The sequence below is a fragment of the Paenibacillus provencensis genome (assembly GCF_042678545.1).
Classification (GTDB): Bacteria; Bacillota; Bacilli; order Paenibacillales; family Paenibacillaceae; genus Paenibacillus; species Paenibacillus provencensis.
The window spans coordinates 172526-230196 of the sequence record NZ_JBHTKX010000005.1; the positions used below are offsets into that span (position 1 = coordinate 172526).

53 protein-coding genes, 2 tRNA genes and 2 other annotated features (1 of these 57 cut by a window edge) are annotated in these 57671 nt (G+C 46.4%); of the genes, 51 read left to right on the top strand and 4 right to left on the bottom strand.

The window, feature by feature from the left end:
• Positions 1-1389, top strand: the 3' portion of a protein-coding gene (locus tag ACFQ3J_RS22640; RefSeq protein ID WP_091161017.1) for a glycoside hydrolase family 88/105 protein. 834 nt of this gene lie to the left of the window's left edge; only the last 1389 of its 2223 coding nucleotides appear in the window; its start codon lies beyond the left edge, outside the window; the stop codon is at positions 1387-1389.
• Between the two features lie 98 nt (positions 1390-1487).
• Here the strand turns inward: ACFQ3J_RS22640 and ACFQ3J_RS22645 are convergent, their stop codons facing one another.
• Complete coding sequence (locus ACFQ3J_RS22645) at positions 1488-2366, bottom strand: DUF72 domain-containing protein (RefSeq protein WP_091161016.1); 879 nt, start codon at positions 2364-2366, stop codon at positions 1488-1490.
• 136 nt (positions 2367-2502) lie between these two features.
• Here ACFQ3J_RS22645 and ACFQ3J_RS22650 point away from each other — a divergent pair, with 136 nt between their 5' ends.
• Positions 2503-3495 (top strand): MBL fold metallo-hydrolase, encoded by a 993-nt coding sequence (locus tag ACFQ3J_RS22650; protein WP_091161014.1) that lies wholly within the window; start codon positions 2503-2505, stop codon positions 3493-3495.
• A 125-nt stretch (positions 3496-3620) separates the two neighbouring features.
• Here the strand turns inward: ACFQ3J_RS22650 and ACFQ3J_RS22655 are convergent, their stop codons facing one another.
• A complete protein-coding gene (locus tag ACFQ3J_RS22655; RefSeq protein WP_285850299.1) occupies positions 3621-4181 on the bottom strand; it encodes a phosphatidylglycerophosphatase A family protein in 561 nt (186 codons plus the stop codon).
• A gap of 303 nt (positions 4182-4484) precedes the next feature.
• Here ACFQ3J_RS22655 and ACFQ3J_RS22660 point away from each other — a divergent pair, with 303 nt between their 5' ends.
• The 3 genes from ACFQ3J_RS22660 to ACFQ3J_RS22670 all read left to right on the top strand — a co-directional run bounded on the left by ACFQ3J_RS22660 (position 4485) and on the right by ACFQ3J_RS22670 (position 7023).
• Positions 4485-5540, top strand: a complete 1056-nt coding sequence (locus tag ACFQ3J_RS22660; protein WP_251584141.1) for a GerMN domain-containing protein — start codon at positions 4485-4487, stop codon at positions 5538-5540.
• 92 nt (positions 5541-5632) lie between these two features.
• Positions 5633-6388, top strand: coding sequence for a ribonuclease PH (gene rph, locus ACFQ3J_RS22665; protein WP_091161009.1), 756 nt, complete (start codon positions 5633-5635; stop codon positions 6386-6388).
• Positions 6389-6396: 8 nt separating this feature from the next.
• Positions 6397-7023 (top strand): XTP/dITP diphosphatase, encoded by a 627-nt coding sequence (locus ACFQ3J_RS22670; RefSeq protein WP_091161008.1) that lies wholly within the window; start codon positions 6397-6399, stop codon positions 7021-7023.
• A gap of 76 nt (positions 7024-7099) precedes the next feature.
• Here ACFQ3J_RS22670 and asnB read toward each other — a convergent pair whose 3' ends face one another.
• Complete coding sequence (gene asnB / locus ACFQ3J_RS22675; protein ID WP_091161006.1) at positions 7100-8944, bottom strand: asparagine synthase (glutamine-hydrolyzing); 1845 nt, start codon at positions 8942-8944, stop codon at positions 7100-7102.
• Between the two features lie 189 nt (positions 8945-9133).
• Between asnB and ACFQ3J_RS22680 the strand changes: the two genes are divergently transcribed.
• The 4 genes from ACFQ3J_RS22680 to mgtE all read left to right on the top strand — a co-directional run bounded on the left by ACFQ3J_RS22680 (position 9134) and on the right by mgtE (position 11708).
• Entirely contained in the window at positions 9134-9460 is a 327-nt protein-coding gene (locus ACFQ3J_RS22680) for a hypothetical protein (RefSeq protein WP_091161004.1), read from the top strand.
• Between the two features lie 45 nt (positions 9461-9505).
• A complete protein-coding gene (locus tag ACFQ3J_RS22685; RefSeq protein WP_091161003.1) occupies positions 9506-9856 on the top strand; it encodes a hypothetical protein in 351 nt (116 codons plus the stop codon).
• 123 nt (positions 9857-9979) lie between these two features.
• A complete protein-coding gene (locus tag ACFQ3J_RS22690) occupies positions 9980-10111 on the top strand; it encodes a hypothetical protein (protein WP_280142887.1) in 132 nt (43 codons plus the stop codon).
• Positions 10112-10328: 217 nt separating this feature from the next.
• Entirely contained in the window at positions 10329-11708 is a 1380-nt protein-coding gene (mgtE, locus tag ACFQ3J_RS22695; protein ID WP_091161001.1) for a magnesium transporter, read from the top strand.
• A gap of 61 nt (positions 11709-11769) precedes the next feature.
• Here the strand turns inward: mgtE and ACFQ3J_RS22700 are convergent, their stop codons facing one another.
• Entirely contained in the window at positions 11770-12063 is a 294-nt protein-coding gene (locus ACFQ3J_RS22700) for a DUF4870 domain-containing protein (protein WP_091161000.1), read from the bottom strand.
• A 141-nt stretch (positions 12064-12204) separates the two neighbouring features.
• On the opposite strand from ACFQ3J_RS22700, the gene ACFQ3J_RS22705 reads away from it, so the two are divergent.
• The 42 genes from ACFQ3J_RS22705 to obgE all read left to right on the top strand — a co-directional run bounded on the left by ACFQ3J_RS22705 (position 12205) and on the right by obgE (position 57621).
• Positions 12205-12278 (top strand) — tRNA-Arg (locus ACFQ3J_RS22705).
• A 325-nt stretch (positions 12279-12603) separates the two neighbouring features.
• A tRNA-Arg gene (locus ACFQ3J_RS22710) sits at positions 12604-12677 on the top strand.
• 298 nt (positions 12678-12975) lie between these two features.
• The gene (locus ACFQ3J_RS22715) at positions 12976-13908 is read left to right on the top strand and encodes a hypothetical protein (RefSeq protein WP_091160998.1); all 933 of its coding nucleotides are present in this window, start codon (positions 12976-12978) and stop codon (positions 13906-13908) included.
• Between the two features lie 129 nt (positions 13909-14037).
• On the top strand, positions 14038-15369 hold the full coding sequence (gene tig, locus ACFQ3J_RS22720) for a trigger factor (protein ID WP_251584142.1): 1332 nt from the start codon (positions 14038-14040) through the stop codon (positions 15367-15369).
• 375 nt (positions 15370-15744) lie between these two features.
• Entirely contained in the window at positions 15745-16335 is a 591-nt protein-coding gene (clpP, locus tag ACFQ3J_RS22725; RefSeq protein ID WP_091161783.1) for an ATP-dependent Clp endopeptidase proteolytic subunit ClpP, read from the top strand.
• A gap of 12 nt (positions 16336-16347) precedes the next feature.
• Positions 16348-17601: an ATP-dependent protease ATP-binding subunit ClpX gene (clpX, locus tag ACFQ3J_RS22730; protein WP_091161781.1), complete on the top strand. Its 1254-nt coding sequence runs from the start codon at positions 16348-16350 to the stop codon at positions 17599-17601.
• 101 nt (positions 17602-17702) lie between these two features.
• Positions 17703-18800, top strand: coding sequence for a flavodoxin-dependent (E)-4-hydroxy-3-methylbut-2-enyl-diphosphate synthase (gene ispG, locus ACFQ3J_RS22735; protein WP_091161779.1), 1098 nt, complete (start codon positions 17703-17705; stop codon positions 18798-18800).
• 213 nt (positions 18801-19013) lie between these two features.
• On the top strand, positions 19014-20753 hold the full coding sequence (gene lonB / locus ACFQ3J_RS22740; RefSeq protein ID WP_091161778.1) for an ATP-dependent protease LonB: 1740 nt from the start codon (positions 19014-19016) through the stop codon (positions 20751-20753).
• 87 nt (positions 20754-20840) lie between these two features.
• Positions 20841-23180 carry an endopeptidase La gene (gene lon, locus ACFQ3J_RS22745; protein WP_091161776.1) on the top strand — a complete coding sequence of 780 codons (2340 nt, stop codon included), beginning with the start codon at positions 20841-20843 and terminating at the stop codon, positions 23178-23180.
• A 73-nt stretch (positions 23181-23253) separates the two neighbouring features.
• Entirely contained in the window at positions 23254-23868 is a 615-nt protein-coding gene (gene yihA / locus ACFQ3J_RS22750) for a ribosome biogenesis GTP-binding protein YihA/YsxC (RefSeq protein WP_251584143.1), read from the top strand.
• Between the two features lie 275 nt (positions 23869-24143).
• The gene (locus ACFQ3J_RS22755; RefSeq protein WP_251584144.1) at positions 24144-24734 is read left to right on the top strand and encodes a non-ribosomal peptide synthetase module; all 591 of its coding nucleotides are present in this window, start codon (positions 24144-24146) and stop codon (positions 24732-24734) included.
• A gap of 327 nt (positions 24735-25061) precedes the next feature.
• A complete protein-coding gene (gene speD, locus ACFQ3J_RS22760) occupies positions 25062-25460 on the top strand; it encodes an adenosylmethionine decarboxylase (protein ID WP_251584145.1) in 399 nt (132 codons plus the stop codon).
• 478 nt (positions 25461-25938) lie between these two features.
• Complete coding sequence (gene hemA, locus ACFQ3J_RS22765) at positions 25939-27324, top strand: glutamyl-tRNA reductase (protein WP_251584146.1); 1386 nt, start codon at positions 25939-25941, stop codon at positions 27322-27324.
• A gap of 14 nt (positions 27325-27338) precedes the next feature.
• Positions 27339-28166 (top strand): cytochrome c biogenesis protein CcsA, encoded by an 828-nt coding sequence (gene ccsA / locus ACFQ3J_RS22770; RefSeq protein ID WP_251584151.1) that lies wholly within the window; start codon positions 27339-27341, stop codon positions 28164-28166.
• Between the two features lie 5 nt (positions 28167-28171).
• Positions 28172-28822 (top strand): precorrin-2 dehydrogenase/sirohydrochlorin ferrochelatase family protein, encoded by a 651-nt coding sequence (locus ACFQ3J_RS22775; RefSeq protein WP_251584153.1) that lies wholly within the window; start codon positions 28172-28174, stop codon positions 28820-28822.
• Between the two features lie 6 nt (positions 28823-28828).
• The gene (gene hemC, locus ACFQ3J_RS22780) at positions 28829-29779 is read left to right on the top strand and encodes a hydroxymethylbilane synthase (RefSeq protein WP_251584154.1); all 951 of its coding nucleotides are present in this window, start codon (positions 28829-28831) and stop codon (positions 29777-29779) included.
• A 4-nt stretch (positions 29780-29783) separates the two neighbouring features.
• Positions 29784-31331 (top strand): uroporphyrinogen-III C-methyltransferase, encoded by a 1548-nt coding sequence (cobA, locus tag ACFQ3J_RS22785; protein WP_091161763.1) that lies wholly within the window; start codon positions 29784-29786, stop codon positions 31329-31331.
• A gap of 45 nt (positions 31332-31376) precedes the next feature.
• Positions 31377-32378, top strand: coding sequence for a porphobilinogen synthase (hemB, locus tag ACFQ3J_RS22790; protein WP_251584155.1), 1002 nt, complete (start codon positions 31377-31379; stop codon positions 32376-32378).
• A 61-nt stretch (positions 32379-32439) separates the two neighbouring features.
• Positions 32440-33744, top strand: coding sequence for a glutamate-1-semialdehyde 2,1-aminomutase (hemL, locus tag ACFQ3J_RS22795; protein WP_251584158.1), 1305 nt, complete (start codon positions 32440-32442; stop codon positions 33742-33744).
• Positions 33741-34640, top strand: a complete 900-nt coding sequence (locus ACFQ3J_RS22800) for an RluA family pseudouridine synthase (protein ID WP_379294079.1) — start codon at positions 33741-33743, stop codon at positions 34638-34640. The genes hemL and ACFQ3J_RS22800 overlap by 4 nt, the downstream gene beginning before the upstream one ends.
• A gap of 152 nt (positions 34641-34792) precedes the next feature.
• A complete protein-coding gene (locus ACFQ3J_RS22805) occupies positions 34793-36244 on the top strand; it encodes a LysM peptidoglycan-binding domain-containing protein (protein ID WP_251584161.1) in 1452 nt (483 codons plus the stop codon).
• A 149-nt stretch (positions 36245-36393) separates the two neighbouring features.
• Positions 36394-36674, top strand: a binding site (T-box leader).
• Between the two features lie 63 nt (positions 36675-36737).
• Positions 36738-39407, top strand: coding sequence for a valine--tRNA ligase (locus tag ACFQ3J_RS22810; protein ID WP_251584180.1), 2670 nt, complete (start codon positions 36738-36740; stop codon positions 39405-39407).
• An 80-nt stretch (positions 39408-39487) separates the two neighbouring features.
• Positions 39488-40864, top strand: coding sequence for a bifunctional folylpolyglutamate synthase/dihydrofolate synthase (locus ACFQ3J_RS22815; protein ID WP_251584162.1), 1377 nt, complete (start codon positions 39488-39490; stop codon positions 40862-40864).
• Between the two features lie 4 nt (positions 40865-40868).
• Positions 40869-42239, top strand: a complete 1371-nt coding sequence (gene murC, locus ACFQ3J_RS22820) for a UDP-N-acetylmuramate--L-alanine ligase (RefSeq protein WP_091161751.1) — start codon at positions 40869-40871, stop codon at positions 42237-42239.
• 129 nt (positions 42240-42368) lie between these two features.
• Positions 42369-43622 carry an SPOR domain-containing protein gene (locus ACFQ3J_RS22825; RefSeq protein WP_251584163.1) on the top strand — a complete coding sequence of 418 codons (1254 nt, stop codon included), beginning with the start codon at positions 42369-42371 and terminating at the stop codon, positions 43620-43622.
• Between the two features lie 120 nt (positions 43623-43742).
• Positions 43743-43985 carry a DUF4321 domain-containing protein gene (locus ACFQ3J_RS22830; RefSeq protein ID WP_047914296.1) on the top strand — a complete coding sequence of 81 codons (243 nt, stop codon included), beginning with the start codon at positions 43743-43745 and terminating at the stop codon, positions 43983-43985.
• A 117-nt stretch (positions 43986-44102) separates the two neighbouring features.
• Positions 44103-44708 carry a Maf family protein gene (locus ACFQ3J_RS22835; protein ID WP_251584167.1) on the top strand — a complete coding sequence of 202 codons (606 nt, stop codon included), beginning with the start codon at positions 44103-44105 and terminating at the stop codon, positions 44706-44708.
• Positions 44709-44770: 62 nt separating this feature from the next.
• Positions 44771-45460, top strand: coding sequence for a RadC family protein (gene radC, locus ACFQ3J_RS22840; RefSeq protein WP_251584168.1), 690 nt, complete (start codon positions 44771-44773; stop codon positions 45458-45460).
• Positions 45461-45627: 167 nt separating this feature from the next.
• Positions 45628-46662 (top strand): rod shape-determining protein, encoded by a 1035-nt coding sequence (locus tag ACFQ3J_RS22845; protein ID WP_091161744.1) that lies wholly within the window; start codon positions 45628-45630, stop codon positions 46660-46662.
• 281 nt (positions 46663-46943) lie between these two features.
• Entirely contained in the window at positions 46944-47783 is an 840-nt protein-coding gene (gene mreC, locus ACFQ3J_RS22850; RefSeq protein WP_311287685.1) for a rod shape-determining protein MreC, read from the top strand.
• Positions 47783-48316, top strand: a complete 534-nt coding sequence (mreD, locus tag ACFQ3J_RS22855; protein WP_091161741.1) for a rod shape-determining protein MreD — start codon at positions 47783-47785, stop codon at positions 48314-48316. The genes mreC and mreD overlap by 1 nt, the downstream gene beginning before the upstream one ends.
• A 79-nt stretch (positions 48317-48395) precedes the next feature.
• The gene (gene minC / locus ACFQ3J_RS22860; protein ID WP_091161739.1) at positions 48396-49058 is read left to right on the top strand and encodes a septum site-determining protein MinC; all 663 of its coding nucleotides are present in this window, start codon (positions 48396-48398) and stop codon (positions 49056-49058) included.
• A gap of 5 nt (positions 49059-49063) precedes the next feature.
• Positions 49064-49858 (top strand): septum site-determining protein MinD, encoded by a 795-nt coding sequence (gene minD, locus ACFQ3J_RS22865; RefSeq protein WP_091161737.1) that lies wholly within the window; start codon positions 49064-49066, stop codon positions 49856-49858.
• 6 nt (positions 49859-49864) lie between these two features.
• A complete protein-coding gene (locus ACFQ3J_RS22870; protein WP_091161736.1) occupies positions 49865-51043 on the top strand; it encodes an FtsW/RodA/SpoVE family cell cycle protein in 1179 nt (392 codons plus the stop codon).
• Positions 51044-51152: 109 nt separating this feature from the next.
• Positions 51153-52052, top strand: a complete 900-nt coding sequence (locus ACFQ3J_RS22875; protein WP_091161735.1) for a M23 family metallopeptidase — start codon at positions 51153-51155, stop codon at positions 52050-52052.
• A complete protein-coding gene (locus ACFQ3J_RS22880; protein ID WP_091161733.1) occupies positions 52045-52896 on the top strand; it encodes a M50 family metallopeptidase in 852 nt (283 codons plus the stop codon). The genes ACFQ3J_RS22875 and ACFQ3J_RS22880 overlap by 8 nt, the downstream gene beginning before the upstream one ends.
• Before the next feature lie 70 nt (positions 52897-52966).
• Positions 52967-54157 carry an Rne/Rng family ribonuclease gene (locus ACFQ3J_RS22885; RefSeq protein WP_251584170.1) on the top strand — a complete coding sequence of 397 codons (1191 nt, stop codon included), beginning with the start codon at positions 52967-52969 and terminating at the stop codon, positions 54155-54157.
• Between the two features lie 111 nt (positions 54158-54268).
• Positions 54269-54354: a sequence feature (ribosomal protein L21 leader region), on the top strand.
• Between the two features lie 13 nt (positions 54355-54367).
• Positions 54368-54679: a 50S ribosomal protein L21 gene (gene rplU, locus ACFQ3J_RS22890; RefSeq protein WP_091161730.1), complete on the top strand. Its 312-nt coding sequence runs from the start codon at positions 54368-54370 to the stop codon at positions 54677-54679.
• A 13-nt stretch (positions 54680-54692) separates the two neighbouring features.
• Positions 54693-55031: a ribosomal-processing cysteine protease Prp gene (locus ACFQ3J_RS22895; protein ID WP_091161729.1), complete on the top strand. Its 339-nt coding sequence runs from the start codon at positions 54693-54695 to the stop codon at positions 55029-55031.
• A gap of 18 nt (positions 55032-55049) precedes the next feature.
• Entirely contained in the window at positions 55050-55361 is a 312-nt protein-coding gene (gene rpmA, locus ACFQ3J_RS22900) for a 50S ribosomal protein L27 (protein ID WP_091161727.1), read from the top strand.
• A gap of 198 nt (positions 55362-55559) precedes the next feature.
• The gene (locus ACFQ3J_RS22905; protein WP_091161725.1) at positions 55560-56297 is read left to right on the top strand and encodes a Spo0B domain-containing protein; all 738 of its coding nucleotides are present in this window, start codon (positions 55560-55562) and stop codon (positions 56295-56297) included.
• 13 nt (positions 56298-56310) lie between these two features.
• Entirely contained in the window at positions 56311-57621 is a 1311-nt protein-coding gene (obgE, locus tag ACFQ3J_RS22910; RefSeq protein ID WP_251584171.1) for a GTPase ObgE, read from the top strand.
• The last annotated feature ends 50 nt before the right edge of the window (positions 57622-57671 follow it).

Genomic DNA, 57671 nt, shown 5'->3' on the forward strand with positions numbered 1-57671 from the left:
CTTCCACGGATATTCGGAGCCCATCAGCTAATCGCAAAAGGAACCAATACAGAGGAAGCGGCTGCAAGGTGGGGATTCGAGCTCAAGGACTTCGGACGTAACAGCGGGGTAAGCTGGAATTCGCCTTATTCGGTGGCAGGCAGCCAGGATTCATGGCTGTATTTAGGGCCTTTCGATCCTTCTAACGAACCGCAGCTGAGCACCGTTCAAGAAGTCCACCGAATCCATGGAGACGATTCTAGAGGTGTATACTATCGGATTGATCTTCCGAATACAGTCATTAGACCTTATCTGGAGAGCACACATTACGGAAAATGGAATTATCCACTGGGTGTGACACTGCTCGGCTTAATGCAGACCGGGACTGAGCTGGGCGAGGAAGCGTATGTCCGCTATGCTGTGGAGCATATTTCGCTCAGCACATCCTTTGATAAGTATGGATTATGGGACAGAGAGACTTATGGGGCAGCAGGAATTAACAATCAGCTGTCCGCTATAGATAGTCTGGATGACTGCGGATCCTTTGGAGCAACGATGCTGTTTGCAATGGAGCAGGCTTCTATTCCGGGCGGCAGGGACACTGCGGATCGGATTGCCAAGTACATGAGGGAAGATCAGGAGCGTCTTCCAGACGGAGCTTTTTTCCGAAGAAGAGGAGCGGCAGAGATGAGACAGGAGACGATGTGGTGTGATGATCTTTATATGAGCACTCCGTTTCTGACTCGTTATGCGAAACTGACCGGTGACAGCACTTATCTGGAGGATGCAATCCAGCAGTTTCTGCTGTTCAAGCAATATCTCTATATTCCAGAACAAAAGATCATGTCGCATGTGTATGATTTTGTCAGAGGAAGCGCAACAGGCATTCCATGGGGAAGAGGCAATGGCTGGGTGCTGTTTTCACTGACAGAGCTGCTGACGATGCTGCCGGATACGCATGAGAAGCGACCTGAGCTGCTTGGCTTCTACCGTGATTTATGTGAAGGATACCTTGCGCTGCAAGGAGAGAACGGCCTATGGCATCAGGTACTGAATCGCCCGGACAGCTATGAAGAGAGCTCCTGCACTTCGATGTTTATATACGCTTATGCCAAAGGCGTGCGTTTTGGCTGGCTGGAGGATACGGGCAAGTATGTGGATTCCGTGTTAAGGGGCTGGGAAGGTCTCACCCGGATCGCTATTGACTGCAAAGGGAATATATATGGGGTCTGCAGAGGGTCAGGATATTCCTTTACCGCTTCATACTACAAGGATGATCTCGGATGGAACCTGAATGATACTCACGGAATCGGCATTGTGCTGCTCGCAGGGGTGGAAGTATTAAGAATGCAGGTGGCCCTTAGGGAGAGTGCAGATACAGATGCTTTTGCGGTATCAGGCCATCACTAAGTGAACTAAGACACTATTGTGCATACAAAAAAGCCTTCTCTTCGTAACGGAAGAAAGGCTTTATTTGCATTGTATTCGATAAACCAGCCACGCCCCGATCAAAATAACTCCAGCTGCTCCGGCTCTTCGTCCTGCTTCTTCCGCATAACTTCAGAAGCCAGCGGCTGCGGTGCCATACCGAGCATCGTCATCAATTGCTTAGCATTTGCAGCGGCATCTCCGCCGGAGTTGTTATTGAAGACAACGCAGATCTCCTGGCTTTGCTCTGTTAGTTGATCCAGTCGTTTCTTCCATTCAGAGAGCTCCTCCTCATTGTATCGGTAGAGATATCTTACCTCTCGCCAATTAGGGGCCCCGCTCTGATGCCAGCCAGAAGCGTTCCGCCCATGGAACCGAACGATGCTGAGATCTGCATCTGTAGCGCTCAGTATGATCGGGATGGAACCCTGCCCTGCATTGGGCTCGTCGCAGATGCTGTGGATCCAGCCTTCCTTTTTCATAAAGGCAAGCGTTCTATGCATTATCTCACCTTCAAACCAGCTGCGGTGTCTGAATTCAAGTGCGCAAGGAATATGCTGCATGCGCTGCTTGATACTGCGAAGCGTACCCACGTTCTCTCGAGTACAATCGAACCATGGAGGGAACTGGAACAATACCGCTTTCATCTTACCTTTCTCGATCATGGGCGCGAGAGACTCCAGAAAAGCGGCATACATGCTGTCCGTATCGGGAAAATACGGTTTACCGCGCAGGTGGCCGGTCATGCCTTGATATGCTTTGACAATGAAGGAGAAATCGTCGGGTGTTTCCTCTGCCCATCTTGCCATTCTCTCCGCCGGCTGAACCGCATAGAAGGAGCTGTCGACTTCTACAACGGGAAAATGGGTACTGTATTCGATCAGCTTGCCCTTCGGTTTCGTACCGGGCAAATATAAGTCGTCATGGTCTCCCCAGCCGGTCAGACCAATGTTAATCATCGGAATCCCTCCTTAATTAAGGGTGTACTCATTATTAATCTGTATTAAGTCATTATAAATCATGATTTCAACCATGTTCAAACAGGTCGATTATGGAGTATCCTTTAGAATGACGCCATTAGGAAGGAGGCCATTCATGAAACTGCCGGAATGGACACATCACGAACAAGAAGGAATTATACAGGTCAAGATCACGATGTCATTCCCGCTTAGGTGGGTGAACAGCTACATAATTCGAGGCGATGACGGAATTACGGTAGTTGATCCGGGGCCGCGTTCCCCTGTAACAGAAGCGGAGTGGGACAAGGTTTGGTCCGAGCTCTCAATTCGTCCGGAATCCGATATTAAACAAATTGTACTGACTCACCATCATCCTGATCACTATGGTCTTTCGGGCTGGATGCAGGAGCGGAGTGGTGCAAGCGTATGGATGTCTAAGAGGGCACATGCAGAAGCACAGTATATGTGGGGAGAAGCTGCTGATATCAACGACCGGCTGCCTGATTTTTTTAGAACACATGGCATGACAGAGGAGTGGGCGCAGCAGCTGAGACCTCATCTAGAGAGCTTTGATAGCGAGGTGCTGCCTGCGCCAAGTGTTAGTTATATAGAAGATAACCGATTTGAAATGGCTGGAAGGCACTTCTCTGTTATTGAAACAGGTGGACATGCCCCGGGTCATCTGTCTTTTTATGAAGAGAGCACAGGAGTCATCCTGTGTGGAGACGCAGTTCTTCCCCAAATCTCACCGAATGTAAGTCTGCTGCCGGGGAGTGATGAACAGCCTTTGCGTATTTTTATAGAGGGATTGCATCAGCTGTCTGGACTTCAGGTGAACAGAGCCTTTGCGGGACATCGACACCCTTTCACTGGTTTTGAGAGTAGGATTCAGGGACTGCTGAAGCATCATGAGGAACGTCTTGATGAGATTGAAGGGATGCTGCAGGAGGGGAGCAAGACGGCTTTTGAGGTATGTGTGAAGCTGTTCGGGACGAAATTCGGTATTCATCAAATGCGATTTGCTATGGCAGAGACACTGGCGCATTTGGATGAGTTGGTACGGCTGGGCAGGGCTGTAATGGAGCTGTCAGAGTCAGAAGAAAAGATGATGAAATTTACTCGAAGCTAAGCGCGTACTCCGGATTCACTTGAATAGGATTCTTCTAATTCATTCGGAATGTACACGTCAACAAAAAGGTACCGTTCACGAGATGAACGGTACCTTTTTGTTCATATAGCTTCCGTGTGCTCTTTTTACAATTCCTCTTCGGCAGCATCCTTTACAGGCTCATCTCCAAGCTCAGCTTCGCGCTCAGCCTGTTTGCGATGGGCGATCCGGCTGCTGGCCGCTGCAGCGACTGCACCGACAATGTCATCTAGGAAAGTGTGAATATGCTGATCCGATTTATCGTTCAGACGCACGAGAACTCCAGGCTTCGATTTGTCCACATATCCATAATTCGTAAAGCCGATGCTTCCATATACATTGACGATAGAGAAAGCCAGAATCTCATCGACCCCGTATAAGCCTTCATCGTATCGGATCATATCCTGCAGAGGCTGAATAAGCTTGCCCTCCTCGGCTAACAGGTCAAGCTGAATGCCGGTAAGGACCGCATTCTGGACCTCGCGTTTACTGAGCACCTGCTCCACATTATGTACGCATTCCTCCATCGTTAGATCCGGATAATAGTCCTTCTGCAGCAGCATAACCAGCTCTGCAATTTCCGAAGTTTTAACTCCTCTTTTTTCGAGCCACTCCCAGGTGGCCTCGGCTACTTTTCGGCTGTTCAGGCTGTAAGGAATTTTCTCCATTGGTATCAAACCGCTCCTCTTCATGTCAATTTAGTAAGACCTTATAAGCAAAATCTCAAACCCGCAGTTTCAGTTTCTCCGACTGTTCCGAATACAAACCGTGAATGTTAAATTATTTAACCGATTTTTGACTTTTTGATTCCAGAGGACTATGAACAAAATGGGTGACCCATATTCCCTGCGTGCGATAAAAACTATTCACTTAATAAATATGAATTCATTTTACTGCTAGTTATTTTTTTCTGTTAGAGCTCGTATACATAGTAGTACAAACTGTACAAAATTGTTAGGAGGACTTATCACATGAGCCGTTTCCATCGCAAGGTAAAAATGATATCTGCAGCAGGGCTGCTCACCGTTCCTGTGCTGCTCACCGGATGCAGTATCTTCTCTTCTCAGACATCCGAAAGTGTTGATGCTCCCCCGCCTATTCTTGAATCCGCCATGATTCAGGCTGCAGAAGGCAACGGAGAGATGGTTAAGACGGAACAGATGACAGTATATCTGAAAGATCAGAATGGACTTCTCGCTCCTGTTTCAATGTCACTTCCGGCTCTCCCTGATCTTACTTTTGTGGAATCCTCACTTGCAGCACTCGTCTTAGGCGGTGCTTATTCGGGATACATGCCTGAAGGTTTTACGGGAGTGCTGCCACAAGGAACGGAAGTGATGGATGTGACGGTTACTCCGGAGGAGAAGCTGGCCGTTGTTGAATTCAATTCAAAATTCACTGAATACACTCCAGAGGAAGAGCGTCAAATTATGGAGGCCGTGACCTGGACGCTTACCGGAAATCCGGATATTCAGAACGTACAGCTATGGGTAGATGGCAAAAAACTGAATGAAATGCCGGTGAATGGGACGCCGATTGCTCAATCGCTCACCCGGGGAATAGGCATCAATCTGGATCTGGGTAATCATTTGAGCACAAATTCCAGCCCGGTAACAGTATACTTCTCCGATGAATCCCCTGTAGGAGAACAGTATTATGTACCGGTCACGAGACTGGTTGAGCCAAGCACGAATCGTGTGGAGTCCGCATTGTCGGAACTGATCAAAGGACCTGAGAGTGAAGGACTCGAGATGGTACTGACCACGGCAACATTGCTGGAGTCGGTAGTCACCGGCGAGGATGGCACAGTTTCGGTAGCGCTGAAAGACGAGATATTTGCAGAAGGCGATCCGATCCCGACGGAGCTGCTTCAATCTGTTGTTCTAACGGTGGCGGATAATTCAGGCATCGCTGATACGAAGGTGCAAATTACGTTTAATGATCAGCAGACGGTGATAGGTACTGATAAACAGAACTATGGCGAGCCTGTGGCGAAACCGGAATATATTAATGAGATTGGTATCTAAGGCATTGCATCTGTAAAGGGTGCTTTTACAAAAGCATTTTGGTAGAATGATAAGGACTAATACAGGACGCTTAAGACGTAGGAGGCAATATCATGAGATCTAACGGACGTACCAGCGAACAGCTGCGACCGATCACAATGACAGTGGGTACCAACAAATTTGCGGAAGGCTCCGTATTCATAGAAGTAGGAGATACCAAAGTCATATGTACAGCAACAGTAGACGAGAAGGTGCCCCATTTCATGAAAGGACAAGGCAAGGGCTGGGTAACTGCCGAGTACTCCATGCTTCCTAGAGCAACACAGACTCGGAATCAACGCGAGGCAGCTCGCGGTAAACTAAGTGGACGTACGATGGAAATTCAGCGCCTCATTGGACGCGCATTAAGATCCGTCGTTGACCTGCATGCGCTTGGAGAGCGTACGATTACTTTGGACTGCGATGTCATTCAGGCAGATGGAGGAACCCGTACAACCTCAATTACCGGTTCATTTGTCGCAATGGCGATTGCGATTGACAAAATAGCACAGCAGCACCGGCTGCCGGTGTTCCCTATCGCTGATTTTCTGGCTTCTGTCAGTGTCGGTGTTGTTCAGGACAAGGCACTCCTTGACCTTAATTATGAAGAAGACTCCAAAGCCAAAGTGGACATGAATATTGTCATGACAGGAAGCGGAGAATTCGTTGAGCTGCAAGGAACGGGGGAAGACAGACCATTCAGCCGCAAGGAGCTGGACGAACTGCTTAGCCTTGGCGAGCATGGTATTCTTCAGATGATCGAGAAGCAGAAGGAAGTGCTGGGACCGATTGCACTTAAGATAGGCTCGCGTAAGATTGGGGAGGCTTAATCGACAACATGAACAATTTGGACAGCCCAGTCATTATCGTCGCCACAAAAAACAAAGGAAAAGTACGTGAGTTTGCACATGCTTTTGCCCGGATAGGCAAAGAGGTAAAGAGTATGTACGATTACCCTAACGTACCTGATGTGGTGGAGGATGGCACGACTTTTGCTGAGAATGCTTGGAAAAAAGCGAAAACCGTAGGCGATGCCCTTGGCCTGCCGGTTCTCGCCGATGATTCCGGATTATGTGTTGATCTTCTGGATGGCGCTCCCGGTGTATATTCGGCGCGTTATGCTGGCGAAGGTGCTGCGGACGGGGAGAACAATGAGAAGCTGCTAAGTGAGCTTGAATCACGCAAGCTGGGAGAGGATACAGAGCAGCCGCTCCTAAGCCCGGCCCGGTTTGTCTGTTCACTCGTGCTGTATGATCCGGCAACGGAAGAGAAGCTGGAAGCCTATGGTACAGTTGAGGGTTTCATTACTTCAGAGACTGCCGGCTGCGGCGGGTTCGGCTATGATCCGCTCTTCTATCTTCCAAGCTATGAGAAGACGATGGCCGAGCTCAGCATGGATCAGAAGCAAGCGATCAGCCATCGCGGTGCGGCACTACGAGATTTGATGTCCAAGCTTGGCGGATAACAATATTTAAGGAATATTAAAGAAGACCTGCGGTCCATTAGCAGGTCTTCTTTATGCTTGCTCTTACGTTCGAGGGTTAACGAATCGTTACTTTATAAGTCTTTAACCAGTTGTTTACTTGAGTCAGGTAAGCAAATAACTGAGGTCCGGACATCAGCTGGCCAAACCAAGGGTTGTTGGAGGAAGCTTCCTTAGAGGCTGCCATATCCTTGATTTTCTTCACATCCAGCAGAGGAAGTACTGGAGATGCGGGATCATCCAGCACATCGAGCAATTGCTGCCGAACACTTTCCAGATAAGCGGGGTTATGCGTTTTGGGATAAGGACTTTTTTTGCGGTAGAGCACGTCATCAGGCAGGATACCTTCTAGTGCCTTGCGCAGAATACCTTTTTCCCGATTGCCTGTTATTTTAATCTCCCAAGGGATGTTAAATACGTATTCCACAAGCCTGTGATCGCAATACGGAACCCGAACCTCCAGCCCGACACCCATACTCATCCGGTCCTTACGGTCAAGCAGTGTGGGCATGAACCGGGTAATATTAAGATAAGACATGACGCGCATCTGTGCTGCTTTACCCGTCTCTCCAGCAAGAAGAGGAGTCTCCGCCACCGCATCCGAATAGCGGTCATTCAAATATTCAAGCGGGCGCGTCCATTCAGCGATATCCGGGGACAATAGACTGGCTCTCATCTTCGGGGCGACAGCCCATGGAAAAGTACCTGAATTCAGCATTTCATCGCGATGAAACCATGGATATCCGCCGAATACTTCGTCTGCGGCTTCTCCTGAAATGGCAACGGTAGCCTTCTTTTTTATTTCCCGGCAAAACAAATAAAGCGAGGAATCAACATCTGTCATCCCCGGCAAATCTCGAGCGAGCGTAGATGCGTTCAAGGCTTCCACGACTTCCGCCGTATCAAACTCCATAAAATGATGATTCGTCTTAAGCTCAGCAACCATTCGCTGGATATAAGGGGCATCCGAATTTGGCTGGAAGGAATGGGCTTTAAAGTGCTTGTCGTTATCGACATAATCGACAGAGAAGGTGTCAATATTCCCTTGCCCGTTTCTTTTGTAATATGCTACGGCCAAGGCAGACAGGGCGCTGGAATCCAATCCCCCGGACAGTAACGAGCCAAGAGGCACATCCGAAGCAAGCTGCCGTTCAAGTGTATCAATGAGCAGACTTCTTACCTGTGCTGCCGTAGCGTCCACATCGTCTTCATGGGGCTGGCTGACGAGCTTCCAATAGGCATAAGAGCGAAATCCGTTTCTGCTAAAAGTGGCAGCATGCCCGGCACGAAGCTCCTTCATCGAGGAGTATACTCCGTGACCTGGTGTTCTTGCCGGTCCAATAATGAATACTTCAGCCAAACCTTCGGGTCCGACGACGGCTTCGACCGCTGGATGCAGCAGCAGTGCCTTGGGTTCAGAGCCGAACACGAGCAAATCTCCTTGATCACTGTAGAATAGAGGCTTTACTCCCAGCCGGTCTCTGGCCATGAATATATGTTCGCGTCCGCTATCCCATATGACAAAGGCAAATATTCCATTGAAACGTTCAACACATTCTGGTCCCCACTCCGCATAGCTGGCAAGCAGCACCTCGGTGTCACAATTGGTTTTGAAGTGATGTCCGCGGTTCTCCAGCTCTTTTTTGAGTTCAGGTGCATTATACAGCTCTCCATTATAAACAATGGTATATTTCGTATCTCCATAATTCATGAACATGGGCTGTGCCCCATTCTCCGGGTCCATGACGCTCAGTCTGCGATGGCCGAAGGCACAAGGATTCGAGATCCAGGTTCCACCTGCATCGGGTCCGCGATTTGACATGCTTTCCGTCATGCGGACAAGCAGTTCTGATTCTTGGGTAAGATCACGATTCCATTGTATAAATCCTGTTATACCGCACATGACTGTTCATCCTTTCTTTTACATAACTTCTAAAGAGGCTCATTTAACAGCGTGTGGAGAGCGGTCATGCCTCATCCCCTTTTTTCTTCACGAGCAGTACTAGCAAATATATGCCGAAAATAGGCATAAAATGTCTGTCCACATCCGAAACTAGAAGTGGCGAACATATTAGTGTTAGGAGCGATGAATTTGACCAGAAGCCTGTATTTCGTTTCTGTTGGCGGACGTTCTGTTCTTGATGATCAGCAGGCAGCATCGTACGAGTGGGTTATTGAGGCGACGCCTGAACAAGCAGATTATTTAAGAGGGCTGCTTAGTTTGATGCAGGAAAAAGAAGAAGAGGCATTTCCAGGCTATATTTTCCCATGGCCCGATACCGAAGAGGCCTCCGTCAACTCGTTATATGAGGAAGCACTTCAAAATGTGTATAACGAAATTTATCAGCTGGGTACGAGAGAAACTCGCAGTCACTTGGCGCAATATGGGGTTATACGTCACAGTATCAACGGGAACTGATGAAGGTAATGCGATTAACCTAACATAAGAACAGGAGATGGGCTCATGTATGTGATTCAAAATGCCAAAATTACAAATACCATTGAATTAAATGGAGTACCGTGTGTAGAGGTAGCAGTGGAACCGGGACAGGCGGGTGATCCTTCATTGCTTGTATATGTCGCGCAGAATGCGAATGGAACAGGCCTGGATCTGCACAGAGTGGTGCGCAATCATCACGATTTGACTCTGGATTGGTACAACGATAATCAAAATGTGGCGTTTGAGGATGCGACAGCTGTTGCATTTGAGAACAGCCAGCTTGTGACGGCCGAGCAGGAGAAGGGACAATTTCTCCAGTCCTTGCTGAATTACGGGTCGATGAACCATGACATTTTAAGTAAATTGCAAAGATAAGCTTATACTGGGCTGCAAATGAATTTGTTCACTCAAATTCTTTGCAGGCTTTTTTTGCGTATGGGGAAATAGTCGGCACATTTATTACACATAATACTCAAGTATCCCGGGGAGGTGAACACAATGACTTCAAAGTACAAGGTAACGAAGAAATACCGTCACGGTTTGGCAAATGAATTTGCTAGTGAAGTACTTGGGAAGAACAAAAATCACCAGCGGCAACTGAACAGAGCACGTTTAGGAAGCAGCAACTAACTCGGGCTACGCATAGGCCTCCATTCTTTCAGTGATGAAAGGATGGAGGCTGTCTATTATGAACAATAAGAGCTTGATGTACTGCTAATTGAGAGTAATTCAATGAATACATATCATTTAAATGTTCGAACATGATTTTATGACCTATCAGCAGGGTAAACGCTATAGGAAAGGATACTGCACACCAGATTAATTACAGATTGAAGGTGAACTATATATGCACGACATCGAAATGCGGAGCAGAGAACAGGATCTGCATCATTTAACTCTCAGCATAGAGGATGCTGTCAGGCGTGGCAGCATCGAGCAGATGCACGATGAATTTGAAGAGTGGGAAGCATATGACTTGGCCACGATCTATTTAACGCTAAATGAAGCTTACCGCCCTCGATTTATGGATGCGCTGGATACGGAGCTTTTGGCTGACATGCTGAGTGAGCTCGAACCAAGAGTAGAAATTGAAGCCCTGTATATTCTGAGCAAGGATCGCGCAGCTCAGGTGCTGAATCGTATGGATAATGACGATTTGGCCGACTTGATGGGCGAGATGACAGATGAAGTTAGAGAGTACATGCTCTCAATCATGGAAGCTTCAGAGCGGGAGACCGTAAGGGAGCTTATGAACTATGGACCGGAGACAGCCGGCGGTATCATGACTAACCGTTATGTGTGGTTCTATGCCAAGTACACGGTTCGTGAAGCAGTCGAAAAGGTGAAGCATTTTGCAGACCTGACGAATGATGTGCAGGATCTGTATGTATTAAATGAAAATAAAGAAGTCATAGGCCTCACCACCTATAGAGATCTCGTGCTTGCATCGGATACAGAGCTTATCGAGCATTTGATGAGGGAAAACGTGGTCAAGGTATCAGCGGATATGGACCAGGAGGCGGTTGCGCACTTATTTGAACAATACGATCTTGTATCTATCCCGGTCGAAAATACAGCAGGCAAATTAATTGGAGTTGTAACGTTTGACGATGTGCTGGACGTCTTGCGGGAGGAAGCGGATGAGGACATTAACAAACTGGCGGGTACAGACAAAACGATCGATTTTAACACTCATTTCTTGACGGCGGCCAAAAGAAGGCTTCCGTGGCTTATCATGCTGTTATTCCTTGGGTTGTTGTCCGGAAGCATTATAAGTATATTTCAGGGGACGCTCAGCCAAGTGGTGGCATTAACTTTCTTCATGCCGATGATCGCGGGAATGACCGGGAATACGGGGACGCAATCGCTCGCGGTCGTGATCCGAGGTTTGACACCACAGAACAAAATGAACGGAGGGGCCATATTACGTTTATTATGGAGAGAGCTCAGAGTAGGGTTAACGATTGGAGCTGTTTGTGGAATAAGCGTAGCACTTGTTGCAGGAATTTGGCAGAGCAGCTTTGCTTTGGGTGCAGTTATCGGTTTTTCTCTTATCCTAACCATTGTTATTGGTACGATGGCTGGAACCATTATTCCTGTTCTTCTGCATAAACTGAAGATAGATCCGGCTGTTGCCTCCGGCCCCCTTATTACGACACTGAATGATTTGTTCTCGTTGACTGTATATTTTGGTACGGCGACATTATTTATTTCATATCTGGTATAGGTGTATATAAAATAGAAACCAGCCTGAGAGGCTGGTTTTTGATCTGTATTGCTTGTAGTTTTCAAGCTGTTTCTCTTAATGATTTAATGCCTTGATAGATGTTGTAAATAAACGTACCGAAATAGATGACAAAAAACACAATGATGTATCCTATGATCGAAGCAGGATGGTCTGCGGTGAACAGAAAATATATCAGTGGAATAGCTGCAACGAAAGGGAATACATGTGAGAATAATGCGCGTCTCGCATGTTTGGTTATGTAATCGTCTTTGGCCACTATCCATACGATTAATGGAAACAGGAAGGGTGCAAAAAAGATACTGAAATAACTAAGGGAAGATAACAGCTGTCTCATGAAATAACGCTCCTTTTGAAATTTCCTAATATTTAAATCATATTACCCTTCACAGCATGTGATGATACATAAAAAATACTTTGACAATTACAGATTATACGATATAATAAATATCGCACTGTGAAAATAAGTACATAACTTGTCCCAGTAGCTCAGCAGGATAGAGCAACGGCCTTCTAAGCCGTCGGTCGGGGGTTCGAATCCCTCCTGGGACGTATATAAGAGAGACATCCGTGAGGATGTCTCTCTTTTTCGTCCATGGGATGAGAACCCCAACTGGGGTTCGTTGAAGCATAAGCATCGATAGCATGGGCATCGCAGTCAGCCGCACGGCTGTACCCCGAATGGGACGGTTGAAGACATCTGTAAAGGTGTCTTTTTTACGTACGTAGGAATGAGAACCCCAACTGGGGGTTCGGAAGCATTCACATCGATAGCATGGGCATCGCAGTCAGCCACAAAGGCACCTAAATAAAATCTTACAAATACCGCTTGCTATCATTACATATATATGATACGATATATCTTGCGCTTGAATTTGTCCCAGTAGCTCAGCAGGATAGAGCAACGGCCTTCTAAGCCGTCGGTCGGGGGTTCGAATCCCTCCTGGGACGTACATAAGAGAGACATCCGTGAGGATGTCTTTTTTTTTGCGTCCAAGGGGATGGGAACATAAGATGGGGGTTCTTCGAAGCATAAGCTTCTATAGCATCGGCATCGTAGTCAGCCGAAAGACTGTATTTTTTGATGCTATATATGCCTAATCCCAATGAATTAAGCAAAAAGATGTTTTTTTTAGGCTGGATTCGGTTATGTTAATATATTAGAGCTATACACGGATATGTAGTTTCTATATAATCAACAAGTCGATTTATAGTTGTCGTTAAACCGGATAGAGAGGAGGCAGTCATAATGAGCGATACGAACTCCCAAACCAAAGAGAAAAATATTGTTCTCTTCCCGAAGACGCTGGATTACTATCAGATTCAGCTTACCGTAATGCTAGAGAATGAGCGCTATACGGAAGCGATGAGTTTGCTTGAGTTCCTGCTTCAATGCGAAGGGCAGGAGAAACGGAATCATGAAGAATGGGAAGCATTGCTGGACTGGCTGCGCGCAGCTTTCCCTCAATATATAGATCGTGATCAAAGAGAAGACAGACGAAGTGACGAAGATTTGGAAGAGAGCGAAGAGGATTTTGCTCGTCAAAATGCCAGAAATAAAATGGCGGAAGATGGAGCATATGCAGATAAGCTGCTAAGAACGGTAATGGAAGAACCACTGAGCGAGCAGACGATGCTGGCATTGGATCAGCTAGCCTATATCGAAACTCCGGGTATTGATCAGTCTTTGTGCGAATGGCTTCAGCAGCGTAAGCTGCATCCGCTGCTTCAATTTCGAGTGCTGCAGACATTGCGAAAAAGAGGATCGCAGGCAACCGTCTCTCTAACACGAGGGTCGGAAAAAGTGGAGGTTGAAGTGGAATCTATTCCATTGAGGCCGGATGAATTTCCGTTTCCTATCATTCGTGTGCTCGAGCTGGTGGCCGATCAGACGGAAGTACATGAACCTACCTTATTTTATTTTGCTCAGGAACTCTGGTCTCAATATGTCATGGCTGTATATGGCACGAGCGACTATCGTTCTATGCTTGAAGGTGATGATTCGACACTCGATATATGGGCTGCAGCGCTCCATGCAGCAGTCGCTGAGAGTCTGGGTGGATCACTGGACGAGGAAGAGATCAGAAGGGTTTATGAGATCACGAGTGAAGTTAGATTTAGGTTCGAGCAGGCGTACCGATCGATTAAACGATTTGTATCCGGCGGATTGGATGTGAAATAGTCGAAAACTTCCTTTTGACGGCTACAAGGGTTTACCCTTGAAATTGCATTTAATGTTGTTTATACTAAAATGGTTATTTTGTACGCGCTTGACATGGTGAACATGTGAAATTTGGAGGGGAAAGCATAAATGAAAGCAACTTGGGAAAAAATAGAGAAGAACCTTGGGGTTCTTGAAGTTGAAGTAGACGCAGATCGTGTAGCTGCTGCTCTCGACAAGGCTTTTAATAAAGTCGTTAGACAAATAAATGTACCTGGATTCCGTAAAGGTAAAGTGCCTCGCTCGATCTTCGAAGCTCGTTTCGGCGTTGAGAGCCTGTACCAAGACGCAATTGATATCCTTCTTCCTGAAGTTTACACGGAAGCTGTTGACCAAACAGAAATCTTCCCTGTTGAACAACCAGAAGTGGACATCGATCAATTCGCTAAAGGTGAAACTTTCAAATTCAAAGCAAAAGTTGTTGTTAAACCTGAAGCTAAACTTGGCGAGTACAAAGGACTTGAAGTTCCTAAGGCGAACACAGAAGTTTCCGAAGAAGAACTGACAGCTGAGCTTGAGCGTCTGCAACAACGTCATGCTGAGCTGGTAGTCATCGAAGAAGGTACAGCGGAGTCCGGCGATATCGCTGTAATCGATTATGAAGGTTCTGTTGATGGGGAATTGTTCGATGGTGGACAAGCAGAGCGTCACTCCCTGGAACTGGGTTCCAACACATTTATCCCTGGCTTTGAAGAACAAGTCATCGGTCTTTCAACTGGCGACAACAAGGATGTTGAAGTGACATTCCCTGAGGAATATCATGCAGCAGAGCTTGCTGGCAAGAAAGCCATCTTCAAAGTGAAAGTACACGAAATCAAACGCAAAGTGCTTCCTGCAATCGACGATGAGTTTGCTAAAGACGTAAGTGAATTCGATACTCTTGCTGAGTACAAAGAAGATCTTACGAAGCAGCTGTCTGAGCGCAAAGCAGAAGAAGCAAAAGCAAACCAAGAGAATGTTGTTGTTGAGAAAGCGGCTGCTAACGCAGAAGTTGAAATTCCACAAGGAATGGTTAACACCGAAGTACGCAACATGATGCGTGACTTTGACAACCGCCTTCGTCAACAAGGCATGAACCTTGAAATGTTCATGAGCTTCTCCGGTCAAACAGAAGCAGATCTTCAAAACCAAATGAAGGGCGATGCTGAAAAACGCGTACGCAACAACCTGGTTCTTGAAGCAATCGGTAAGCAAGAGAACATTGAAGTATCCGATGAGGATATTAACGAAGAGCTGAACAACATGGCGGCTTCCTTCAGACGTACTCCAGAAGAGATTCGTCAAATTCTCGAAAGCAACGGTTCTTTCGACAGCCTTCGTGAAGAAGCTCTGCTTCGCAAAACGATCGACTTCCTTCTTGCAAACAGCGTAGAAGTTAACGCTCCAGCTGAGGAAGCTGCTGTAGAAGCAACAGAAGAATAATATTACACATTACGTTAGAAATATAACAGATAAGGCACGTAAGGTATTTTACTAAACGTGCCTTATTTCTTCTCTTCTATATCCATTTTATAGTTAAATATACTATTAAATGGTAATGCGTGAGCTGTCGTGATATTTTAACTGTACCTTCCATATACTTGAGTTATAGGTCTTGACTCCATAGGATGGAAGTCCGATTTGCACATACATAAAAAAAATGGTTAAATATGATCAAGCTTTCTCTTCAGCAGCTATTGGCTGAGAAAAGCAGTCATAAATGACATTGAACAGGGAACATGATAAAATTAAGACTGATATTTATTTAACCCTGATTGATGTGGCAGTAAGATTCTATAATGGAGAAGAGGTCGGAACATGAATCTCGTGCCTATGGTTGTTGAACAAACCAATCGCGGTGAACGTTCTTACGATATATATTCAAGACTACTGAAGGATCGTATTATCTTTCTGAGCGGTGCAATAGATGATGATGTGGCCAACAGCGTTATTGCTCAGCTCTTATTCTTGTCTGCAGAGGATCCGGAGAAGGATATCAGTTTATATATCAATTCGCCAGGTGGTTCTGTTACAGCAGGGTTGGGTATATATGATACAATGCAATTTATTAAGCCAGACGTTTCAACCATCTGCGTAGGGATGGCTGCCAGCATGGGCTCACTTCTGCTCACTGCGGGTGCACCTGGCAAGCGCTATGCGCTGGAGAACAGTGAAGTTATGATACATCAGCCGCTTGGCGGGATCCAAGGTCAGGCATCCGATATTCAAATTCACGCCGACTGGATTATTAAAACGCGTCAGAAGCTTAATCAGATCTATGTGGAGCGTACGGGTCAACCCCTTGATAAAATCGAGCGTGATACGGACCGCGACTATTTTATGAGTGCGGAAGAAGCTTTAGAATACCGTATCATTGACCAAGTACTCACCAGACCGATTAATTCTTAAAGGGGTGGTTAGATGTTTAAATTTAACGATGAGAAAGGACAGCTTAAATGTTCTTTCTGTGGTAAATCCCAGGAACAGGTTCGTAAGCTTGTGGCTGGACCAGGGGTATATATTTGTGACGAATGCATCGAGCTATGTGCAGAGATTGTAGAGGAAGAGCTCGGTCATGATGAAGAGATTGATCTGAAGGATATTCCAAAACCGATGCAGATTCGTGATATTTTGGATCAATATGTTATCGGTCAGGAACAAGCGAAGAAATCGCTGTCTGTTGCTGTATATAATCATTACAAGCGCATTAATACACAGAGCAAAATTGACGATGTGGAAATGTCGAAGAGTAACATTTTGCTATTGGGACCAACGGGTTCAGGTAAAACGCTCTTAGCTCAAACCATGGCGAAGATTTTGAACGTTCCATTTGCGATTGCAGACGCGACCTCGCTTACAGAAGCAGGATACGTAGGTGAAGACGTTGAGAACATTCTGCTCAAGCTCATTCAAGCTGCCGATTATGATGTAGAAAAGGCAGAACGCGGCATTATTTATATCGATGAGATTGATAAAGTAGCACGTAAGTCGGAGAACCCATCGATTACTCGCGACGTTTCCGGTGAAGGCGTACAGCAGGCCCTCCTCAAAATTCTAGAGGGTACGGTTGCTTCTGTTCCACCGCAAGGCGGACGTAAGCACCCTCATCAGGAATTCATTCAAATCGATACGACGAATATTTTGTTCATCTGTGGCGGTGCCTTTGACGGACTCGAGCAAATGATCAAACGCCGTATCGGCAAAAAAGTGATCGGATTCAACTCTTCTGCTGAGCAGAAGGATCTGAAGCCGGGTGAGTACCTTGGAATGGTTCTTCCAGAGGACTTGCTGAAATTCGGTCTCATTCCGGAGTTTGTTGGACGTCTTCCGGTCATCTCTACATTGGAGCCGCTTGATGAGGCTACCCTTGTTCGTATTTTGTCTGAGCCGAAGAATGCTTTGGTTAAGCAGTATACGAAGATGCTGGAGCTGGACAACGTAACTCTCGAATTTGAGAAGGAAGCACTCGAAGCGATCGCTCGGGAAGCGATCAAGCGTAATACGGGTGCCCGTGGACTTCGTGCCATCATTGAGGGCCTTCTGCTGGATGTGATGTATGAAATTCCTTCTCGTGAGGATATTACGAAGTGTGTAATTACGAAACAGGTTGTTGAAGAGAAGACAGCACCTGAACTGCATGGTGAGAAAGATAAGAAGCAAGAAGAGAGTGCCTAAATAAACAAGTCTTACTCCACTCGTAATGAGGTTTATTTATACTGGATTTTTCCAGGCCTCTAGCGGGTGGAGATTTGACGTTATGGGGAGAGACAGGAATCATGTTTTTAAGACAAGATACACGTCCCGTAAAAGTCGGCAACATTACCATTGGCGGAAGCAATGAAGTCATTATTCAAAGTATGTGTACAACGAAAACGGCTGATGTGGATGCAACGGTAGCTGAGATTTTGCGGCTTGAAGAAGCGGGATGCCAAATTGTTCGCGTAACGGTCAATAATGATGAAGCAGCAGAAGCGATTAAGGAAATTAAGAAGAGAATTCATATTCCGCTAGTCGCGGATATTCATTTTAATTATAAATTGGCTCTGAAGGCGATCGAGAATGGCATCGATAAGGTGCGGATTAACCCGGGTAACATCGGCAAACGCGAAAAAGTAGAGGCTGTTGTTAAAGCATGTAAGGAAAAAGGCATCCCGATCCGCATCGGCGTTAATGCTGGGTCGCTTGAGAATCACTTGCTTGAGAAATATGGATATCCGACAGCAGATGCAATGGTAGAAAGTGCTCTGTTCCATATCGGTATTCTGGAAGAGCTGGATTTCCATGATATTATCGTATCCTTGAAGGCATCTGACGTTCCGATGGCCATTGAGGCATATACTAAGGCTGCGCAGGTGATCCCATATCCACTGCATCTAGGGATTACAGAAGCGGGTACGTTGTTCTCAGGCACAATTAAGAGCTCGGCCGGGATGGGTGCTCTTCTTTCCATGGGAATTGGATCTACAATGCGGATTTCTTTAAGTGCGGATCCGGTTGAAGAGATCAAGGTTGCCCGTGAGCTTCTCAAAACCTTTGGTTTGATTACAAATGCCGCAACCCTGATTTCTTGTCCGACCTGCGGCCGTCTGGATATTGACCTGTTCTCGATTGCTAATGAAGTAGAGGATTATATTTCACAAATCAAAGTGCCGATCAAGGTTTCGGTGCTGGGTTGTGCGGTCAATGGTCCTGGTGAAGCGAGAGAAGCAGATATCGGGATTGCAGGGGCGCGCGGCGAAGGTCTTCTGTTCCGACATGGAGAGATGATCCGCAAAGTGCCTGAGGCCGAAATGGTTGAAGAGCTAAAGAAAGAAATCGACAAGATCGTAGAAGTATACGAAGCAACCGGCATTATTCCGGGACGCAAGCACTAATATCACTTTTATAAGGTCTGAATTTGATCATAACTGCTTCCTCATATAGGAAGCAGTTTTCTTTTTGTCTGAAGAACTGTCTCTGTTCATGTTTGGTGTTTAAATCTACAAGAGAACTTCTGTTTTCTACGTTTATGCCTGAGTGAAAAGGCTATACTACCATGTATCGAACTTTTTGTGGTAAGAGCGTAAAGAACAGGAGGGACACCTAATATGGGTACTGAATTAACCATTATTGTCATGTTAATCAATTTGTTTTTCGGAGTCGTGATCGGGCTCTATTTCTGGAATATGCTGCGTGGACAAAGAAACAACAAAAGTGCGGTGGAGCGAGAGTCTCGCAAGGAATTGGACAAACTGAGAAAGCTGCGCTCCATATCGCTGACCAAACCGCTTGCGGAGAAGACGCGTCCTGCCAAGATGGAGGATATTGTCGGTCAAAAAGACGGGCTTCGTGCGATGAAGGCGGCACTGTGCAGTGCAAATCCTCAGCACGTTATCGTTTATGGACCGCCAGGGGTAGGTAAAACAGCGGCAGCGAGGGTCATATTGGAGGAAGCCAAAAAAAATCCGGCCTCTCCGTTCAAAGCAGATGCTAAATTTACGGAGATTGATGCGACGACCGCCAGGTTCGATGAGCGCGGAATTGCAGATCCTTTGATCGGCTCTGTTCATGATCCGATATACCAAGGCGCAGGGGCGATGGGAGTTGCCGGTATTCCTCAGCCTAAACCAGGGGCAGTTACGAAAGCGCACGGTGGGATTTTATTTGTCGATGAAATTGGAGAGCTTCATACGATTCAGATGAACAAGCTGCTCAAAGTGTTAGAGGATCGTAAAGTTATTTTGGAAAGTGCATACTATAATTCCGAAGATACGCATACTCCTGCTTATATCCACGATATATTTCAAAACGGTCTGCCGGCTGATTTCCGTTTGGTAGGGGCAACCACCCGTTCACCTCACGAAATTCCTCCGGCTCTTCGTTCCCGGTGCATGGAGATATTCTTTCGAGCGCTGCTGCCTGAGGAGATTGGACAAATTGCAGAAGATGCAATTAGCAAAATTGGCTTTGGAGCTAATCCGGAAGCAGTGGAGGTCGTAAAAAGATATGCCACCAATGGACGTGAAGCGGTTAATATCGTGCAGCTCGCGGCAGGACTTGCACTGACTGAGAATCGGGATGAACTCCGTGCTTCAGATCTCGAATGGGTCGCCAGCAGCAGCCAGATTCAACCGAGACCCGACAGGAAAGTGCCAAGTCTTCCTCAAGTGGGCTTTGTCAATGGTCTTGCGGTATACGGACCTAACATGGGGGCGCTGCTTGAGATTGAAGTGTCAGCGGTACCTGTAATGAAGGGAAAAGGAGTATATAACATCACAGGGGTTGTAGACGAAGAGGAGATTGGCGGAGGATCAAGAACGCTACGGCGGAAGAGCATGGCCAAAGGTTCAGTGGAAAATGTAATCACTGTACTCAGATCAATGGGTCTTGAGCCTTCTAACTATGATCTTCATATTAATTTCCCTGGAGGTACACCAATAGACGGTCCTTCTGCGGGAATTGCCATGGCAACAGCTATTGCTTCTGCAATCAAGGGGATTCCCGTCCATCATGAGCTGGCGATGACAGGTGAAATCAGCATTCATGGAAAAGTAAAACCGATCGGCGGTGTGCTGGCCAAGGTAGAGGCTGCTTTTCAGGCTGGAGCCAAGACCGTTATTATCCCCGCAGACAACTGGCAGACCATTTTTGAGGATTTGAATGGTCTTAAGGTTATTCCTGTGGAATCCGTGGATGAAGTATTCGAGCATGTCTTTGGCAAAGAGCTGATGATGGACAATGAAGAGAAGGCATCACCTGCGCCCGAGCTATTTCCCCAATCTTCTCCTTCGATATTGCATGCGGATATGAATCGGGGCGGAACGATGAATAGTACAGAAAGCATGTGAAGACTTCTCCTTCATTGGTTTTTTATGTGAACATTTGATAGAATAATGAATGATAACAACCTGAGAGCCATTGGAGGTGTGAAAGCGATGGGGCAGAGCAAAGCCAAAGTTCGTCGTTTTCCTTTACTGCCTTTAAGAGGACTTCTCGTCTATCCGAGCATGGTGCTTCATCTCGACGTGGGCAGGGAGAAATCCGTCAAGGCTTTGGAAAAAGCGATGGTAGAAGAACATCTGATTCTCCTGTGTTCTCAATCTGACGTAAATATAGAAGATCCTACACGTGAAGATATTTATCGGATCGGTACAGTGGCGAAGGTCAGACAAATGCTGAAGCTTCCTAATGGAACCATTCGTGTCCTCGTGGAAGGACTTGAACGTGCAGAGATAACAGAGTATACAGATCATGACGAGTTCTATGAAGTGCTGGCGGTGGAACTGCCGGAGGAAGATGCGGACCACCCTGAGACAGATGCATTAATGCGGACGGTTCTCAGCCAGTTTGAAAATTATATAAATTTATCTAAGAAAGTAACACCAGAGACTCTTGCAGCTGTATCTGATATTGAAGAGCCAGGGCGTCTTGCCGATGTAATAACGAGTCACTTGTCGCTGAAGATCAAGGACAAACAAGAAATTCTGGAGACTGTAGATGTTAAACAGCGGCTTGAGAAGCTGCTGGATATTTTGAACAATGAGCGTGAGGTCCTTGAGCTGGAACGTAAGATTAACCAGCGGGTCAAGAAGCAGATGGAGAAGACCCAGAAGGAGTACTATCTTCGCGAGCAAATGAAGGCGATTCAGAAGGAGCTTGGGGAGAAGGAAGGGCGTGCCGGGGAAGTTGAAGAGCTTCGTACTGGAGCAGCAGAGTTGTCACTCCCTGACAAAGTCCGCGAGAAAGTCGAGAAGGAAATTGATCGGCTTGAGAAAATGCCTGCCAGCTCAGCAGAGGGAGGCGTTATCCGCAATTATGTGGATTGGCTGTTAGCTCTGCCGTGGAGTCGCAGGACTGAAGATGATCTGGATATTCATGCGGCTGAAGAAGTGCTGGATGCAGATCATTACGGTCTAGAGAAGCCGAAGGAGCGCGTGCTTGAATATCTGGCTGTCCAAAAGCTGGTGAAGAAGCTGAAAGGGCCGATTCTTTGTCTTGTAGGCCCTCCAGGGGTTGGTAAGACATCACTTGCGCGTTCTATTGCAAAATCGCTTGGTCGTGAATTTGTGCGCATCTCCTTGGGCGGTGTTAGAGACGAAGCGGAGATTCGCGGACATCGAAGAACGTATGTCGGTGCCATGCCTGGCCGAATCATTCAAGGGATGAAGACCGCAGGTTCACTGAATCCTGTGTTTTTACTGGATGAGATCGACAAGATGGCTTCTGATTTCCGTGGAGATCCTTCCTCGGCTCTGCTTGAAGTGCTTGATCCTGAACAGAACAATACGTTCAGTGACCATTTTGTAGAGCTTCCCTTTGACCTGTCAAACGTGATGTTTGTTACCACGGCTAATACGATTCATAGTATTCCGCGTCCACTCCTCGATCGGATGGAAGTGCTTAACATTCCAGGATACACGGAGCTGGAGAAGCTGCAGATCGCAAGCCGCTATTTGCTGCCGAAGCAGATCACAGAGCATGGATTGACAGATGAACAGATGGAAGTACAGCAGGATGCTCTCTTGAAGGTCATTCGAGAATACACGAGAGAATCTGGAGTGAGAAATCTGGAGCAGCAGATGGCTTCCTTATGCCGCAAAGCTGCGAAGAAGATTGTATCCGGTCATACGGACAAGATCGTTATTGCTCCGGACGATGTGAAGGAATATTTAGGTCCGCAGAAATTCCGTTACGGTGTTGCCGAGCTTGAGGATCAGATCGGGACGGTTACAGGTCTTGCTTGGACAGAAGTCGGTGGTGAGACACTGGTGATCGAAGTGACCGTTGTTCCAGGCACCGGCAAGCTTACCTTGACCGGTAAACTGGGGGATGTCATGAAGGAATCCGCGCAAGCAGCCTTCAGCTATACTCGTTCCAAAGCAGAGGATCTTGGAATCGCACCTGACTTCCACGAGAAGAACGATATTCACATCCATATTCCGGAAGGTGCAATCCCGAAAGACGGACCTTCTGCCGGAATTACAATGGCAACCGCGCTGATATCCGCTCTGACCAACCGTTATGTGTCCAAGGATGTGGCGATGACAGGTGAGATTACACTCCGCGGACGGGTTCTCCCGATTGGCGGTCTTAAGGAGAAATCACTTGCGGCACATCGTGCAGGATATAAGAAAATTTTGCTCCCCAAGGATAATGAACGGGATCTAAGAGATATACCGGACAGTGTACGAGAAGATGTTGAATTCGTACCTGTTGCACACATGGATCAAGTGCTTCACCACGCACTGGTCGAACAACAGACAGGTGTGCACTAGATTAGCCACTGATGCATCAATGAGAGCTTCGTTAATTCATTGCTGTGTTATGAAGAGAGGATAAATAACGATTATGAAAGTTACAAAATCCGAATTTATCATTAGTGCGGTCAGCCCTAGCCAATACCCTGAGGACGCCTTGCCGGAGATTGCTCTGGCAGGGCGTTCCAATGTGGGGAAATCTTCGCTGATCAATCGAATGATTAATCGTAAGAATTTAGCAAGAACGAGCTCAACCCCAGGCAAAACCCAGCAGCTTAATTATTACCGCATTAATGATGCACTTTATTTCGTGGATTTTCCAGGCTATGGGTATGCCAAAGTGTCGAAGACGCAGCGTGCACTCTTCGGTCAAATGATGGAGAAGTATTTGCTTGAACGAGAAGAACTAAAATTAGTGATGCAAATGATTGATATGCGTCATCCCCCTACGAAAGACGACATTATGATGTATGAATGGCTGAAGCACCATGGACTTCCCGTATGCGTCGTGACCACGAAGATGGATAAGATTCCTAAGACACGCAGAGCAAAGCATGCAAAGGTAATAAGAGATGCGATTGGTCTTCATCCTGAAGACAGCTTTGTCTCTTTTTCGTCGGAGGAAGGCCTCGGCAAGGATGAGCTGTGGGCTGTGATATCTCGTTATTCAGGGTTTTCAGAAGAGCAGCCGTCTGTAGGGGAGTAGTCTCAAGCATTTTTATCGAAAGCAGCGTGACAAGGCGATATTGCAGAACAATAGAGTTATCACGAACTTTCATGCAGAATAATGAGCTTTTTCCCTCTGAGATGAATAATTTCAAGTTTCTTCCTGATTTTTAATGATTTAAAGCAGAAATTCATTGTATGGCAGAAGGGCGGGCACCGCCTGTGGTAGTGTATAATGAAGCTAAGCAGTGAAAATTACGGTTTTAAATCGGTCTGACTACAGCGTGGTCGGGAAAGAATTGAGGAGATTTTTTTATGGCTCAGCGGTTAGCCACAGAATATGTTAAAGCCACTTTGAAATTAACAGAACCTCAGATGCAGCAGTTTTTAAAGATGGCTGAAGACAGCCAGTTTCAGCACCAACGAGTGAAGGTGCTGGGTAAGGGCGGACAGGATGTTGTACTTCGTGATGGTGCTGGAGAGGAAGTATATTTCCCATTTGATCGAGAAGATGGATTATATGTCTGTGAGTTGTCTTGCCGTCTGGTGAATCCTCAGCTGACGAGTATCGTACGCAAATTGTTTCTTGCTTTTAAGGGTGAAGGAATGGAAAACCGGTTGTATACTGGATTTACCATGATGTATTTTTATTCCCAAGGCTCTGTTCGCAAGATTATTGAAGTCAAACAAGACCAAGCTCGTATCGTATACGAATATAAGAATTCCTTGCAAGAGATTGAACAGCAATACCGATCACTTGAGGTTGAACAGAAGATTGTGCGTGTGAAGAACAACATCAATCATTTGCTTGATGCAAGAAACAGGGTATCTTGCCAGGAGGATATTCGTCATATTGATGAGCAGTTACGCATAGAAGCATTTATCCTATTTACTCTTGAAGCCTAGACATCGTGCTAGATCGAAACCATGGCCTGCTCCTTACGGAGTGGGCTTTTTATATATTCCAGCAAGGTTTCAGGTTAAAATTTATTTTTTGCGTGCTGTTCCACATGAAGGCCACAAAAAATATACTGTATTGCTCTTTGAAAAAACTGTTGCATTTGTAATGAATAGGTGTTATTTTTATTCTCGTTGAAAAGAATATAGGAACCAGGATTCACTCAGGACATTGTGTATGTTGCGAGAGATTTATCCCTCGGGAAGTGAATGACGTAGGTCCTAGCGGATGAAATTTTTTCAAACATTTTATTCCTAGGAAGGGGGAGCCGAAAGATGGAATATACAACTTTCGGAAGACACGTTGCTGTTGACACTTGGGGAGTAGACTTTGATCTGTTGAACAATGAGGATTTCTTGCAAGTACAGATGGTAGAAGCAGCGGAAGCTTGCGGTGCGACCATCCTGTCCGTGCAATCCAGACAGTTTGAACCTCAGGGAGCTACTGTGCTTGTCATGCTGTCTGAGAGCCATCTCTCGATTCATACGTACCCTGAAAGAGGTTTTGCCGCGATCGATTGTTATACTTGTGGAGAAGCGGTGGACCCGCAGCTTGCTGTTGACTACCTGGTATCCGTATTGAAGCCGGAGAAGATTTTTTCAAAGACATTAGTACGCGGAAACGGTGAATTAGAAGTCGTAGCACCTGTAAAACAGCAGATTGAGCTTGTATAATACACGGATTTATAATACGATACAAATATATAAAGAACCATGGAATTTCCATGGTTCTTTATATATTTTATGTAATAAAATAGAAATCCTCCTAGCTCTATTATGCGTTTGATTAGAACAAGTTTCAAATAAGTGTGGAGCGTATAAATAAATGAAGTGGTGGTAAAATTAAGTAGGCAATGTTTATGAAATGGGTTCAATAAGTTAAAAAGATGAGGATTTCATAAACATGTCATAAAAAGCATTAGGGCGAAACTGTACATATGTTATACTAAATACTGCTTATGGCTAACGGTTAATAGCACATTAATGTTATAGATTGAATCAATTCATAATACCCTTTAGCTTTTTTAATCAAGAATATATATAGATCAAAATGATTTTAGTTTGTCTATTTATAGTGTTAAATTTATTTTTTAATGAGTTATGAAATTGATTCGAGTATTTACGAATTTTTGTAGAGGCAGGTGAACTTGCAATGCACATCGTCGCAGTTGGGTTAAACTATCGCACAGCGCCTGTAGAAGTAAGGGAACGCTTTACATTTGACGAAAGAGACCTGCCATCAGCGCTCCGAGAGCTCAAGAAGACAAACAGTGTATTGGAAGGCGTCATCGTTGCTACATGCAACCGTACGGAAATGTATGTGGTGGTTGATCGTCTCCATATGTGCGGTTATTTTATACGCAGCTTCATGGAGCAATGGTTTGGTATTTCTCGCGAGGAGTTTACTCAACATCTATATATATATGAAGATGAACAGGCGATACGTCATCTATTTAGGGTAACCAGCGGACTGGACTCCATGGTGATTGGGGAAACTCAAATTCTAGGCCAGGTTAAGCACGCCTTCTTAACAGCTCAAGCCGAGAAGGCTACCGGAACATGGTTTAATACGCTGTTCAAGCATGCCATCTCCGTAGGCAAGAGAGCGCATAGCGAGACCTCAATTGGTGAAGCGGCGGTTTCTGTCAGCTATGCTGCTGTAGAGCTGGGTAAGCGTATCTTTGGCTCCTTTAATCATAAGAAGGTCATGATTCTGGGTGCAGGGAAGATGAGCGAACTCACGGTACAGCATCTGTATGCTAACGGCGCTGAAGAGGTAATTGTGGCTAATCGGACCTTCTCTCGCGCAGAAGAGCTGGCAGCCAAATTTGACGGAACCGCATGCACCATGGAGCAGGCGTTTACCCGTCTTCATGAAGTCGATATTTTGATCAGCTCAACAGGAGCGAAGGATTTCGTTATCTCGGCTGAAATGGTTAAAGACAGCATGAAGCGAAGAAAGGCACGTCCTCTATTCATGATCGATATTGCTGTGCCGCGGGATATAGATCCCGTGATCTCAGATTTCGCCAACGTCTTTTTATATGATATTGATGATCTTGAAGGTGTGGTTGAGACGAATCTGGAGATGCGCCGGATCGAGGCAGCGAAGATTGATTCCTTTATCGAGGAAGAGATTGTAGAGTTCAATCATTGGCTCAAAACATTGGGGGTTCGTCCTGTAATTAGAGCTTTGCAAGAAAAAGCAAACAGTGTGCATGAGGAAACACTGGAGAGCTTGTTTAACAAGCTGCCTGAGCTGGATGAGCGTCAACGTAAAGTGATTCGGAGACTGACGAAGAGTATGCTTAATCAAATGACGCATGAGCCCATTAATCGTATAAAAGAAATAGCAGTGGATAAGAATGCTGAAGATGTATTATCGATGTTCACTACCCTGTTTGGTCTTGAGAAAGAGCCGGAAGACAAGGAAGAGTCTTCTGTGCCATCAAGAGTGAATATGAAGCCGGCCACGGAGCCTGGTCGTGAGGTAGAGCAAGCACCTTCACGGATTGCATATGTTCCAGTGAGCCTGTAAGGCAGGTGTAAGAAGTGTCTACAGTAGATACGATTCACACTATGCTGATTTATATTTATGCCCTGAGCCTTCTGTTTTATTTCTCGGATTGCATTCGACGCAATACGAGTGCGAAGCGGATGGGCACAGGGCTTCTTGTTGTCGTGTTCCTGATGCAGCTAATGTACTTGATTCTAAGCACCGTTGATCTGGGACATATTCCGATATATTCGATGTATGATTTTGTATTTCTATTCACGTTTAGTATTGTCATCACCTCTCTAATCATGACGAGATTCAGGAAATCGGAATATATCGTTTTCCTACTGAATGTTGTCGGTTTCAGTGCTTTGGTGCTCAGTGATTTTTGGCTTGCCCCCATCGTGAATCCTAAGCTCAATTGGCAGACTGTACATGGGCTTCTTGTCATGCACATCGCTCTTGCTAATCTGGGGTTTGCTGCATTGACGCTCGCTGCTGTATTTGCTGCGATCTATCTATTTCTGCATTTCAGACTTAAATCGAAGCAATGGGGCGACACGATGCGGCGCATGCCGAGTCTTGAAATGCTCTATATGTACATGAACAAGTCAAGCTCAATCGGGACCCCGATGCTAGGTGTTTCGGTCATGCTTGCCGTATTATCGATTATGGCAGAGAAGCGCTGGCCATTATTACTCGATGCCAAAGTCCTCTCTACGTTAATTGCATTATGTATCTATTTAGGGTACTTCATTTCAAAACGATATAATGGTCATGCCCCCCATGTTATGGCACGGTGGACGCTTATAGGATATGTATTTGTTATCATTAGTTTTATCAGTAATGCTTGGTCTGTATTTCACCGCTGGACAGGAGAGTGAAGTAAATGGAGCAAGCTTATGTCCCGATATGGCTTGATTGCTCTGGTCGTACTGTCATTGTTATTGGCGGTGGTCCAGTGGCTGAGCGTAAGGTTAGTGGACTTCTTAATTCAGGAGCAAACATTACGATCATCAGTCCCACGATGACCGAGAGACTTCTTCAGCTGGCTCAGCAGGGAGAAGTCTCCTGGATTCAAAGGCCCTACCGTCAGGGAGACCTGAGAGGGGCTTTTCTTGTATATACAGCTACGAATCAAGCGGATATCAACCAACAGGTGGTTAAGGAAGCGAAAGAGACCGGCGTTTTGGTGAATAGCGCAGATGAGCCGCGCACAGGTGATTTTATTACACCGAGTGTCCTGCGCCGAGGCAGGCTGGCCATCGCTGTGTCAGCTTCGGGGTCAAGTCCAGGAGCTGTAGCACAAATTAAGAAACAGCTGGAGCAAGATTATGGTGATGAGTACAGTATGTACTTTGATTTTTTGCATCATATTCGTCAACTCATCCTGCTCCGTATTCAGGACCCAGTCCGGAGAAGACATCTGCTTCAAAAAGTATTAGAGTTAGACATATTAGCGGAAATTAGAAATGGACATTATGAATTATGGTCCGATGAACGGATAAATAAATGGATTGCAGACAATCAGGAGGGGTAATTAACAATGCGAACGATTGTAGTAGGAAGCAGACAAAGCGCACTGGCTCTAACACAGACAGGGCATGTCATTGATGATTTGAAGAACCTATGCAAGCATCACGGGCTTCCCTTTGATTTTGAGGTCAAGAAGATTGTAACTAAGGGCGATCAAATTCTGGATGTCACTTTATCCAAAGTCGGGGGCAAGGGGCTGTTCGTAAAAGAAATTGAGCAGGCCATGATGAACGGCGAGATTGACATGGCTGTACATAGCATGAAGGATATGCCATCTGTGCTTCCTGAACCATTGACTACCGGTGCAGTGCCGAGCCGGAAGGATCCAAGAGATGCATTAATATCCAGAACCGGATCCTCACTGGATGAGCTGCCCCAAGGCGCAAAAGTTGGGACGAGCAGTTTGCGCAGAGCGTCTCAGCTCAAAGCCTACCGTCCCGACTTTCAAATTGAATGGATTCGAGGCAATATTGACTCCAGACTCCGCAAGCTTGAGACAGAAGGCTTTGATGCCATCATTCTCGCTGCCGCGGGGCTTTCTCGAATGGGATGGGAAGATCGGATAACGGCTTATTTGTCTCCGGACACTTGTCTGCCAGCGGTAGGACAAGGCGCGCTCGGTATTGAATGCAGGAAGGATGACCAGGAACTCCTTCATTTACTCAGTTTATACAATGATCCGGAGACGGCAATCCCGGTTGCAGCTGAACGGAGATTTCTAAATGTGTTGAACGGAGGCTGTCAAGTACCCATTGGGGCGTATGCAACTTGGGCTTCTCAGCAAGGAGAGGCTGGTGATAAGCAGCTTATCCAGCTAACGGGTATGGTTGGCACACCGGATGGATCGACAGTGCTTAAAGAGACGCTCATTGGGAGCGATCCTGAACGTCTTGGGGAGGAAGTTGCTGAACGCTTGATTCAAAAAGGCGCAGAGAAGATACTGGCAGATGTAAGGGGATGAGGAAATGGCAGGAAAGGTATATCTCGTGGGTGCGGGACCGGGTAACGCAAAGCTTATTACAGTAAAAGGCTGGGAGTGTATTCAGAAGGCAGATGCGGTAGTCTATGATCGCCTAGCCAGTCCTAGACTGCTTCGGATTATGAAGCCTGGAGCTGCCAAAATCTATGTCGGCAAAAAAACAAACCGTCACACAATGAAGCAGGAGGATATCAATCAGCTGCTTGTCGATCTCGCTCATGAAGGCAAAACAGTCGTTCGTTTAAAAGGCGGGGACCCGACCATTTTTGGAAGGGTCGGTGAGGAGGCGGAGCTGCTTCGGCAACATGATATCCCGTTTGAGATCGTGCCAGGAGTTACCTCTGCGATCAGTGTACCAGCCTATGCCGGTATTCCTGTCACACATCGGGATTATGCATCATCCATTTCGATTATTACGGGACATGAGAGTCCTGATAAGCTAAATAGAGCGATTTATTGGGACAAGGTAACGAACGCTACAGGAACTCTGGTATTTATGATGGGGGTTGCGAATATCGGCTATATCAGTAAGCAGCTGATAGATCATGGCAGACCCAAGGATACGCCTGTGGCGCTGATTCGCTGGGGAACTTGGGCAGAGCAGGATACACTAGTGGGCACGCTTGAGGATATTGAGCACAAGGTCCAGGAGCACGGATTCCGTCCGCCCGGCGTCATTGTTGTTGGCGATGTGGTCAAGCAGCGTGAACGGCTGCAATGGGCTGAATTAATGCCTCTCTTCGGCAAAAGAATACTTGTGACAAGGGCAAGAAGTCAGGCAAGCGAGCTTGTTTCGCGGATTGAGGAATTGGGTGGAGAGCCTTATGAGCTGCCTGTTATTGAAACGGTTCCTGTACAAACGGATCATCATAGGGAGCAAATAGCAGAAGCGCTAGATCAGTTAGAGCAGTATGACTGGGTCATATTTACGAGTGTGAATGGAGTAGAGCATTTCTTTAGAGCGATGGAGGAGCAGAAGAAAGATATACGCTCACTCTATCGTGCAAGAATTGTGGCCATTGGTCCGTCGACGAAGAAAGTGCTTCGTGACAAAGGCATTTTGGCGGAGCAGGTCCAAGGTTCTTATCAGCAGGAAGGACTGATGGATACCTTTGATGCCGAGCTGCTCCCAGGACAAAAGGTGCTGTTGCCCTCAGGTAACCTAGCTCGTCCTTGGCTCTCCGAGAAACTAAGGGAGAAGGGGCTTGAAGTAAACAGCGTCAGTGTATATGAAACGGTCATTCCTGAGGAGCAGGATGATGAGCTGATTGGACTCTTGCAAAAGGGAAAAGTCTACGCTGTCACGTTCACCAGCTCTTCAACGGTGACTCATCTCCTGACGCTATTAGAACGGATGGGATATGAACAGCCTGCTTCTTTATTTAAAAATGTTCACGTAGCCTGCATCGGCCCTGTTACTGCAGAAACGGCAACAAGTTCTGGACTCCATGTCAGCATCGTTTCAGAAGAGGCAACAGTTGAGAGCTTGGCTGATGCGCTGTGTCATATTAACGAAGATGTTCATGTTGTTTAGATTTAAGATACGAGTTAGACGAACTAGAGAAAGGGGTTATTCACAATGGGATTTCCAATCGTAAGGCATCGCAGATTACGGCAATCGGCCGCTATTCGCAGTATGGTGCGTGAAACACATTTGAATGTTAGTGATTTTATACAACCGATTTATGTTACATACGGTACAGGGGTTAAACAAGAAATTTCGTCTATGCCGGGAGTGTACCGTTTTTCACTCGATACGCTGAAAGAGGAAGTGCAGGAGATTGCTGAACTTGGCATTCCGGCTGTGCTTCTGTTTGGGATTCCAGATACGAAGGATGCAGTAGGCTCTTCCGCGTATGCCGAGAATGGAATTGTGCAGGAAGCGACCAGGCTCATCAAATCCTGGTATCCAGATTTGCTCGTGATCGCTGATACCTGTCTATGCGAATTCACGGATCACGGTCATTGCGGCATGATTCATACCCATGAGCGGGATGGTCATGTATGCGTGGATGTTCTGAATGATGAATCACTTGAGCTTCTGGTTAAGACCGCTGTGTCCCAGGCTGAAGCAGGGGCTGATATTATTGCACCATCCAACATGATGGACGGTTTCGTAGGTGCGATTCGTGCAGGACTTGATGAAGCAGGATTCTCTCACATTCCAATTATGTCTTACTCGGTGAAATACGCTTCTGGCTTCTACGGACCTTTTCGCGAGGCAGCAGATTCGGCACCTCAGTATGGTGATCGCAAAGCTTACCAGATGGATCCGGCTAATGCAAGGGAAGCGCTGCGTGAAGCAGAGACGGATGTTCTTGAAGGAGCAGATATGCTGATGGTGAAGCCTTCTTTATCTTACCTGGACATAATGCGCACAATTAAGGACCAGTTTGATCTGCCGCTGGTAGCATATAACGTTAGCGGTGAATATGCAATGGTCAAGGCCGCGGCAATCAACGGCTGGATTGATGAAGAGAAGGTGGCCATGGAAATCCTGCTCAGCATGAAGCGTGCAGGAGCGGATATGATTATTACGTATTACGGCAAAGACGCAGCCCGCTGGCTGTCAGTACGTTGATTATTTAGAAGAGCTACACTATTGCATATAAAATTGGATAACAGAGGAGAGAGGTTTGAGAATGAGTGAACAGATTCGTCAGCCGCGCCGGGAGGAACGTTCCCGTACCGCTTTTGAAGAAGCAAAACAATATATGCCTGGCGGTGTGAATAGTCCGGTACGTGCATTTAAATCTGTAGGTTTAACTCCTGTTTACGCAGACCATGGTATAGGTTCTAGAATCTATGATATTGATGGTAATTCTTTTATTGATTACGTGGCTTCTTGGGGCCCCCTTATAATGGGACATGCCCACCCGGAAGTGATATCCGCGATCCAGGAGACGGCTGTAAAGGGAACAAGTTTTGGCGCGCCGACACTGATTGAGACGGAAATGGCCAAGCTGGTATGCGAGCGCGTACCATCGATCGATGTTGTTCGTATGGTGAACTCGGGCACGGAAGCCACGATGAGCGCGATCAGACTTGCTCGTGGGGCAACAGGCAGAAGCAAAATTCTGAAATTTGAAGGCTCCTACCATGGACACGCTGACAGCTTGCTGATCAAGGCAGGTTCTGGTGTAGCCACTCTTGGACTTCCGGACAGCCCCGGTGTACCTGAAGGAGTCGCTGCCAACACCATTACGGTTCCTTACAATGATCTGGAATCGGTTCGCTTGGCCTTTGATAAATTTGGGGAACAGATTGCTGCGATCATCGTAGAGCCTGTGGCAGGCAACATGGGCGTTGTGCCGCCAGCTGCGGGATTCCTTGAAGGGCTGCGCCGGATTACCATAGATTACGGCAGCCTGCTTATTTTTGACGAGGTCATGACAGGCTTCCGGGTAGGACTTCATAGCGCACAAGGCCGGTTCGGAGTAATCCCGGATTTGACATGTCTCGGCAAGGTCATTGGCGGCGGCTTGCCTGTTGGCGCATATGGCGGCAGACGAGACCTTATGGAGCAGGTAGCTCCGGTCGGCCCAATCTATCAAGCAGGTACACTCAGCGGTAATCCGCTGGCCATGGCAGCAGGTTATACGACACTTAAGCTTCTTAACGAAGAAGTATACACTCGTCTCGAAGAGCTGGGCGCTAGGCTTGCTGCCGGCTTTGAGAAGAATGCGAAGGAGCTGGGCGTTCCTGTAACGATCAATAGGGTCGGATCGATGGTATGTCCATTCTTTACAGATCAAGAAGTCACGAATTATGACGTTGCCAAATCAAGCAATTTGGATCATTTCCGAGCTTACTTTGGCCATATGCTTCAGGAAGGAATCAGCGTAGCCCCTTCTCAATTCGAGGGGATGTTCATCTCCGGGGTGCATAGTGTCCAGGATATCGATGATACGATTGAAGCGAATTATAATGCGCTGAAGGCTTTATGATGAAATATAAGAAAAGAGGAGACTGGGCTGAGCTGATGCCAGGCAAAAAAGTGCTCTCCCAGGATGATCGGAGTATGGCCGCCGAGAAGTGGCTGCTTGAGGAACTGGGTATGCCCGAGAAGCTCTTGCACGAGCTTAGAGCTAATAGCGGTATTCAACTTGCAGGGGACCGGCTTCGGCTGGCCCTTTTTCCTCCTGCACCGTATGGAATTACACCGCGATATGTAGGGCTGGATGTGCTGTATGAGGATGATTTTTGTCTTGTTGTAAACAAGCCGGTAGGCATGCCAATTCATCCAGATGGAAGTGAGCGTCAGGACGGAATAGTGACACTTGATCATGCGGTGGCTGGATATTACCAGGCAAGCGGGCTTGAGGTCGCGGTGAAACATATCCATCGGCTGGATGTGGATACGTCAGGTCCGGTGCTGTATGCGAAGAACCGCTATGCAGAGCTTAAGCTGAATGCCATGATGCAGCTTAAGCAGATTGAGCGCAAATATGTCGCTATCGTTCACGGAATCGTAGCACAAAATAAAGAGACGATGGACTTGCCGATCGGTAAGGACAGGCATCACAAACAGAGAAGAAGAGTCTCCCCTACAGGTCAGCATGCCGTAACTCATATGGAGACATCAGAAAGACTAAGAGGAGCAACAGTGGTTCGGCTTCGTCTGGAGACAGGTAGAACGCATCAAATTCGGGTGCACCTCAGCCATTTGGAACATCCCTTGTTTGGCGATACGCTGTACGGCGGCATGAGAGAGGGAATTCGCAGACAGGCGCTACATGGAGAAGAGCTCAGCTTTCAGCACCCTTTTACGGGAGAGCTGCTTACAGTGATAGCCTCTTGGCCTCAGGATATGATTGATTTGTATGATTCGCTAAAAGTGTAAATAAAAATATGAATCCACGGATGAATGGTATGAGTCCTCTGACAGATGCATATACATGTACACGAGAAGCATCTTGAAATGACTTGTGTAACATGACGTAAAGCTATGAAAATCTCATGGTGAATATATGCTGTGAAAGGAGGACTAGCGCTATGTTAAACCCGCCGTATGGACTTCGGTTTGATATTTACGAGCGTGTTCATTTACCCGAGGATGTTCCTGCCATAAGTGAGCTGGATGAGATTGAATTGTATCCTCGCATACAGGTTGTCTCGGAGCAGGAGCACGCTGCGCTACGTGGACACTTACTGTTGTCCGGTATTTATCAAGGAGAGAACAATCAGCAGGAGGAGCTGTCTCATCAGATTCCTGTTGAGATTACGATTCCACTCAGCCGTGTCGCATCCATTGATGATATTGCAGTGGAGATTGAGAACTTCGACGTGGATCTCTTGTCGACGCGCAGTCTGAACATTACGGGCGTGCTCTCTTTGCGCGGAATTGAAGGAATTGGACCGGCAGAAGAAACCTCTGACTGGAATCCAGAGGAGTTTACGGTTGTTCATTCCAATTCAGGTGAGGAAGAGGCGCCAGCTAATCCACTGTATTCGGGATACAATCCGTATAATCGAGATCCATCCATTCCGGATTCAGAACAACAAGAAGCAATCCTGTCGGATGCGGAATCGGCAACTGAATTTCAATCTGAAACGGAAGCTGGAGCGTACTCACCTTCAAGGCCTTTTTTGCATACGCCATATGAGGCTTCCGTATCCGAGCCGACTACGACGGAGAATATTGATGCATGGTCACTGCCGTATGAAGCGGAGTCTGTCCATGATTCAGTGAATCGGGAAGAGGCTCAGCTACAGGAACCACACAATGCAATAGAGAGCGTAGATGAACAATATGACGAGGATGAAGAAGAGACGGATCGGGTACAAGATGACCCATCGAATCAATATGGTGAGCTCGCATCCGTTAATCAACAGCCGGAAGCATACTCATCTCCAGAGGTGTGGAGCTTTGAGCCTGCTGTAGTTGTAGGAGCAGACCGTGACGCAGCTCCTGCTGTGAACGCTGAGACAGATGCTGGCACAGCTCCTGATTTGATTGATGAGGCATCCGGCGATGGTGGTGAGGGGAATGAACTTGAGGCAGACTCCATTCCACGAGAGCAGGAAGCGCAGGAGGTCTTGCTCGAAGCAGATGTGCCGCAGCCTGATCCTTCCGAAGAGAAGCCTGAATTGAAGGTTGCCTTTGGAACCAAAAAATCGGGCGAAACATCAGCACAAGGCTCCTATGGAATTACTTCTCTCCTACAAAAGTCCAGGACTGCAGAAGAGGTCTTGCAGCTTGAACAGGAGTTTCCGATCGAACAGCGTGATGAAGAACCTGCAGAGGAAGTTCAATGGAAGAGTCTGTTTCTCGGAAGAGGCGCAGAGCAAACACCATTCAAGAAGGTTAGACTCTGTATCGTGCAGCGAGAAGAAACGCTTGAGACCATTGCAGACCGATATCAGCTCAGTACGCGTGAGTTGCAGCTATATAACCGTCTGTCCGAGCAATCGGTTGAGGAAGGCCAGGTATTGTATATTCCATAGGAGAGCTGGCATACAGGAGAGTTCCCGGTTTGAATCGGGGACTCTCTTTTTTTGTCATGAAAGGTCTAATGCCCGGTTGACGAATTGCACAAAAGAAATGTATGATGACTGTAGGATTGGGAATACAATGAATAACAACTGTAATTAATCTAACGACTTGGATCGGGAATAGTAGGCAGTGAAGCCCTTCAGAGAGTGGAATTGATATGGTGTGAAATTCCGCAGGATAGCGAGCTGTACCGAAGTCGCCCGTGAGTTGCCCTTTTGAACTTTCTTGTAGGATGAGGAAGCTAGAATGCGGCCGGTAGCAGCCGTTATCTGCCTAATGAAGTGTCATATCGAGTTATGTTTTCTCTTTACAAGTGAATTCTGACCTGCTCGGGTATGAAACAAAGGTGGTACCGCGAAAGAATGGCCTTTCGTCCTTTGAGGATGAAGGGTCTTTTTGTATTTTCAAGAATGTGTTAAACGAAGATAATTGGAGGAATGTATGATGTCAGAACCGACAGCAAATCCGAATCAGACGGAAATGTCGACAACTTACGATCCGCGTGCAGCGGAACAGAAATGGTATCCATATTGGATGAATAATGAATTTTTCAAGGCAGGTCAGCGCAAGGATGCCAAGCCTTTTACGATCGTCATCCCTCCGCCCAACGTTACGGGTATTCTTCATATCGGGCATGCACTAGACTTTACGCTGCAAGATATCATTATTCGAGCCAAAAGAATGCAGGGCTACGATGCACTCTGGCTTCCAGGCTCTGACCATGCAGGAATTGCTACACAAACGAAGGTAGAACAGAAGCTTAGAGAAGGCGGCGTGTCCCGCTATGATCTGGGCCGTGAGAAATTCCTTGAGAAGGTATGGGACTGGAAGGAAGAATATGCGAACACGATTCGTTCCCAATGGGCGAAGATGGGGCTATCGCTTGATTATTCCCGTGAGCGGTTTACGTTGGATGAAGGTCTGTCCAAGGCGGTTCGGGAAGTATTTGTTAAACTGTACGAAAAAGGGCTCATTTACCGCGGCAAACGCATTATCAACTGGGATCCTGCTGCACGTACGGCTTTGTCTGACATTGAGGTTGAATACAAAGAGGTACAGGGACATTTGTACCATTTAAAATATGAGCTAAAAGACGGAAGCGGATCGATTACTGTTGCGACAACACGTCCGGAAACAATGCTTGGGGATACCGCAGTAGCTGTACATCCCGAAGATGATCGTTACAAGGACATGATTGGTAAGACCCTCGTGCTTCCGATTATTGGTCGTGAAATACCGGTGATCGCGGATGAGTATGTGGACAAAACGTTTGGCAGTGGTGCTGTAAAAATTACACCCGCCCATGATCCTAACGATTTTGAAGTGGGTCTGCGTCATGATTTGCCGCAAATCACCGTGATGGATGAGTCCGGTAAAATGAATGAAGAAGCCGGCAAGTATCAAGGACTGGATCGCAGTGACTGCCGCAAGCAAATCGCTCTTGATCTCAAAGAATCCGGAGTATTGATTAACATTGAAGACCATACACATCAAGTTGGCCATAGTGAACGTTCTGGTGCGGTTGTAGAGCCTTACTTATCCACTCAGTGGTTTGTAGCCATGCAGCCGCTTGCGGAACGTGCAATTGAAGCACAGAAGAGCGGTAAAGGAGTTAACTTTGTTCCTGATCGCTTCGAAAGAACTTATTTACAATGGATTGAGAATGTTCGCGATTGGTGTATTTCCCGTCAGCTGTGGTGGGGACACCGCATTCCTGCGTGGTATTGTGATGCTTGTGGTGAAATTCATGTCAGCCGCGAGGATATGACAGCTTGTCCGAAGTGCGGATCGCAGGAGCTCCGTCAGGACGAAGACGTACTCGACACTTGGTTTAGTTCAGCACTGTGGCCGTTCTCTACACTCGGCTGGCCGGAAGAGACAGAGGACCTGAAGCGTTACTATCCAACCTCTGTACTTGTAACGGGATATGATATCATTTATTTCTGGGTAGCACGTATGATCTTTACCGCACTTGAATTTACGGATGAGATTCCGTTCAAGGATGTTCTGATGCATGGACTCGTTCGTGATTCTGAAGGACGCAAGATGTCCAAGTCACTGGGCAACGGAGTAGATCCACTTGAAGTTATCGAAAAATATGGAACAGACGCGATGCGCTACATGCTCTCTACAGGGATTACTCCAGGTCAGGATCTGCGCTTCCGCTGGGAACGTGTTGAGCAGGCCCGCAACTTTGCGAACAAGATCTGGAATGCCTCCCGCTTTGCGCTGATGAACCTGGAAGGCTTCAAGGTGGAAGACATTGATATTACGGGTGAGCTGACTACAGCGGACCGCTGGATCTTGCATCGTTTGAACGAAACAGCCAAAGACGTAACCCGTCTGATGGATGCATATGAATTCGGAGAAACGGGCCGTACATTGTATAACTTCATATGGGATGATCTCTGTGACTGGTACATTGAGTTCTCCAAGCTCTCATTATACGGTGAAGATGCGGATGCAAAACGCAAAACACAATCCGTTCTCGCCTATGTACTTGATCAGACCATGCGCCTGATCCATCCGTTTATGCCATTTATCTCCGAGGAGATCTGGCAGCACCTTCCGCATGAGGGCGAGACCATTACTTTGGCATCTTGGCCGGAATTCAATGAGGCCTTTGTTAACGATAAGGCCGTTGCCGAGATGAATATGCTGATGGATCTTATCCGTGCAGTGCGTAATATTCGTGCTGAAGTTAATGTTCCGATGAGCAAAAAGGTTGAATTGCACATTAATGCAAGCGGTCAGGACGGTCTGAATATTATTGACAACAACCTGATTTATGTTCGTCGCTTCTGTAATACTTCAGAACTATCTACAGGAACAGAGCTGTCTACACCAGAGAAAGCGATGACTGCTGTAATCTCCGGCGCCGAGCTGTATTTCCCTCTTGCAGGTTTGATTGACATCGATCAAGAGATTGCGCGTCTTACGAAAGAGAAGGAAACACTGGATAAGGAAGTAATGCGGATCGAGAAGAAGCTGGGCAACGAGGGCTTTGTATCCAAAGCACCTGAGAAAGTAATCGAAGAAGAGCGCGCGAAGCTTGCAGATTATTCTGATAAGCGGACAAAAGTGATTGCACGGATTGACGAACTTCAAAATTAATTAATAAGAGACGGCAGGTGTTCCTATTAACGTAAGGGATGCCTCTCTCTTACTTACTTTATACTTAGAAGGTGAATCATATGGATCGAACCACTGGAAATAGTACGGCTGCTCCGCTGAATACGTATAATGACGCGGTCGCTTGGATCAACAATCTTATTCCGTTTGGAATCAGACCTGGACTTTCCCGCATTGAATTGCTCTTGTCTAAGCTGGGTAATCCCCATAAACATCTGAAGTTTATCCATGTCGCAGGAACAAACGGAAAAGGGTCTACCTGTGCCTTTTTGACGTCGGCCTTAAGACAGTCCGGTTACGATGTAGGTACATTCACTTCACCGTATATTACCAAGTTTACGAATCGGTTTCAGTACAACGGGGATGACATCCCTGAAGAAACTTTACTGGTGCTTGCAAGACGCCTTCATCCGTTGGTAGAGGAAGTGGCTGAGACGGAGCTTGGGTCTCCCACTATGTTTGAGGTTGCGACGGCGCTTGCAATTCTGTATTATGCTGAGGTGTGCTATCCCGATGTGGTGGTATGGGAGACTGGACTCGGGGGAAGGCTTGATGTAACAAATATCGTGACTCCCATTATTTCCGTGATCACCAATATTGGAATGGACCACACAGATATTCTTGGAGATACGATCAGCCAAATCGCAGCTGAAAAGGCAGGAATTATTAAACCCGGCGTTCCTGTCGTCAGTTTAGTAGAGCAGCCGGAAGCGATTCAAGTCATTCGTGAGGTCGCAGAGAAACAGAAATCCACCTTATATCTTGCTGGTGACCAGTTTACCTATGAGCAGGTTCAGGTTAATAAGGATGGACAGAAATTGCATTTTAGAGGACCGTTTCGTGAACTTGATGTCGAGCTTACATTGCAGGGCAAGCATCAATGTGCCAATGCCGCTGGGGCTTTGATGACACTTGAAGTGCTGCGCCAATACATGGCGTTCTATATGGAAGAGGAAGATTTGCAGAAAGGTTTCCGACTTGCCTCTTGGGCAGGCCGTTTCGAGAAGGTGTCCGACGAGCCGCTTCTCATTCTGGACGGAGCACATAACCCTGAGGGGGCTGAGATGCTGGCACAGAGCATCAAGGATCTATATCCTGAGCGGAAACTAATTTTAATGATGGGCATGCTGAAGAATAAGCATCACAAATTGTATTTTGAGCATATACTGCCACTAGTGGATACGCTTATCCTGACTGAGCCAGATTTCCGACGTAAAATGGACGCGGCCCAGTTAAAAAATATGGTAGAAGAGCTTCGTCCATCCTATGCCAAACCAAACCTTGACATCATCGTAGAACCTTCATGGAAACAAGCATTGAGCATACTTAAGTTACGGACGGAAGCGGAAGATCTGGGGGTTGTGTCCGGCACATTATATTTAATTGCCGATGTAAGGGCCGCCCTTCTGCATCAAACCGATTCTGAAAAAGGTTGGTGAAAATTTGTTAAACACTTCGGAACATGTACATTTTATCGGTATCGGCGGCTATGGGATGAGCGCCATTGCAAGAGTTATGCTGGAAATGGGATATACCGTCACGGGATCGGATGTCGTATCCCAGGAGCTCACTGAAAAGCTTGCCGCTAAGGGAGCAACAATATATATAGGGCATACGCCGGAACAAGTCCATGGTGCGGATTTGGTTGTGTATTCAACAGCGGCTTCCAAGGACAATGTGGAACGCGTTGAAGCTGAGCAGCTGAACATCCCTATTCTTCATCGTGCTCAAATGCTTGCAAGACTACTGAATGAACGTAAGGGAGTAGCCGTTGCTGGTGCGCACGGTAAGACTACCACTTCTTCCATGATTGCGCTCGTTATGGAGGAGTGCGGCGTAGACCCGACCTATATTATCGGCGGAGAAATCATGAACCTTGGTACGAATGCCAAGGCGGGCAAGGGCGAGCATGTTGTAGCTGAGGCGGATGAGAGCGACGGCTCCTTCCTGCAGTATCACCCTTGGCTTGGCATCGTAACGAATCTTGAAGCCGATCATATGGAGAATTACAACAATGATTTTAATGAGCTGAAGAATGCTTACGTCAAATTCTTGAATCAAGTCAAGCCGGAAGGCTGTGCGATTGTCTGTGCAGATGATGAGAACATTCAGAGCATCATGCCACAGCTCAAATCCAACATCATCACTTATGCGATAGATGCAGAAGCAGATTATACTGCAACGGATATTGAGCTCGGCGATCGCCATATATCATTTACGATGAATCATCGAGGTGCACCTCTTGGAACCGTTGAGTTGTCTGTACCCGGGAGACATAATGTGAGCAATGCAATGGCGACAGTCATTTCTTGTCTCGAGGCAGGCATTCCGTTTGAGTCAATTGTGAAGGCAATTGTGAAATTCAGCGGGGCGAAGCGGAGATTTCAAGTATTGGGAGAAGCACGTGATATTCTCATTATTGATGATTATGCGCATCACCCAACGGAGATTGAAGCGACGATCAGTGCTGCCAAAGCGACAGGAAAACGGATTATCGCGGTCTTTCAGCCGCAGCGCTACACACGTACCTTCTTCCTGCTGGATGCGTTCAGCCGTGCATTTGGAGAAGCAGATGAGGTTATTATTACCGACATCTTCTCCCCTGCAGGAGAGAAACAGATTGAGGGTGTACATTCCTCCAAGCTGGTAGATTTGATCAAGCTCAACAGCAATCCAAATGCCGCATATATTCCTTCCAAAGAGGATGTTGTTAAGCAGCTCGAGCATCGTTTGCAGCCTGGAGATCTCGTTCTTACAATGGGAGCCGGAGATATTTGGAAGGCAGGCTATGAGCTTGCCAAAGGAATCAAGTAAGATCCGATTTACAGGTTTGTGTTATACCAAGCACCGTTTCTTTAATTACAGAAACGGTGCTTTTTTTGCATAACTCCTCTATTAAGCACATATAGCTGTTAGAAAGGACAAGAGGAGGGTGGTTTAGCCTTGAACAAAGCTAGAATGACATTTCGTTTCAATGAGGACAAGCCTGCAACCAAGCTCGAATCAGGCATAGTGAAGTCTGGCGATGAACAGAAGCTCAGCAAGGAGAGAACAACTGCGAACCGTTATGTAACAGACGATGTTCCTGCTGAAATGCCGCAGATCACCATCCCGCTGCAGACCGGGATGAGCCTTCCTCTTGACGAGCGGCAAGAAGAAGGTCGGACCGAAAGCTTCGCTATAGATGGTGCTTACGTGGATCGGAGAATATACGAAGATTGGGAAGAGCCTTTTGGATCTTATTCCTCTGTACCTATTATTGCAGGTCATGAGCACTACAAAGACCCGCAAGAGAAAGACAAGCAGCATCGTGATTCTTACGAGGAACTGGAGGATCAGGAGCGTTTCTATATGGATCATGCAAGTGAAAATTACACAATGTACCGGGGACCGCGAAATGTGTGGAAACTGGCTGGATCCATTATCGCTGCAGTCGTTACAGGTGTCATGTTCGGATTTGTTGCGATGTCCATGTTGAATTCTGAGAACACCTCAAACACAGTTTCGCCTGTAACAGTTCCTGCATCATCAGGTGTGACCCAAGACTCTACGGATCTTACAGTTACAGCGGCTGCAACCATCCCAGCTGTAACCTACTATATGCTCCAGTATGGAGTGTTCAGCAGTCCTGAAGGTGCTGAACAAGCCAAAGCGGAGCTCGCGTCAGCGGGTATAGCGGCAGGAAGCGATCCTTTGGATGAGCTGCGTGTGTATGCCGGAGTTTCAGCCGATCGTGAGGATGCCAAACTTATCAGCAATCAGTTAAGAACGGAAGGGGTAGAGCTGTACGTACGTGAGATTCAACTTCCTGAATTGACAAGCCTTCAGTTTTCAGGTGATCGGAGCACCGTTGCCGAGTTTTTTAGTTCCAGCCGGGCGGTTGCAGAAATATTGACCTCTTTATCAATCAGGCAGCTGGGTCAGCAGGAACAGAATGCACTGTCTGAAGCGGATATGAATGCTGTCACAGATGCGCATCAGTACTGGACAGGCACTGTAGCTAAGGTCAGAACCGGCTTGCCGGCGGAAAGTGAGTCTGTAGAGCTTCAAATGGAAGCCGCTATGAATACGGCAGTCACAGCTGTTGCAGAATATAATAAAAATCCTTCCAAAGAACATATTTGGAAAGTACAATCACAGATCATGAATTATATACTGCTCGAAAAACAACTGCTTGAAATCATCAAACAAGCATAGTATGTGCGCTTATCCGGCATGGGACTGGAAATAGTTCCCCATGTCGGATTTCTGTTTGTACTTACGTCTAGGTTCCCGTATAATAATGAAGGTGTCAAAATATGGCGAGGGAAGAGTAGAATGAAAAAAAACTTCGGAATATTCATCTTGTTTCTGCTCCTCGGTTGGTTGATTGGAGCATCCATATCAAAAGGCTTAGAGCAGTTTGAGGCTCTTTCTTTTTTAACGAATGCAACGACGATCAGCTGGTCGCCAAAGGCAAATTTCGACATCATTAGCTATCATCTTAACATTCAATTGAAGATCAGCCTGCTCAGTCTGTTAGGGGTTGTTTTTGCGATTTGGCTTTACCGGAAACTATAGCTTTTTATTATCACACAATTGATGTAGTACAGAAGCTTGAGCAGGAGTAACCACAGACTAAAAAAGATATGTAACACATGCGAATAACATTATCATTCTTACGAAGGAGTTCATCTCTTGAAAAAGCAGCGGATTATACTCGCCTCCACGTCTCCAAGACGCAGGGAACTAATAGCGACGCTTGGCCTTTCGTTTGAAGTTCGCCCTAGCCACGCCCCGGAAGATACACCAGAAGACTACACACCTCAGCAAATTGTAGAAGAACTTGCCTACCGCAAAGCAAAAGCTGTCTATGATTCTTATGATTCCGATCTGGCAGGAGCCATCATAGTAGGCAGTGATACGATTGTCGTGCTCGGCGGAGAAGTGCTTGGCAAACCAAAGGACGAGCAGGATGCTTACCGGATGCTGAGTATGCTTCAGAGCCGAACTCATGAAGTATATACGGGTGTTGCTTGTATATCAGGTGAGGATGGACGTGTAATTACGCGGCATCGCCGTACGAAGGTGAAGATGAAGAAGCTTAAACCAGATGCCATTCATGCATATATACGGACAGGCGAGCCTTCTGACAAGGCAGGCGCATACGCCATTCAGGGTTTGGGCGCAACATTTGTTGATTCCATCGAAGGATGCTATTTTAACGTGGTGGGTTTGCCGCTTTCTTTGCTTAGTGAACAACTGGCAGAGCTGGGCTTGAACATGCTATCCATAGACGAATAGTAAGCAAGTAAGAGTATTAAGAAGAGAACGGGTTCGTTTTTTTATGTGAAAAGAGGGAGAAGATGAGTTCGCCACAGTACATGCTGCGCGACATCCCCCAAGAACAGCGCCCGAGAGAACGCATGATGGAATTAGGGGCGGGTGCATTAAGTCATACTGAGCTTCTGGCGATCTTGCTTAGAACAGGAACAAAGCAGGAGTCGGCCATTCATATCGCTCAGCGCATTCTGAATGAAGCAGGGAGCCTTCGCAATCTGGTGGATATGAGCGTTGATGAGCTGTGTCAGCTCAAAGGCATTGGTCCCGCCAAAGCGATTCAGCTAAAGGCAGGAATTGAGCTCGGGCAACGGGTAATGCAGACCAGATTGGCTGAGAGGCCTGTCATTCGCAGTCCGAGAGATGCGGCTGATTTGCTTATGGAACAGCTTAGGTATCTGCAGAAGGAGCATTTTGTCTGTCTCTTCCTTAACACCAAGAATCACGTGATTTCCCAAGAGACGTTATCTATGGGCAACCTCAACGCTTCCATCGTTCATCCGAGGGAAGTGTTCCGGGCTGCCATGAAATGCAGCAGCGCCTCCATCGTATGCGCGCACAATCATCCGAGCGGTGATCCTGCCCCGAGTCCAGAAGATATACAACTGACGCGTCGTCTTGTCAAAGCTGGTGAAATTGTAGGAATTGACGTGCTTGATCATATCGTTATCGGGGACGGGAAATATGCAAGTTTGAAGGAGCAAGGGTTCATATAATATAATGTGGTACGTTAACGGTTTTTTTATTAAGCGTAAATAACAAGGAGCGTTTTCCTTCATCGCTTCGATCGCTTTTTTTGAATCGGATTATAATGACGCAGCTGCTAGGCTTAGTTATGGGACAGCAGCATAAATAATGCAAGTAAAGAAAGGGAGAAAATAGCATGTTAGGTGGCTTTACAAAAGATTTGGGGATTGACTTGGGAACGGCGAATACGCTCGTTTACGTACGGGGAAAAGGCATTGTTGTCAGAGAACCATCCGTTGTTGCATTACGTACAGATACACAGGTTATTGAAGCTGTCGGTGAATCTGCAAAAAAAATGATCGGACGTACTCCTGGCAATATCCGTGCCATTAGACCGATGAAGGATGGAGTTATTGCCGATTTTGATACAACGGCAACGATGATTAAATATTTCATTCGCCAAGCTCAGAAGCAGCGTTCCTTTTTCCAGCGTCATCCGAACGTAATGGTATGTGTTCCTTCTGGTATTACGGCGGTAGAACAACGTGCAGTAGAAGATGCTACGAAACAAGCGGGAGCAAGAGAGGCTTACACAATCGAGGAGCCGTTTGCTGCTGCGATCGGTGCAGATCTGCCTGTATGGGAGCCAACAGGCAGCATGGTCGTAGATATCGGCGGAGGTACAACAGAAGTCGCAGTTATCTCCCTTGGGGGCATCGTGACAAGCCGTTCTGTACGTGTTGCCGGTGATGAGATGGACGAGTCCATCATTCAGTACATCAAACGCCAATATAACCTGATGATCGGTGAAAGAACATCGGAACAGCTCAAGATGGAAATTGGTTCTGCACTTCCGTTGGAATCTGTAGAAACGATGGAAATTCGTGGACGTGACCTTGTTACCGGACTGCCGAAGACAATTACAATCACTTCAGATGAAATTAGTGAAGCACTTGCCGATACAGTGGGTTCCATTGTTGAAGCTGTTAAAGTAACCCTAGAGAAATGCCCGCCTGAGCTGGCTGCGGATATTATGGACCGTGGCATTGTGCTGACAGGAGGAGGAGCTCTGCTTCGTAATCTGGACAAGCTGCTTGCAGGTGAAACAGGAATGCCGGTTATCGTTGCTGAGAATCCGCTGGATTGTGTAGCTATTGGTACAGGCAAAGCACTTGACAACATTCATTTGTTTAAAACAAGAAGCAGTGCTGCAATCAGATCTAAACGTTAATATACGAAACTTTGAAAGTCACAGCTAAGCAGGCTGCATCCACCCGTGCTGGCCTCATAGCGATAAGGCATAGCTGCATAAGGAGATGCAGCTATGCTCCAGATTTTTATGATGTTGCTACCCATGGGATAGTAAGTCAGTAGTTTAAGGTTCGCACAGCTATAGGACCACTACGTACTTGCTTTCCCTTTTTAAGTGAAGCTTATAATCGGCTTAGCATCATAACGAAATAAGGATGTTAGAGGGTGTTGTAACTGTTTAAATGGTTAGGCAACAAGCGATTGTTTATTTTACTCGTTGGTATTATCATTTTTATCGCACTTATGGGTTTTACGGTAGGATCGAGAGCAGGCTTATCACTGCCCGAGAAGTTTACGAAAGATATGGTCGGATTCGTACAGCAGGTCTTCTATAAACCGACTTCCTATGTTGCTGGGTTCTTCGAGGATATAGCTAATCTTATGTCGCTGCAGGAAGAGAACGAGATTCTGAAAACCTCAGTCGCACAATATAAGCAAGAAGCGGTGAGATACGGGAATTTGGCAGAAACGAATCAGCGGCTTCAGGAGAATCTTGATTTCACCGAGGAACAAAAGAACAGACATAATTACAAGCTGCGGACAGCCCAAGTCATCAGTGTGAACTCGGATCCGAACAACAGGGTTTTGAACATTGATATTGGAGAGAATGCGGGGCTCAAGGTAGGGATGGCCGTAACGACGCTTGACGGGCTTGCAGGAACCATCAGCCATGTCAGCAATTTCACTTCTACGGTTACACTGTTAACGGCACTGGATCCAAGCTCAAGTGATGCTAATGCCATTGCAGCTACTGTGGTAGGCAAAGAGAATGATACTTTTGGCATGATTGAGAAGTATAACCCGCAAACGGGTTATCTGGAAATGACCAAAATCAGTGAGAACTCCAAAATTGCAAAAGAAGATGTCGTTATGTCCTCAGGAATTATCGAAGGATTTCCGAAATATATGATTATAGGGACAGTCAAGGAGATTAAGGAGAGTGAATTCGGGCTTGCACAAGTAGCCTATATTGTGCCAGCAGCGAACTTTACTGATTGGAAAGAAGTCTTCGTTGTTATTCCACCGGAGGTAACTCCATAGTGGCCGGGCGGAAGCAGTTACTGATCATTCTGTTGTTTGTGCTCTTTATTATTGAAGGGACTGTCGTGCCTTGGATCATCCCGGACAGCTGGCTTCCTCGAATTGGACACAATTTCGTGTTTATAGCCATTTTGTTCGTCACGGTATACTATCATCGCCATTCAGCCCTCGTGCTGGGAATTATATTTGGTTTGCTTCATGATGTGGTGTTCTATGGCCATATGATTGGTCCGTATTCCTTTGCAATGGGGTTAACAGCCTATCTGATTGGCTTGTTCTTCAAATCCCCAAGAGCTACGATGCCGGTCATGATGATGATGGTGATTCTGGGGAGTCTGCTGTTCGATACCATTCTCTTTTTTACCTATAAGCTATTCCGGCTAAATCAAGAATCTTACAATTGGGCACTGCTGGAATACATGATTCCAACCGTGTTTATTCATTTTATATTTGCATTGATTATTTATGTTCCGCTACGAAAGCAGCTTGATCGACTAACACGGCGTAGAGTAACAAAGAAGGATAAAGTGTAATAATATCTAACGCTTTTCAGGCAAAAAGAAGGAACTGCTGCGCTTCGGCACGAATGTTTGAGATGGGAGGGACAGGCTTATGACAGTAAAATCAAATCATGTGACGATCAAAGGCATCAAAGATGGCCTGGTATTCCTGATGGATGACGAGTGTGATTTGGAGGAACTGCTGAGCGAACTTCGCTTTAAGCTTGAACATAGCCATCAAAATATATTGTCCGGTCCTATTATTCATGTCGATGTAAAGCTTGGATCTCGAATTGTGACCGAAGAGCAGAAAGAAGAAATTCTTCATATTTTGAAGCAAAAAGGCAATTTGCTCATACGTTCCATTGAATCCCCGGACGCTGAACCGGATGAGAAAGGGGCTTCGGCTCTGACAACCATTACCGGTATTGTGCGTTCCGGTCAAGTGCTTCACCATGAAGGAAACTTGCTGCTTCTTGGTGATGTCAATCCTGGCGGTAGTGTGAGCTGCACGGGTAATATTTATATTATGGGTGCACTTCGCGGAATGGCGCATGCGGGAAACAAGGGTAATGAGGATGCAATTATATGTGCATCTTATTTTGCCCCGACGCAGCTTCGAATCGCAGAGGTTATCAGCCGTCCCCCGGATGAATGGGAGCAAAGAGAAGCAGGAATGGAGTTTGCTTACTTGCAGAACGGACAAATGCAGATCGACAAAACGAGCAATATCGTTCGGTTGCACCGTGATTTTAACGTGTTTAAAGGGGTGTAGCATACATGGGAGAGGCGATTGTTGTCACTTCAGGAAAAGGCGGTGTCGGCAAAACAACCACATCTGCCAACATTGGCACTGCACTTGCGCTGCTTGGTAAAAAAGTATGTCTGGTAGATACAGACATTGGCCTTCGAAATCTGGATGTCGTTATGGGACTCGAGAATCGAATCATCTACGATCTGGTGGATGTAGCAGAAGGCAGATGCCGATTGAACCAAGCCTTGGTCAAAGACAAGCGCTTTGATGAATTATATATGCTGCCGGCTGCGCAGACAAAAGATAAAAACTCGGTTACACCTGATCAGGTAAAGGATATTGTGCTGGAGCTCAAAAAAGATTTTGAGTATGTCATTATCGACTGTCCAGCAGGTATTGAACAAGGGTTTAAGAACGCAATTGCAGGTGCCGATCAGGCTATTGTTGTAACTACACCAGAGAATGCTGCAGTTCGTGATGCGGACCGAGTAATCGGGCTGCTCGAAAGCTCGCATGTCGGATCTCCAAAGCTGGTCGTTAACCGGATTCGGAATAATATGGTCAAAACCGGCGATATGCTGGATATCGATAGTATTTTACAGGTGCTTAATATTGATCTTATTGGGATTGTTCCTGATGATGAGCTTGTTATTAAAGCAGCCAATTCTGGTGAACCCACCGTGATGAATCCGAACTCGCAAGCTGCCATGGCCTATCGAAATATCGCAAGACGCATTCTTGGCGATACGGTACCGCTTATGCTGCTCGAACAAAAGAAAGGTGTCTTTACACGGTTTAAGAAGTTTTTCGGAATGGGTTGATGCAATTTGTTTCGCAAATGGAAAGAACTGGACTGGACACTAGTGGCAGTTCTCGTTTTATTTATGCTGGTAAGTACAATGGTTGTACATAGTGCCATTATTCCAACGCCGGAATTCGAGGGTTATGATATAAGGACTGCGCTCTTTTACATCCTTGGATTCATCATTGTGCTGGGAATCGCTTTAGTCGATTATCGGGCTTTGCTCAAGTATAGCTTCGTTATATACGGAATAGGCTTGTTCCTGATCATTCTCCTATTCTTTATCGGGGCAGAAGTGAATGGCGCAAAGAGCTGGTTTAAGCTTCCGGGAGGATTGCTGTTCCAGCCTGCTGAATTGGTCAAGCTGGTGCTTATCCTCATCTCTGCATACATGCTCGGCAAGAGGGGGGGAGAACCGCTTAGGTTCAGGGCAGATATTATTCCCGCCGCTCTCATCGTTCTTGTTCCTTTTGTACTGGTGCTGATTCAGCCGGACTTGGGGAATGCCATCATTTATTTGGTTGTATTTGTCGGGATGCTGTGGATTGCGGGAACACGCTATAAGCATGTCTTGATAGGCATTACGACAGTTCTTGCTGCACTGATCCTATTTGTGACCTTGTTTAATACCTTTAATGATCAGATCAGAGAAGCACTTGAGGAACAGAATCGATTGCATTGGTATCAGCGTATCAATACCTTTCTCAATCCGGGTGAGGCTTCAAGTGATGATAGACACCAATCCAGTTATGCAATCATTGCAATAGGAACTGGCGGACTGGCGGGGGATGGGTTTAAGCAAGGTGAACTTAAGAACAATCATTTTATCCCGTATCCATATTCGGATTCCATATTTGTTGTCATTGGCGAAGAGTTTGGATTTTTGGGAAGCGCGTTTGTTCTGCTTATGTATTTTGCGCTGATCTATCGTTTGATCCGAATCGCAGCAGCTTGTTATGATAAACGAGGGGCTTATATTATTATTGGGATCGCGACCATGTTTATTTTTCAGGTATATGAAAATGTAGGTATGATGGTCGGGCTAATGCCGATTACCGGCATCACGCTACCCTTCATTAGCTATGGTGGGACTTCCCTGTTAATCAACATGCTTAGTATCGGAATCGTCATGAGCATCAAGCTGCATCAGGAAAAATACGATCTGCAGAATAAAGAAACCAAGACAATAGCACCTGGGCTTTAGAGCTCATGGTGCTTTTTTGTATGCACGATCTGAGGCTTGTTCATAATTGCTCGTCCGTATTCATAAGATGTAACAGTTAAAGTGAATCCTCACAAGGAGGACAATAGGGATGAACATTAAAGCCAATATTAAACAGCGAAGACAGGAACGGATCAGACAGCTTCTTGATGTAGAAGATACCCGCGATAAACAGAGTTCGAAGACCATAGAACAAGGGCGACCTATAGACAGGAGAGGGGTGCCGCAGGCAGAACAGCCTCCTTCTCGGTTCCAATCGTATGAAGAAGCAGATGTAAATATCGCTGAGCGAGATCCTGAGTTGTTATGGAAGAAAGATCGCAGAAGATGGTTAGAGGATGAGACTTACCACGAGGGCCCTGATCATCAACCCCGTTTTCTAAACGGACTGCTTAAGCGAATTGTCATCAGCGGCATTTTATTTGGTGCGATCTGGGGCGCGTTTCAGTGGGATGCTCCTTTTTTGGAAAGAGCCAAATTCTTTGTGGCAGACAGCCTGCATCAGGAAATGGATTTTCAAGCAGCGGCAGCCTGGTACACTGACCATTTTGGAGGCGCGCCTTCCTTCTTGCCGATCTTTGAAAATGATGGCGCATCTCCACTGAAAGTGACGGCTTCCCGTAAATTGTCTCCTCCCATTGCAGGAACAATCGCTCAGCCCTTTGCTATAACGATGGAAGGGGTAGAGATTGTTCCCAATTCTGAGGGTGGGGGCGTTTTTCAAGTTGACAGCATTGATGCAGGACGAGTAATCCAGGTAATCAATAACCCCGAGACAGGAACGACGGTAGTCGTTCAGCATACAGGCGGGCTTACGGGCATTTATGGACGTCTTGCAGAGACCAAGCTGGAAACGGGCTCTTGGGTTGAAGAAGGCGGGAAGATCGGTCAGATCCCTGCAGGCACTTTAGAGCATGATCAGACCTTGTATTTTGCTGTAAAGGATGGGGACGTCTATATTGATCCAGCGGAAGTGATTGCTTTTGATTAATGTAATGGGGATCCGGTTATCCCTGCATCCGGTATTTGTGCTTGTCATGATGCTCTCTGTAGTAACTGGCCGATTCGTTGAGCTGTTGACGTTATTTGCGATCGTTTTTATCCATGAGCTGGGTCATGCGAGCTGCGCTTTGTTACTTGGAATTCGGGTTAATTCCATTCAGATGCTTCCTTTTGGCGGAGTGGCAACGATTGAGGATCGGGGAGACCTGACGGCCAGGAAAGAGATCCTGATTTCACTGGCTGGTCCTCTCCAAAATGTAATGATGATTGCAGCAGCTTATGCGATGTATGCTACAGGCATGTGGGACGGAGAATTTCTGCATTATTTTATTTCCTCTAACGTCATCATTGCTCTATTTAATCTGCTGCCGATCCTGCCTCTGGACGGGGGGAAGATTATACAAGCCTTGCTGAGTATCTTCTTGCCTTATCATAGAACACTACTCGACACTTATAAGATCAGTATCATTTTCAGTGCCTTGATGCTGACCTATGCCTTTTTGCCGCTAATGAGGGGACAAGGAATGGTGGATCTAAACCTGGCTATGATGGGCTCCTTTCTCCTTTATTCCAACATCGTGGATTATCGGAATATCCCTTATCGATTCGTGCGCTTTTTGATGAACAGGGATATTCTATTTTCAGTACATGCCTCTTCCGGGAGTTTGGCACAGCCAATAATTTCGATGCCAGCGAAACCTTTGGACAATATCTTGCGTTTATTTAAGAGAGAGAAATATCATATGATATATGTGATGGACAAGCATGGGAATATTGTTGGCGTTCTGCCAGAGCAGCGCGTAATCAAGTCGTATTTTGATAAAAGAACGTAATTTACAAAATAGGAGAGCGCAAACGAATGCCCCTATCTTCTCTCTAAAAGAGTACTCTAGAGGTGAAGCCATGAAGCAAACGATTGTGAACTATGAACCAAATCTTATTCGAATGGCTCTTCTGGAGGAAGGTAAAGTAGTTGAATATGCAGCGGAACGGGCGGGTGAAAGGGGGCTGCTCGGTTCCTTTTTTAAGGGACGTGTAGTCAATGTGCTCCCAGGTATGCAGGCTGCCTTTGTTGATATCGGGCAAAAGAAAAATGCCTTTTTATATATTGATGATGTACTGCATCCCCATCTGGACAAGCAGCCCAAGATCAAGCCGGCCATTACAGAGCTACTTCACGTGGGTCAGGATATTATCGTTCAAGTGTTCAAGGAGCCGGTAGGCGGAAAAGGGGCAAGAGTAACAACACACTATGCATTGCCCGGTCGATGGATCGTTTATATGCCGATGGCGGGATATATAGCGGTATCCAAGAAAATTGCTAAAGAGGGTGAAAGATCTCGTCTCAAAAGTATCGCTGAACGTTGCAAACTGGATGAAGAGGGTATGATTATACGAACCGTTTCTGAGCATGAGAGTTTAGAAGCAATTGAAGGTGATCTAATTCAGCTGCGCAAGGTATGGCAGAGGATTGAGCAAAAAGCCAGCATGAATAATGCTCCGCGACTGCTGCATCAGGATCTCAGCATTCTGCAGAGATTTATTCGAGACAGTCATACTGCGCATAGTGATGAGTTTGTAATTGATAACGAGCAGCAGGCCAAAGAAGCCAAGCTGTTCTATCAGGAGGTCGCCTTGAATGGAGTACCCAATTTTCATGTTTATCACGGGGATAAGCCTGTTTTTGAAGCATATGGTGTTCAGGAGCAGCTGATAAGGGACTTCAAAAGAAAGGTGTGGCTTGAAGGTGGCGGCTATGTCGTTATTGACCATACCGAAGCTCTGACAGTCATTGATGTTAATACAGGTAAATATATAGGCGGTCGAAACCTGGAAGAGACGGTAACGAAGACGAATATTCAAGCAGCTATTGAAATAGCCAGACTGCTCAGACTCCGGGATATCGGAGGAATCATCATTATTGATTTTATTGACATGGAATTCGAACGACACCGGGATGAGGTTATGCTCACACTGGAGCGTGAGCTCCAGAAGGATCGTACGAAATCTCACGTCGTAGGATGGACAAGGCTTGGTCTGCTGGAGCTTACCCGCAAGAAGGTAAGGGAGGAGAGCAGCTTGGCACTGGAGTAATCAGTGACTAAGCACAAGCGCTCATAGAGCTGAACGAATATTGCAAAATCATTGATTTGAGTATAGACTCGTGATATAATCTTCAGGTATGTGTCTAGTATTAAGTTGCTGCACATGCTGTAACCGCTCCGATCGGGTTGGAAGTATTCTGCTTTTTGAGGCAGGATCACCTGGATTAGGCGAGTCTGAGACATGAGGAGGTGCAAGCAAATGTACGCAATTATTGAAACTGGTGGTAAACAGTACAAAGTTCAAGAAGGCGATGTTCTTTACATCGAGAAATTGAACGCTGCAGACGGTGAAACTGTAACGTTTGACCGCGTGTTGGCTGTTTCTAACGACAATGGTTTGACTGCAGGTACACCGGTTGTTTCCGGCGCAACTGTAACAGCGACTGTTGAGAAGCATGGCAAAGGTCAAAAGGTTGTTGTATACAAATACAAGCCTAAGAAGAACTACCATGTGAAACAAGGTCATCGTCAACCTTACACTAAAGTAACTATCGGCAAAATCCAAGCGTAAGTGGGTGTAAACAGTGATTACTGTACACATCTTTCGTTTGAGTGACGGCAGCATTCGCGGCTTTTCCGTGAAAGGTCATGCGAATTATGCTAAAGCTGGTGAAGATATTGTATGTGCGGGAGTTTCCGCAGTGACAGTTGGCACGGCTAATTCGATTGAGACACTTACAGGTGTTGAGCTTGATGCCGAGATGGAGCATGGCTTTCTGAGCGCATATGTTCCGGAAGGAGCCGAGTTGTCAGTCGATATTCATTCCCAGATTCAGTTGCTGCTTGAATCACTTGTGGTGATGCTGAAATCGATCGTTGATTCGTACGGAGAGTATATTCAGATAAAGCAGCATAATAACTAAAGAAGGAGGTAGACTACAATGTTAAAATTGGATCTTCAGTTGTTCGCATCCAAAAAAGGTGTGGGTTCCACAAAGAACGGTCGTGATTCCGAGTCCAAACGTCTTGGCGTTAAGCGTGCAGACGGTCAGGCAGTGACTGGCGGCAGCATCCTTGTTCGTCAACGTGGTACTAAAATCCACCCAGGAACGAACGTAGGAATCGGTAAAGACGATACTTTGTTTGCGAAAGTAGACGGCGTTGTGAAATTTGAACGTTGGGGCCGCGATCGTAAAAAAGTGAGCGTCTACCCTATTGAAGTTGCTCCTGTAGCAGCTGCAGTAGAAGCGTAATAGGCATTTTCGCCTAAGGAGCCTTCGGCATGTTTGCCGGAGGCTTTTTTTATTCAGGCAATCAGCTCACCTTGGGTCATTTTCGAATGTGCTAAGATGTTTTTGTTTTTGATACTGTTTGGCAACATCGTCTGTGATATACTGCCTTTATGACCTTTATATTATAATGGGGTTAACATTGATGAACGGGGAGAAGTCATGAATTACTGGAAAAAAGTGCCCTTAGCGGTATCTTGTTCGGTCATATTTCCGTTAGTTTTGGTGATCATCTCTAAGACTCTGGTCTCTTGTATTTTGCTTGCGTTCTGGTTAGTAGCTGTCCTATATTATGTCTTTAAGGCTATGGACAAGCAGCTTGAAGAGCAGCGCCGTCAAACGCAGCAGAGAATGGAAGATACAGCGATATCCGTGTTAAATCATCACAGACATGATTGGATGAATGACCTCCAGGTGTTGTATGGATATATTCGTCTAGGAAAGAATGATAAATCAATACAAACGGTGGAAAGAATAAAGGATAGAATGACGGAAGAGAGCAAGATTTCAAAGCTGGGCGTGCCGTCTCTCATTTTTTATTTGCAGTCGTATAGAATAAGCGGCAGTCTTGTTGTTCTAAGTGTTGAAGTGGAAGACGGATTGCGGCTGGATACCTTGATTTCTCCCGAGGACGGTGAAATGCTGACAGGGACGATTGCGGATACAGTCAGGGCTTATCAGTTCAGCAACCGATCGTCTTGGGGAGAAATTCGTCACCTGTTAATTCGTTTTGGTCAGGATCAAGGGGATGTTATTGTACGCTTCGAGGGAGAGAGAGTAGCGTCTGAATCAGAAGCTTGGAGTAATTTGTATACGATGAAGCAAGGAACAAAGGTGATAGCGGAGCCGCCTGCGACAGGGGATGCGCTGATTCAATTTCGTGTGACTTGTGGGATATAAGGAAGGGATAATTATGTTTGTAGATAAAGCGAAGATTTATGTTAAAGGCGGGGACGGCGGAGATGGGCTCGTATCGTTCCGTCGTGAGAAATATGTGCCCGAAGGTGGACCTGCTGGTGGGGACGGTGGAAAGGGCGGCAGTGTTATTTTTCGTGTAGACGAAGGTCTCAGAACGCTGATGGATTTCCGCTACCAACGTCACTTCAAAGCCAAGCGCGGTGAAAAAGGCCGCAATAAAAGTCAGCACGGTGCGAATGCGGAGGATATGATTGTCCGTATCCCGCCGGGAACGGTAGTAACCGATGAAGATTCAGGTGAGGTGCTCGCTGATTTGACCCGTCACGGACAGCAGGTTGTTGTTGCGAGAGGCGGTCGAGGCGGAAGAGGGAATATTCGATTTGCAACTCCGAAGAATCCAGCACCTGAGCTTGCGGAGAATGGCGAAGAAGGGGAAGAACGCTACATTGTACTGGAAATGAAGGTTATGGCCGATGTAGGCTTGGTTGGATTTCCAAGTGTGGGCAAATCTACTCTCTTGTCCGTCGTATCGGGTGCCAACCCGAAGATTGGGGCATACCACTTTACAACGATTACGCCGAATCTCGGTGTTGTTGATGTAGGGGAAGGCCGCAGCTTTGTTATGGCGGATTTGCCTGGACTGATTGAAGGGGCGAGCGAAGGTATTGGGCTGGGTCATGAGTTCCTGAGACACGTTGAGCGTACTCGCGTTATCATTCATGTGATCGATATGGCTGGATCTGAGGGCAGAGACCCATACGAGGATTTCGTCAAGATCAATGACGAGCTTCATCAGTACAATGCTAAATTGATGGAGCGTCCACAAATTGTGGCCGCGAACAAAATGGATATGCCGGAGTCGGCAGACAACCTGGAGAACTTTAAGCAACAGCTTCATGCTTCTCATCCTGAAATTGAGATTATGCCAATCTCATCCCTTACCCGTCAAGGCGTGAAGGAGCTTCTCTATAAGGCAGCAGACATGCTGGATCAAATGCCGGAGGAGCTGCATGTGGAAGAAGTGGCAGAAGTAAGTGAACGCAAAGTTTACAAGCTGGATAAAGAAGTAGAGGAAGGCTTCAAAATTGTCCGGGAGAATGAGATGTTTATTGTGGAAAGTCCGAAGATCGAGCGCATGATGAAACGAATGCAGCTGAATTCGCATGAGGCCATTATGAAGCTTGCGCGTACCCTTCGCCATATGGGTGTCGATGATGAGCTTAGAAAACGTGGTGCGAAGGATGGTACGATTGTTCGTATTGCCGATTTCGAATTCGAATTTGTGGAAAGCAGCAGCTACTATTAATAAAACAAGAAATTACCGTGGGTATCTTCCTTAGATATCCACGGTTTTTT

Excerpts from the sequence above, each read along its gene's own strand:
- ACFQ3J_RS22645 (WP_091161016.1), bottom strand. The coding sequence starts at position 2,366 with ATGATTAACATTGGTCTGACCGGCTGGGGAGACCATGACGACTTATAT.
- ACFQ3J_RS22650 (WP_091161014.1), top strand. The coding sequence starts at position 2,503 with ATGAAACTGCCGGAATGGACACATCACGAACAAGAAGGAATTATACAG.
- ACFQ3J_RS22655 (WP_285850299.1), bottom strand. The coding sequence starts at position 4,181 with ATGGAGAAAATTCCTTACAGCCTGAACAGCCGAAAAGTAGCCGAGGCC.
- ACFQ3J_RS22660 (WP_251584141.1), top strand. The coding sequence starts at position 4,485 with ATGAGCCGTTTCCATCGCAAGGTAAAAATGATATCTGCAGCAGGGCTG.
- rph (WP_091161009.1), top strand. The coding sequence starts at position 5,633 with ATGAGATCTAACGGACGTACCAGCGAACAGCTGCGACCGATCACAATG.
- ACFQ3J_RS22670 (WP_091161008.1), top strand. The coding sequence starts at position 6,397 with ATGAACAATTTGGACAGCCCAGTCATTATCGTCGCCACAAAAAACAAA.
- asnB (WP_091161006.1), bottom strand. The coding sequence starts at position 8,944 with ATGTGCGGTATAACAGGATTTATACAATGGAATCGTGATCTTACCCAA.
- ACFQ3J_RS22685 (WP_091161003.1), top strand. The coding sequence starts at position 9,506 with ATGTATGTGATTCAAAATGCCAAAATTACAAATACCATTGAATTAAAT.
- ACFQ3J_RS22690 (WP_280142887.1), top strand. The coding sequence starts at position 9,980 with ATGACTTCAAAGTACAAGGTAACGAAGAAATACCGTCACGGTTTGGCA.
- mgtE (WP_091161001.1), top strand. The coding sequence starts at position 10,329 with ATGCACGACATCGAAATGCGGAGCAGAGAACAGGATCTGCATCATTTA.
- ACFQ3J_RS22700 (WP_091161000.1), bottom strand. The coding sequence starts at position 12,063 with ATGAGACAGCTGTTATCTTCCCTTAGTTATTTCAGTATCTTTTTTGCA.
- ACFQ3J_RS22715 (WP_091160998.1), top strand. The coding sequence starts at position 12,976 with ATGAGCGATACGAACTCCCAAACCAAAGAGAAAAATATTGTTCTCTTC.
- tig (WP_251584142.1), top strand. The coding sequence starts at position 14,038 with ATGAAAGCAACTTGGGAAAAAATAGAGAAGAACCTTGGGGTTCTTGAA.
- clpP (WP_091161783.1), top strand. The coding sequence starts at position 15,745 with ATGAATCTCGTGCCTATGGTTGTTGAACAAACCAATCGCGGTGAACGT.
- clpX (WP_091161781.1), top strand. The coding sequence starts at position 16,348 with ATGTTTAAATTTAACGATGAGAAAGGACAGCTTAAATGTTCTTTCTGT.
- ispG (WP_091161779.1), top strand. The coding sequence starts at position 17,703 with ATGTTTTTAAGACAAGATACACGTCCCGTAAAAGTCGGCAACATTACC.
- lonB (WP_091161778.1), top strand. The coding sequence starts at position 19,014 with ATGGGTACTGAATTAACCATTATTGTCATGTTAATCAATTTGTTTTTC.
- lon (WP_091161776.1), top strand. The coding sequence starts at position 20,841 with ATGGGGCAGAGCAAAGCCAAAGTTCGTCGTTTTCCTTTACTGCCTTTA.
- yihA (WP_251584143.1), top strand. The coding sequence starts at position 23,254 with ATGAAAGTTACAAAATCCGAATTTATCATTAGTGCGGTCAGCCCTAGC.
- ACFQ3J_RS22755 (WP_251584144.1), top strand. The coding sequence starts at position 24,144 with ATGGCTCAGCGGTTAGCCACAGAATATGTTAAAGCCACTTTGAAATTA.
- speD (WP_251584145.1), top strand. The coding sequence starts at position 25,062 with ATGGAATATACAACTTTCGGAAGACACGTTGCTGTTGACACTTGGGGA.
- hemA (WP_251584146.1), top strand. The coding sequence starts at position 25,939 with ATGCACATCGTCGCAGTTGGGTTAAACTATCGCACAGCGCCTGTAGAA.
- ACFQ3J_RS22775 (WP_251584153.1), top strand. The coding sequence starts at position 28,172 with ATGGAGCAAGCTTATGTCCCGATATGGCTTGATTGCTCTGGTCGTACT.
- hemC (WP_251584154.1), top strand. The coding sequence starts at position 28,829 with ATGCGAACGATTGTAGTAGGAAGCAGACAAAGCGCACTGGCTCTAACA.
- cobA (WP_091161763.1), top strand. The coding sequence starts at position 29,784 with ATGGCAGGAAAGGTATATCTCGTGGGTGCGGGACCGGGTAACGCAAAG.
- hemB (WP_251584155.1), top strand. The coding sequence starts at position 31,377 with ATGGGATTTCCAATCGTAAGGCATCGCAGATTACGGCAATCGGCCGCT.
- hemL (WP_251584158.1), top strand. The coding sequence starts at position 32,440 with ATGAGTGAACAGATTCGTCAGCCGCGCCGGGAGGAACGTTCCCGTACC.
- ACFQ3J_RS22800 (WP_379294079.1), top strand. The coding sequence starts at position 33,741 with ATGATGAAATATAAGAAAAGAGGAGACTGGGCTGAGCTGATGCCAGGC.
- ACFQ3J_RS22805 (WP_251584161.1), top strand. The coding sequence starts at position 34,793 with ATGTTAAACCCGCCGTATGGACTTCGGTTTGATATTTACGAGCGTGTT.
- ACFQ3J_RS22810 (WP_251584180.1), top strand. The coding sequence starts at position 36,738 with ATGTCAGAACCGACAGCAAATCCGAATCAGACGGAAATGTCGACAACT.
- ACFQ3J_RS22815 (WP_251584162.1), top strand. The coding sequence starts at position 39,488 with ATGGATCGAACCACTGGAAATAGTACGGCTGCTCCGCTGAATACGTAT.
- ACFQ3J_RS22830 (WP_047914296.1), top strand. The coding sequence starts at position 43,743 with ATGAAAAAAAACTTCGGAATATTCATCTTGTTTCTGCTCCTCGGTTGG.
- radC (WP_251584168.1), top strand. The coding sequence starts at position 44,771 with ATGAGTTCGCCACAGTACATGCTGCGCGACATCCCCCAAGAACAGCGC.
- ACFQ3J_RS22845 (WP_091161744.1), top strand. The coding sequence starts at position 45,628 with ATGTTAGGTGGCTTTACAAAAGATTTGGGGATTGACTTGGGAACGGCG.
- minC (WP_091161739.1), top strand. The coding sequence starts at position 48,396 with ATGACAGTAAAATCAAATCATGTGACGATCAAAGGCATCAAAGATGGC.
- minD (WP_091161737.1), top strand. The coding sequence starts at position 49,064 with ATGGGAGAGGCGATTGTTGTCACTTCAGGAAAAGGCGGTGTCGGCAAA.
- ACFQ3J_RS22875 (WP_091161735.1), top strand. The coding sequence starts at position 51,153 with ATGAACATTAAAGCCAATATTAAACAGCGAAGACAGGAACGGATCAGA.
- ACFQ3J_RS22885 (WP_251584170.1), top strand. The coding sequence starts at position 52,967 with ATGAAGCAAACGATTGTGAACTATGAACCAAATCTTATTCGAATGGCT.
- rplU (WP_091161730.1), top strand. The coding sequence starts at position 54,368 with ATGTACGCAATTATTGAAACTGGTGGTAAACAGTACAAAGTTCAAGAA.
- rpmA (WP_091161727.1), top strand. The coding sequence starts at position 55,050 with ATGTTAAAATTGGATCTTCAGTTGTTCGCATCCAAAAAAGGTGTGGGT.
- ACFQ3J_RS22905 (WP_091161725.1), top strand. The coding sequence starts at position 55,560 with ATGAATTACTGGAAAAAAGTGCCCTTAGCGGTATCTTGTTCGGTCATA.
- obgE (WP_251584171.1), top strand. The coding sequence starts at position 56,311 with ATGTTTGTAGATAAAGCGAAGATTTATGTTAAAGGCGGGGACGGCGGA.